This window comes from Paucibacter aquatile, from assembly GCF_002885975.1.
GTDB classification, from domain to species: Bacteria; Pseudomonadota; Gammaproteobacteria; order Burkholderiales; family Burkholderiaceae_C; genus Paucibacter_A; species Paucibacter_A aquatilis.
In genome coordinates this window covers 1,991,156-2,047,259 of sequence record NZ_POSP01000003.1, presented here as the reverse complement: position 1 = coordinate 2,047,259, position 56,104 = coordinate 1,991,156, and the positions used below count along the sequence as shown (strand labels likewise).

The window sequence follows — 56,104 nt, the reverse complement described above, 5'->3', positions numbered from 1 at the left end:
TGGTTCCAGCGCCTGGGCCATCCTCTGCTGCGGGCCGCCCGGCATGCCAAGGCCAAGCAAGTGGAGCTGGTTCTCGACGGTGCGCTGCGCTACCTGCCCCTGGGCCTGCTGCGCGGGCCCGAGGGCTATCTCGGCCAAAGCTTGCGCCTGGTGCAACGCCTGCCCGAGGGCGGCGCCCGTGAGCTGGCGGCCCGCTCGCCGCCATGGACCGAGCGGCGCTTGCGTGCCTTCGGTAGCAGCCAGGCCGTGGCCGGACTGCCAGCCCTGCCTGCCGTGGCGCAGGAAATCTGCGAGCTGGTGGCGGGCCCGATCGAGGGGCTGGGCACAGGCGTCTGCACGGGCGGGCCGGGTTTGTGGCGGGGCCAGGGCTGGCTGGATGCCAGCTTCACCCACCGCACCTTGCAGGAGGAGTTGCAAGCGGCAGCTCGCAAGGAAGCGGGCGGCCTGTTGCATCTGGGCACGCACTTCACTTTGCGTCCCGGCGTGATGTCGCGCTCCTGGCTGCGCCTGGGGGATGGCCAGCGCCTGCACCTGGCCGAGCTGGCGCGCATGCCCTTCACGCACACCCAGCTGGTGACGCTGTCGGCCTGTTCCACGGGCCTGGGCGGTGGCGACGATGGATCCGGGGCTGAGGTGGCCGGGCTCAATGCCAGCCTTTTGCAGGCCGGCGCCAGCGAAGTCTTGTCCAGCCTCTGGAGCGTGGACGACGCCGCCACCCGGCGCTGGATGCGAGCCTTCTATGCCGCCCTGCGTCGCCATGGCGACAGCGCGCGCGCCTTGCAGTCGGCCCAGCGCGAGTTTCTGGCGCGGTCTGCGGGCGGGCAATCGCATCCTTTCTACTGGGGCGCCTTCTATCTGGCGCGTGCGGCCACGCAGCGCTGAAGCCGGTATGGGGCGCTCAGCCCGGGCGCCAGCCGCACCGGGTGCCGCGCCTGCTGGTAAGTCTGGCTGCAAGAACGGGCCCGAATGGTCTATGGTTCCAAGATGCTTGAAACCACCATGCCCGAACGTTCAGCGCAAGCCATGCAAAAAGGCCCGCTGCATTTCTATTTCGATTTTTCCTCGCCCTACAGCTACATCGCCTCGGAGTGGGTCGATGCCGTCGCGGCGCGCCATGGCCGGCGTGTGCAGTGGCATGCCATCTTGCTGGGCGTGACCTTTCAGGTGGCCGAGCTCAAGCCGCAGATCGAGCACCCGCTCAAACGCGATTACGCGTTTCGAGATTTCGCTCGCTCGGCTGCCTTTGCCGGTTTGCCGTATCAGCAGCCCGCGCGCTTCCCGATTGCGACGCAGAACGCCGCTCGTGTGTTCTGGTGGCTGCATGAGACGCAGGGCGCTGCGGCCGCGGTGGCCTGGGCCCGCGCCGGGCTGCGCGCCTATTTCACCCGCGGTGTGTCGCTGGACGACCCGGCCCAGCTCAAGGCCCTGGCGGCCGAGAGCGGCCTCGATGCCGACGCGGCCGAGCAGGCCTGGAGCGACCCGGTCTGGAAGGACAAGCTCAAGACCGTCAACAGCGCTGCGATTGCCGCTGGCGTGTTCGGCGCACCTTACTTTCTGATCGACGGTGAAGCCTTCTGGGGCAATGACCGCCAGGCGCAGATCGAGCGCTGGCTGGCCACCGGCCCCTTCAAGGGCCTGGTGTGAAGCGCGCCTGAATCAGGGCTGGGGCGTCAGTCCTGCGGCGCGCAGCAGGCGCCGGTAGCTGCCGTCCTGCTTCATGGCCTGGAAGGCCTGGTCGAAGGCCAGGCGCAGCGCTTCGCCCTCCGGGTGGCGGTGGCTGAAAGCCAGGTAGGTGGGCTTGCGCTCCAGGCCCGGCTCCAGCCACTGGACCCTGGCGCGCAGCTCGGGCTCGCGAGCCAGCTGGTAGAGGCCGGCGGAGCGTTCGCCGAAGGCCAGGTCGACGCGCTCCTTGGCCAGCTTGTGAAGGTTGGTGTTCAAGGCGCTGGCCAAGTCGAGCTTGAGACCGGGCTGGCGCGGCGCCTCGGGCAGGTAGCTGCCACGTTCAACGCCGATGCGCAGGCGCTGCAGTGCCTCGGGGCTGGCTACTGCCGGCTGCTCGCCGCGCAGCACGAAGAAGCCCAACTCCTGTTCCAGCAGCGGGGCGCTGTAGCTGAACAGCTGGTCGCGCGCGGCATTGCGCCAGATGCCCAGGATCAGGCAGTGGCCCTCTTCGCCCTCTTTCAAGATGCGTGCCCAGGGCATGAACTCGGCCTGCATGGCGTAGCCCGCGCGCTGGAAGGCCTGCTGCGCGAGATCCAGCACCGGGCCCATGCGCGGCAGGCGCGGGCTGTTGTAGGGCGGGAAATCGCCGACGCAGACGCGCACGGTGGGGCGTGTGGCGGTCGAATGTGTTGCGGGTGGCGCGCTGCCTTGCGCGAACGCAGTGCCACTCACGGCCAGCAGCCAGATGGCCAGCAGGCGCGCGCCCCAGGCCGGCGCATCAGCGTGGAGGATGGGGGCAGGGGGGCGAGCCCGTATCGTCAACAACATCTGGGCCCACCATAAGCCCAAATGCAGCCGCCTCAATCGGGCTTGCCCCGGGTGCCTGTGACCTACTGCTTACAGCTCGGCCACGCCCTTGACCCGCGCGGCCGGTACCGGCATGGCCACCGCTGCCTCTTGCACGCGACCGTGGAAGCGGTCCAGCAGCGCCTTCTGCTTGGCCCGGGCCGTCACCACATTGGCATGCTTGACGTGGCCGTAGCCACGGATCTGTTCGGGCAGGCGGGCCAGCTGCAGGGCGACATCCAGCTTGTCGGCCGTCAGGCCGGCCAGCAACTCGTCCACCAGGGCTTCGTAGTCCTGGATCAGCTGGCGCTCCATGCGGCGCTCTTCGGTCTTGCCGAAGACATCGAGCGCGCTGCCGCGCAGGCCCTTGAGCTTGGCCAGCAGCTTGAAGGCCTGGAAGGTCCAGCTGCCCATCTCGATCTTCTTGGCGCGGCCATCGGGGCCCGGCTTGGAGATCAGCGGCGGCGCCAGGTGGAAGCTCAGGCGCTCCCAGTTCTCGAACTGTTCCTTCATCGCGCGCTCGAACTGGCCGTCGGTGTAGAGCCGCGCGACTTCGTACTCGTCCTTGATGGCCAGCAGCTTCGCGTAGTAGCGGGCCACGGCCTTGGTGAGGCGCTCGGCCTTGCCGGCCTCGCCCAGCTGGCCTTCGGCACTGCGCACGCGCTGCACCAGGGCCAGGTAGCGCTGGGCGTAGGCGCTGTTCTGGTAGGCCGTCAGGTGGGCGCTGCGGCGGGCCAGCAGGCCGTCCGGGCCGTCGAGCTTGTCGAAGTTCAGCACCTGCACGACCGCTTGGCTGCGGCCGGCCAGGCGGCGCAGGGCCTCGGGCGCGGCGATCGCGAGGCGGCCCAGGGCGAAGGCGGTCTTGTTGCCTTCCACGGCCACGCCGTTCAGTTCCATGGCCCGCATCAGCGCAGCTTCGGACAGCGGCACCAGGCCGCGCTGCCAGCAGGCGCCCAGCATGATGATGTTGCTGGGCATGGTGTCTCCCATCAGCTCCTGGGCAATCGCCTGGGCGTCGATGGTGCTCATGAGGCCAGCGTCGCCACCGACGGCATGCTGCATCTTGGCCAGCAGCGAGTCGGCCTGTAGGTTGGCATCGGGGTTGCGCACAAAGGCTGCGGTGGGCAGCTCATGGGTGTTGGCCAGGATGACGGTGCGGCCCGGCTTGACCGTGCCCAGCGCGTCCGGGCTGGCGCCCACCACCATGTCACAGGCCAGCAGCACATCGGCCTGTTGCGTGTCGATACGCACCTGGTTGAGCAGGTCTTGCGTCGGCGCCACGCGCACAAAGGACAGCACCGAGCCGCCCTTTTGCGCAAAGCCCATGAAGTCCAGCACCGAGGCCTGCTTGCGCTCCAGATGCGCGGCCATGCTGATCAGGGCGCCCACGGTCACCACGCCGGTGCCGCCCACGCCGGTGACCAGCAGGTCGAAGGGACCCGTCCAGTTCCAGGGTTTGGGGGCGGCAATCGCGGCCAGCTCGCGCGCCAGATCGGCCGGCGTGTAGCTGGCGCCAGCGCGCTTTTTCAGCTGCGCGCCATGCACCGAGACGAAGCTCGGGCAGAAGCCGTTGACGCAGGAGAAATCCTTGTTGCAGCTGCTTTGCTCAATCACGCGCTTGCGGCCGAAATCGGTTTCTACCGGCACGACCGACAGGCAGTTGCTGGCCTGGCCGCAGTCACCGCAGCCCTCGCAGACCTGCTCGTTGATGAAGATGCGCTTCGGCGGGTCGACGAACTCTTTCTTCTTGCGACGGCGGCGCTTTTCGGCGGCACAGGTCTGGTCGTAGATCAGCACCGTCACGCCTTCGATCTCACGCAGCTCGCGCTGCACCGCGTCCAGCTCGCTGCGGTCGTGGAAGGTGGTGCCCGGCGGGAAGAGGTTCTCGTGGCCCTGGTACTTCTGCGGCTCGTCGCTGACCACCACCAGGCGCTTCACGCCCTCGGCCTCCACCTGGCGCGCGATCTGAGGCACGCTGGTGGTGCCGTCCACCGGCTGGCCGCCGGTCATGGCGACGGCGTCGTTGTAGAGGATTTTGTAGGTGATGTTGGTCTTGGCGGCGATGGCCTGGCGGATGGCCAAGTAGCCTGAGTGGTAGTAGGTGCCGTCGCCGAGGTTCTGGAACACATGCTTCTCGGTCGTGAAGCGGCTGTGCGCGGCCCAGTCCACGCCCTCGGCGCCCATCTGGATGAGCCCTGAGGTGCCACGTTCCATCCAGCTGGCCATGAAGTGGCAGCCGATGCCGGCCAGGGCCCGCGAGCCCTCGGGCAGCTTGGTCGAGGTGTTGTGCGGGCAGCCCGAGCAGAAGTAGGGCTGGCGGCGCACGCCATCAGCCGCGTTGGACAGCAGGCAGGGGGTAAGAAAATCCACCACCAGATGGCGGCGGTCCAGGGCGGGGTTGAGGCGGGCCAGCCAGTCGGCCACCGTGTTCATGATGCGCGAGGGGCGCAGCTCGCCGAGCGCGCTCAGCACGGCCTGGCCATGCTCATCGGTCTTGCCCACCACGCGCGGGCGCTGTGCGTCGGGCAGGTGGTAGAGCAACTCCTTGATCTGGCGCTCGACGACCGGGGCTTTCTCCTCGATCACCAGCATATCGGTCAGGCCCTGGGCGAACTCGCTCATGCGCGAGGCCTCCAGCGGGAACACCAGGCCCACCTTGTAGACCCGCACGCCGGCGGCGGCCAGGGCATTGGGGTCCAGGTCCAGGCGGCGCAGCACTTCCATGAAGTCGTAATGCGCTTTGCCCACGGTGACGATGCCCAGCGTAGCGCGCGGGCTCACGACGATGTGCTTGTCGATGCTGTTGAGCTTGGCAAAAGCCTTGACGGCGTTCAGCTTGTGCTCAAGGCGCGTCTCCAGTTCCAGCGAGGGCAGGTCCACCGCGCGGATGTGCAGGTCCACCGGCGGCTTGTGGTCCACCGGCAGCTCAAAGTCCAGCGGCACGCTGTCCAGGTCCACCGTCATGCCCGACTCCACCACCTCAGAGATCGCCTTGAAGCCGACCCAGGTGGACGAAAAACGGCTCAGCGCCCAGCCGTAGAGCCCGAACTCCAGATACTCCGCCACATTGCCCGGGTGCACGATGGGCATGTGCCAGGCCTGCAGAGCCAGATCGCTCTGGTGCGGGGTGCTCGACGAGACACAGCCATGGTCGTCACCGCAGACCACCAGCACGCCGCCTAACTTTGAGGTGCCGTAGACATTGCCATGCTTGAGCGCATCGCCCGAGCGGTCCACGCCCGGGCCCTTGCCGTACCACATGGCGAACACCCCATCGGCCGTGCGCTTGGGGTCCAGGGCCACGCGCTGCACGCCGAGGCAGGCGGTGGCGGCCAGGTCTTCATTGATGGCGGGCAGGAAGTTGACCTTGGCCGCATCGAGGAACTTCTTGGCCTTCCAGAGCTGCTGGTCCACCATGCCCAGCGGGCTGCCACGGTAGCCGGAGACAAAGCCGGCGGTGTTCAGGCCCTTGCTTTCGTCCTGCGCTTTCTGCGCCAGCAGCAGGCGCACCAGGGCTTGGGTGCCGGTCAGGAAGACCGCGCCGCTGGTTGCTGCGAGGTTGTCCGAGAGCTTGTAGTCCCGCAGCGCGGGGGCCTGAGGAGCCGCAGGGCTGACGGTGGGTGTTTCTGAACTGGACATGGGCTTTCCTCGCGAGACGAACGATGGCTGCCGGGGATTTTTCGTCAGAGAGCCAAGTGTTTGTTGCTCTGTTTGCCGCTGTCAAGCCGGTGAATGAGAGAATTCCTCTCAAAGGAGTCTCAAATGGAGATGGATCGTTTCGATCGCGCCACGCGCCAGATTCTCGAAGCCCTGCAGGCCGACTGCCGCCAGAGCACCCAGGCCCTGGCCGACCAGGTGGGCCTCTCTGCCACACCGGTCTGGCGCCGCATCAAGGAGCTGGAAGACAGCGGCGTGATCCGCCGCCATGTGGCCCTGGTGGACCGCGAAAAGCTGGGTTTGAATATCTGCGTGCTGGCCAATGTCTCGCTGGTGCGGCACAGCGAGGGTGCGGTGGAGCAATTCGAGCGCCTGGTCCTGGCCAGCCGAGAAATCATCGAGTGCCACGGCATCACCGGCGAGGCCGATTACGTGATCAAGGTCGTCGTGCCCGATATGAAGGCCTACGACGCCTTTCTGCAAAGCCAGATCTTCAAGGTCCCCGGCGTGGCCAGCGTGCGCAGCAATGTGGTGCTGCGGGAGGTGAAGTACGAGACAGCGTTGCCGGTCGGGTGAGCTCGGTCGCTCAATCGCGGCTCTGGTAGTTGCCGGGCGTGGTGGCGTGCCGTTTCTTGAAATGCCGCTGGAAATGCGACTGGTCGCTGAAACCGAGCTCCAGAGCCACCTCGCTCAAGGGCAGGCCTTGCTTGAGCAGGCGTTTGGCGCGGTTCAGGCGCAGGTCGATCTGGTAGGCGTGCGGTGTCAGGCCGAAGGCGTGCTTGAAGCGGCGTAGCAGCTGGAACTCGCTCCAGCCGCCAAGCTGCGCCAGTTCCTCGAGTGACAGGGCCTGGCTCATCTGCGTCTCGATCCGCTGGCGCACGGCTTGCAAGGCGGCATCGTCCGAAGCAGACGCGCCGGCGGCGAGCGGCGTCGGCGAGGCCTCAGGCGCTCGCGCCTGCAAGGCATGATCGGCGACGAAATTCAGCAACTGCTCGTTCAGCTCCAGCGGGTCCGGCGGGCACGGAGCCGCCAGGGCCTCGCAGATCAGGCTCAGGGCCGCGTAGACCTCGCGGGAGTCGCTGGCGTGCTGACTCAGCGGCAGGGCGCCTGTCTCTCCGCCCAAGGGCAGGAAGCTGCGATGCAGCCAACTTGCATCGACATACAGCATGCGGTAGGACCAGGCCTGCGCTTCGCTGGGGTTGCAGGAATGCGCCAGACCGGGCTCCATCATCACGGTCATGCCGGCACGCAGGGGGCTGAGGGTTTCCTCGCCGCGCCCGTGGCGGAACAGGGCCTCGCCGGCATCGACGGTGCCAAAGGCGTATTCCTCATGGGTATGGGTCTGGTAGCAATCGCGACTGCCGTTGGCCAGGCGCAGCTCCAGATGGGGCAGCAGTGTCTGGTGGCGGACAAAGCGATGCGGGTGGGCGAGCGGCATGGGCCGCATGGTAGCGAGTGGGCTCACACCTGCGGCTTCCGGACCCGCCACCTCAGCCGCCAGCCAGCATGCCGTAAATGGTCAGTAGCAGCAGGGCTGCCAGCATCCGGTTGAAGCCGCGTTGGTAGGCCGGCCGCGCCAGCCAGCGCCGAATCCACATGCCCAGCGCCGCCCAGGTTGAAACCGAGAGCCAGCACACCAGCAAGGAGATGGCACAAAACAGCTGCAGGCGCAGCGCTCCCTCCGGCCCGCTCGGCACGAACAGGCCCACGCCCGACAGCGCCACCAGCCAGGCCTTGGGGTTCAGGCCTTGGGTCAAGGCCCCCTGCAGCAGGCCATGCGTCCAGGCTCGCAGGGCGCTTGCGCCCCGTGGCGGCGCCTCTTCGGCCAGCGCTCCGGTCGGCGCTCCAGTCGGCGCACCGGGCGGCGCTGTGGCGATGCGCCAGGCCAGCAGCAGCAAATAGGCCGCGCCCGCCAAGGGCGCCAGCCGCGCCAGCTGTGGGTGAGCGACCAGGCTGATCTGCAGGCCGCTGCCCGCCAGCCAGACCACCGCGCCATAGCTCAGGCTCGCGCCCAGCACGAGCGGCATGGCCCGCACAAAGCCCTGCGCCGCCCCAGCCGCCGAGGCCATCACATTGACCGGCCCCGGTGAAATCGCGCCCGCCAGGGCAAACAGCACCATGGACATCCACACCGCGTTTTCCATCGCGCGCACCCTCCTCATCTCGTTTCATCTTGAAGTCTCATATCGCTGTGCAGCCAGCACTGCGGCTGGGTTTGAGCCTGTTCAGCATGAGCGCGAGTGTGGTGAAGCGGGGCGGGTTTGTATTGGATGAAATTGCAGGGCGGCGTGTGCTGCCGCTGGCGTCATGGGCTGCGCTGACTTGACATGAAGTGCATTTGAACTTTCAAGATTCGAGGCCTCGGTCAGCAAGACCATCAAGGACTGAAAGCAAGGAGCTTTTTCATGGAGCGCGATCAGACAGCTGCGTGGTCTCACGCCTATATGGAGCACGCCAACGTGACCGTTCACGATCTCGATGAGGTCAAGGACCTGCTGCTCTGTGCTTTGCCCGGCTGGCGCGTGCGCGGCGAGGGTAGGCTGGACTGGTTTGGCAATCGGACGATCAGCTGGCTGCACGTCGGGACCGAGCACTCCTACATCGCCCTGCAGAGTGCCGGCGGGGAAGGAGTGCATCCTGACTGGCGCAGCTCAGCCCTCGGCACCAAGCACATCGGCATCGTCGTTCCGTCGCTGAACGAGGCGCTGCAAAGGCTTGCCGCTGCCGGCTACACCCCTGACCACTGGGGCGGCGCCCGCCCCTTTCGCAAGAGCGCCTACGTGATGGCTTGGGAGGGGCTTGCAGTTTGAGTTTGTTGAGTACTTGTCGCTAAACCTGGGCGAGAGGAATGACTACATCCTGTAGTCAGTGGTCGAGGGGCAGAGGGCGTGCGAGTCGGTTCTCGGGGGGAGGCGTTACAAGACTCGGCCCGACCTGGGCGATAGGGCTGCGTCCATCCGTGGCAGTCCGCTCCCCCGGCCCTGAGTCAGCAGCGCCGAATCAGGCGGCGAGAGCCGGCAGGGCTCGCGCGATGAGCGAGGTGAGCGCCAGGGCATACAGCCATTTGCAGGCCTTGGGTGCTGCCAGTGGATTCAGCCCGCCGACCTGGCCGCGTACGGCCTCGGGATTGAGAAGCGTGGCGAGCATGAAAGCGGTGATGGCGACGCCTCCGAGTACGCTTCTTGCATCAAAGCTTCGGGATTCCATGGCTGCAAACAGCTCGATGGCCCAGGTGAAAGCGAGGAAGAGCGAAAACAGGAGGACGGTAAGCCGCTGCTTGGTGTTGAGATTTTTCCAGTCGAGCATGATGGGTGTTGGGCGCGCGGCATTGAATTGAAAGAGACCTACGGCGCCTCAGTCTTCCTTGAGGGTTCAGCGCCCCACCACCTGCAGCCCCTGCGCCGCGGCACTGAACAACACCTTGCCGGCCTGCACGTTGTCCACGAAATCGAGCTTGAGTTGGTATTTGCCTTTGGGCGGCTTGAGCCAGGCTTCGGTTTCGCCGCCGGGGAAGTTGAGGACCTCGGTCTTGCCGCCGCCCTCGGGTGCGATGCTCAGGCGGAAGTGGCCGGTGCCGGGTTCTTGCAGGGCCTGGTGCGAGACGTTCAGCTTGGAGGCGTGGAACAGCACTTGAACGGGGCTGCCGTCGCGCGCTTCGTTGCTCTTATCGCCGCTGCCCGCCACGCGCAGGCTGATGCCGGGCTGGCTCAGGGAGTCGGGCTTGATGCCTTCGTTGAACTTGGTGACCGTGATCTTCAGCGGCTTGCTGTAGACGAAATTGGGCACATGGCGGTGGTCGGCCAGCACCAGGCGCAGGGTGTAGTCGCCCGGTTTCAGCGTCAGCACGGTTTCCATCTGGCCTTTGCCAAAGTGGATGTACTGCTCGTTGAAGGGCAGGGGCTGGTTGAAATCCAGCGGCAGGTCGCGGTTGATCAGGAGGTGGTGGTGGCCGGTCTTGCCCTGCGGCTTGGTGATGGGCGCAATGCCCATGCCGGTCAGGCCGAAGGTCACGAGAAACGGCGTCTCGATCTTGGCGCCGTCTTGCAGATTGGTGAAATGGGTCTGCTGCGCCAAGCGTGGCGCGGAGGCCAGCCAGGGGTGGGGCGCTGAGCCCGAGGAGGATTGGGCTGCAGCCGGCGCTGCACCGAGGAGCGCCAGGGACAGGAGCAAGCTCAGGCGCGCGAGCAGTGACGCGGCGCTGCCGGTCCGGGAGTGCTGGGTCTGGCGCGGCTTCAGTGTGTACATCGTCTTCATCTTCATCATCGACTTCTTCTCTACGAATTCTTCATTCTGCGAAAGCGGGCTGCCCACAGGGCGCCCGTCTGTTCGTGTCGGCGGAGTGGTGGTGGAGGGGGGACTGACTACAAACTGCGGGGTTCAGTGCTCCTCGCCGGTCGGGGCTGGCAGGGGTTTTGGTGAATCAGGCCTTTTTCAGGAATTCGGACTTGAGCATCAGGCTCACGCCGTCGATCTTGCAATCGACATCGTGGTCGCCATCAACGAGGCGGATGCCCTTGGCCTTGCTGCCTTTTTTCAGGGTGATGGACGAGCCTTTCACCTTCAAGTCCTTGATCAGGATGACGCTGTCGCCATCGACCAGAACCTGGCCGTTGGCGTCGCGCACCACTTTGGCGGCCTCGCCGGGCTCGTCGGCGGACGGGGCCTCGGACGACCATTCAAAGCCACAGTCGGGGCAGATGAATTGCGCACCGTCGGTGTAGGTGTTTTCGAGCGTGCATTGGGGGCAGGCGGGCGGCGTGGACATGGCGGGTTCTTGGCTTGAGCTTTTCCCGCCGCGTGAACTGCGGGAGCGAGGGTTTCTTGCGGCTGGTTTGTGCGAATCGCGCGACACTGTAACCGAGTGCTTCAGCGCATGCGATCCTGAAAGCGCTGCCGCGCATGCCTCAGTCAGGGGGGGGCGCTGGCCGGTCGCCATGCCTTCCGGCATGGATTTGCGCTTGCGGCCATACTCTCGCCGGCAGCGCGGACGTACCGCAAGCGATCATCAAGGCGGGGCAAGGCCTCACCCTGCGGTTTCGCTGGACACGGCCCATTCACTCAAGCATCCCTTCGCTCGTTCATTGCGCGGGCGTCAGCTGTTTGGATGGCTCTGTGGCGGTCGCCGCGCATCACCCCAAACCCGTGTTCACCGCTGACCTGGAAGACCTGCCATGACGATGACCCGCCCCTTGTCTCTGAGCCTGCGCCTGGCGCTGGCGACCAGTGCCGCCATGTTTCTGGCCGCCGCGCCTGCCCACGCGGCGACAGACGCTGTTGCCAAAGAAGATGCGGCGCTGAAGGCCGCCATTGCCGGCAGCCACCGCACGCCGGCCAACGTGGCTCGCGACGGTGCCCGCCATCCTTACGAGACCCTGAGCTTCTTCGGCATCAAGCCGACCCAGACCGTGGTGGAGCTCTCGCCCGGCGGCGGTTGGTACACCGAGATTCTGGCGCCCTATCTGCGTGACAAAGGGCAGCTGATCCTGGCCGGCGACGACCCGGCTTCCGAGGTGCCGTATTTCCAGCGCAGCGCCGCCCGCATGAAAGCCAAGCTCGAAGCCCTGCCGGCCGTGTACGACAAGGTGCAGGTGACGGTGTTCGCGCCGGGCGCGGGCAAGTTCGATTACGCCAAGCCGGGTTCGGCCGATCTGGTGCTGACCTTCCGCAATGTCCACAACTGGATCTCGGCGGGTGAGGGCAAGGCGCAGGCCGTGTTCAACAGCGCCTTCGCGGCGCTCAAGCCCGGCGGCGTGTTTGGTGTGGTCGAGCACCGCCGCCCGGTCGCGCAGGCCCAGGATGCCAAGGCCTCCAGCGGTTATGTGCACCAGGCCTATGTGATCCAGTTGGCCGAGAAGGCCGGCTTCAAGTTGGCCGCCAGCTCCGAGATCAATGCCAACCCCAAGGACACGGCCGACCACGAAGGCGGCGTCTGGTCCCTGCCGCCGACCTTCGGCCTCAAGGACAAGGACCGCGCCCGTTATGAAGCCATCGGCGAGAGCGATCGCATGACGCTCAAATTCGTCAAGCCCTGAGCGGGCCTGAGCTTGGCAGCAGCGAGCCGCTGAACGCCTTCATGTTCGAGCGCATCGCCTTCATCGGCGCAGGCCGGCTGGCGCGCACCCTGGCCCCGGCCTGGGCGGCGGCCGGCCAGCGGGTGGTGGCCGTGGCCAGCCGCCAGCCTGGCGCCGCGCAAGACCTGGCCCTGCACCTGCCGGGCTGTCAGGCGCTGGCGCCCGAGGCGGCGGTGCATTCGGCCGATCTGGTGCTGCTGACCGTGGCCGACGACGCCATCGCCTCGGTCGCCGCCCGCCTGCCCTGGCGTTCGGGTCAGGCGGTGCTGCACTGCAGCGGCGCCACCGAGCTGGCGGCCCTGGCGCCAGCTGAAGCGCTCGGCGCGCGCATCGGCGGTTTCCACCCGCTGCAGATTTTTTCCGACCCCGCACGTGCGGCAGCCTTGCTCGCAGGCAGCACGGTGGGCATCGAAGCCAACGATGCGGCCTTGAGCGCGCGCCTGCACGACTTGGCCGCAGCCTTGGGGCTGAAGCCGCTGTCACTGCGCCCCGGCACCCGGGCGGCCTACCACGCGGCGGCCAATCTGGCCGCCAGCAGCCTGCTCGCGGTGTTGGCCGAAGCGCGCCAGGTCTGGGCCGCCATCGGCCTGCCGCCGGAGGCTGCCCTGGCCGCCCTGCTGCCGCTGGCGCGCGGCACGCTGGACGCGGCCGAATCGCGCGGTCTGGCTGGCGCGCTTTCGGGCCCGGTGGCGCGCGGCGATGCCGGCGTGTTGACCGCCCATCTGCAGGCCCTGGAGGGACTGGGCGCCGAGCATGCGGCGTTTTACCGCGCATTGCTGAGCCGCCAGCTGGATCTGGCCGCTGAAGCCGGCCGTCAGCCCGAGGCTCTGCTGGCCCTGCTGCGCCGTCAGCTGCAGCTGTTGCAGTCGTGCTAATTTCTTGTGCCGTCCGGGCGCGGGCGGCTCCTAGAATCCGGCATGCGTTTGGATGTCCCGACCCTGTTCGCTGTGGTGACGCTGGTGGCCTTGTTGATGGCCGGCTGGGTCAGCTTCATGGCCTGGGGCAAGCCCGCGCGTGATGCGCTCTGGGCCTGGGGCCTGGCCCTGGTGGCCTATGCGGCCAGCCATGTGATCTTTGCCGTGCTCAATGTCGTGCCTTCGCCGAGTTTGGTGGTGGCCGGCAATGTGGCCTACGGCGTTGCGCTCTCGCTGATGCTCTTGGCCATGCGCCGTTTCGATGGCCTGGATGCAAATGCCGGCCCGCCCGTCTGGGTGCAACTGCAGCTGGTCTTGCCGGTGCTTGCCATTGTCTTGCTCTACACCGTGCTCATGGAGCAGTACGCCGCGCGCGTGGTGGCGGGCTCCTTGGTGTTCTCGCTGCAGATCGGTTTCATCCTGCGCGCCTTGCTGGACCCGCGCCTGCCGCGCCCGGGGCGTGGCCGCTACATCCTGTTGACGGCCTTCTTTGCCCTGCTGAGCTCGCTGCTGCTGCGCGCCCTGGCCGCGGCCATGGGCTGGATGAGCAGCAATAACGACGAGGCCGGGCGGCTCTGGCTGACCATGGTTTTCGTGGTGGCCTTGTGCGCGGTGATCAGCATCTCGCTGGGTTTCGTCTACATGACCATGGAGCGGGCCGAGCAGCGCAATTTCGAGCTGGCGATGAAGGACATGTTGACCGGCCTGTCCAACCGCCGCGCCATCAGCGACCAGCTGCACATGGCGGTCTCGCGCGCCCAGCGGCAGGGCCAATACCTGAGCGTGCTGATGCTGGACATCGATCACTTCAAGCGCGTCAACGATGGCTACGGCCATCAGGCCGGCGATGCCGTGCTGCGCGGCGTGGCCCGTACCCTGCAAAGCCGTCTGCGTGCGCAAGACCAGATCGGCCGTTTCGGCGGTGAGGAGTTCTTGCTCATGCTGCCCGACACCCATCTGGAGGGCGCCACCACCCTGGCCGAGGCGCTGCGCCAGGCGGTGGAGGCCTCGCCCACGCAATGGGGGGCACACAGCATTTCCGTCACCATCAGCATCGGTGTGGCGGGCGGCGTGATCAGCGGCGCGCACACGGTGGACGGCCTGGTCGCTGCGGCCGATGCCGCCATGTACCGCGCCAAGCAGGGCGGCCGCAACCGGGTGGAGCTGGCCGATATGAGCAGCCTGCTGCCGGGAGGCCAGGCTGCGCTGCCGCCGGCCGTGCCGCGTGACTGAACCCACACCCTCGAGCTTTCGCCACCATGCTCACCGTCTACGGCCTCAACGGACGCATCTTCAGCGGCTCGCTCGAAGGGCTGCGCGAGCTGGGCCCGGTGCAGGCGGTGGCGCGCTTGCGCGCGGTCGAGCCGGTGCACCGTGATCAGGAGCCCAGCCTGCAGCGCGACCTGAGCGCACCCGGGATGCCGGGGCGCAAGGCCGGCCGGCAGGGCGCGCTGGCAGCCTATTCCGAGGCCCAGCAGCAAGCCCAGCCTGCCGCCTCGGGTGCGGGGGCTCGTCAGCCCCTGACTTTGACCGAGCAGCTGATGAGCCGCAAATTGATCACCGTGCCGGTGATGGCCAGCGTGGCCCAGGGCCTGGATCTGCTGGCCGAGGCCCGCGTGGGCCAGGCGCCGGTGCTGAACCCGCAGCAGCGCCTGGTCGGCCTGCTGCTGCGCGCCGATTTGCTGCCGGTGCCGCGGGATATTCAGGATGCCGCCGCCTGGGCGCGCTGGTTCAGCCGGCCGGTGGGCGAGGTGATGTGGAGCCCGGTACCCGCGGCCCGGCCCGACACGCCCATCCGTGAGGTGGCGCAGGCCTTGCTCGATCTGCGCCTGCCGGGCTTGCCGGTGCTGGATGAGTCCGGCGAGCTGGTCGGCTTCATCTCGCGCAGCGACATCCTGCGCGGCCTGAGCCGGGAGCCGCCCCTGGATTTGTGGGGTTGATGCGGCAGCCGCGGCCGTCAAATTTGCAGATTTCGGCATCTTTTTGCCGACACCGTGCGGAATTGCGAGGAGCGCTGGGCGTCGGCAAGGCTTGGGGCTAATATTTCCGACCGCGCTGCCGAAAAGGTGATGTGCGCACGTCGCCCATCGGCGGCATTCAAGGGTCTAGGGAGTCGCTGCATGTCAGTTGTAGGTTCGGAGGCGCAGACCTCCATGCATCAGCAGCCGGGCTACCACGGCGCGGAGCATCCCGCAGTGGTGCTGCAGAAGGTGGTGCAGGAACTGCCCGACGCCTGCGAGCGCCTGGCTTATGTGCGACAGATGACCGAGCAGGCCGCCACCACGGTGCTGGGCCTGGTCGACACCGCCCAGGAGAACGCCGAGCAGGTGCGCCGCCAGGGCCATGACCTGTCCGACTCTCTGAGCCGCATGGCCGCCGCCCCCGAGCTCAGCGTCGAGCGCGCCCGCGCCATGCTCAAGCTCTGCGCGGCCTATGCCGCCACCGCCGCCGGTTTTGCCGAGCGCGAAAAGTCTCTGCACACCGAAATCATGATGGCCCAGGGCTTCCAGGATTTGTCCGGCCAGGTCATCAACAAGGTGATCGGCATGCTGGAGCGGGCCGAGAAGCCGCTCGAACATCTGCTGGCCGATTTCGACCCGCCCGCCAGCGACGTCCCGGCCGACGCCCAAACCCTGGCCGGCGTGCAAACGCCCGACAAGGCCTTGCAGCAGGACGATGTGGACGACCTGCTGGCTTCGCTGGGCTTCTGAGCCCGCCTTGCAGGCTCAGTGCCAGCTCAGCGGGTTGAGCTTGTAGAAGCTGCTCAGCTGTCCGTACAGCGCCGGGTGCGCCTGGGCCAGCTCGCCCGGCCGCTCGAAGAACAGCTCGCTGGTGACGGCAAAGAATTCGGCCGGATCGGTGGCGCCGTAGGCGTCGATCAGGCCGTCCTGTTCACCCCAGGCCAGACGCTGGCGCAGCGCATCAAATTCGTTCTGCATCACCCGTGACCAGCGGCGGTAGGCCGCGGTGCTGCCCAGCAGGGGCGCGCCGTTGGCATAGCCCTTGGCCTGATCCAGCTGGTGGGCAAACTCGTGGATCACCACATTGCGGCCATCGCTCGGGTCCATGGCGCCGGCCAGCACGTCCTGCCAGGATAGCAAGACCTGACCCTGCACCCAGCTCTCACCCGCCAGGGCCCGGCGCTGCTCCATCTGCACCTCGGCCAGGCCCGGCGCCTGGTGCAGGCGGTCGACCACAAAGGCGCCCGGGTAGAGCAGGATCTGCTTGAGCTGGGGGTAGTAGCCGCGGTGCGCGCCCAGCAGGGGCAGGCAGGCCTGGGCGGCAATGGTCACGCGCATCTCGTCCGTGACCGTGAGGCCGCCGCAGCCGATGATGGGTTTCTCGGCCAGAAAGACCTGCATCTCCTGCTTGAGCCGCAGCTGCAGATCGGCCGGCAGGCGCTGCAGCAGCGGAAAGCGACGGCGCAAGATGCGGCGCCAGGCCTGCGGGAACGCCTGCGCCCGCAGGCGCGCGCGGCGGCGGCGCTGCAGCCAGGGGGCGGCCATCAGCCAGACCATCAGGCCCAGTGCGGCGGCCAGGGTGAGCAGCAGGGTCAGGGCGGAGGTGGAGCTGGGCATGGTGGCGGGAGGCAGTGTGGCTCTGCACATGCGCCCGCCGCCGCAAAACACAAGAGCGCACAAGAGCGACGCTGCATCTCGTTTACCCTTCGGCCATGAACGCCGCTCCACCGACCCTGCCGCCCGTCATGGCGGAGCTGCGGCCGGCCCAGGTCATCATCGGCGGCATCTGCGGCCTGGTGCTGACTGTCGGCCTGGCCCGTTTCGCCTACACGCCCTTGCTGCCGCTGATGCAGGCGCAGGCGGGGCTCAGCGATGCTGCGGCCGGCTGGTTGGCCGCCATCAATTACCTCGGTTATATGAGTGGTGCCTTGCTGGCGGCGCGCCTGGAGGACGGGCGTCTGCGCCACCGGCTCTACAGCATCGGCCTGTGCCTGAGCCTGCTGGTGACCCTGGCCATGGGCCTGGCGCCCAATGTCTGGTTGTGGGCGGCCTCGCGCTATCTGGGTGGCTTGTGCGGTGCGGCCGGCATGTTGCTGGGATCGGGCCTGGTGCTGGGCTGGCTGATGCGCCAGGGGCGGCGGCCCGAGTTGGGCTTGCATTTCATGGGCCTGGGCCTGGGCATCGTGGTCTCGGCCCTGGGGGCCATGGCCATGGCGCCGCTGGATTGGGCGCTGCAGTGGCAGGGCTTTGCCTTTGCCGGCCTGCTGGCGCTGGCGCCCGCCTGGGCCTGGCGGCCGCCGGTGCCGCCCGCGCCGGTGGCGGCGGCCGTGCAGGCCGAGCTGCCTTCTCGGCGTTGGCTCTGGCTGATGGGGCTGATGTATTTCTGCGCCGGCTGGGGCTTTGTCATCAACGCCACCTTCACCGTGGCCATCGTCGAGCGCCAGCCTTTGCTGGCTGGCCAAGGGCCCTGGGCCTGGCTGCTGGTGGGCCTGGCTGCCGTGCCTGCGGTGTTCGCCTGGGACCGGGTGGCACGTCGCCTGGGCGAGCTCAAGGCCTTGCTGCTGGCCTTTGGCCTGCAGGTCATCGGCGTGCTGCTGCCGGCTTTGCACGGGGGCTTGTGGGCGGCCCTGGGCGGCGCCTTGCTCTACGGCGCCACCTTCATCGGCATCGTCAGCCTGACCCTGGCCCTGGTGGGGCGCCGATCTCCAGCCAACCCGGGCAAGGCCATGGCGCGCCTGACCCTGGGCTATGGTCTGGCGCAGGTGGGCGCGCCGGCGCTCAGCGGTCTCTGGGTTCAATCCAGCGGCTCGTTTCACGGCGCGCTGTGGCTGACCGCGGCGGTCTTGCTCGTGGGCATGGGGCTCTTGCTGGCCTTGATCCGCCTGGAGCATGAGCTGTGATTGCATCCAGTATCATGCGCTGGCTTCAGCACAGAGACTTTTGCCATGGACCTCACGCTTTGCAGCACACACCGAGACCTGATCGAACAGTTTTGGCGCACGGCCAATGACGGCGATTGGCCGGCCTTTGAGGCCTTGCTCAGCCCCGATGTGGTCTACCTGGTGCCGCAAACGCGCGAGCGCATCCGTGGGCGCGAGCACTTCGTCGAGTTCTTTCGCAGCTGGCCCGAGGCCTGGCGGGCCGAGCTGACGCGCTGCATCGTCGATGAGCGTGGTGCGGTGACGGTGATCGATTTTCTGACCGCGCGCGGCAGTGAAACCGGCATCTCCTTCTTCGAACTGAAGGACGGGCAGATCACCGAGATCCGCGACTTCTGGCCCAGCGAATACGAACCGCCGCAGCGCATGATTGCCGCCGTCGAGCGCTATTGAGAGCGGCCTGCGTAGCACTTGTGTGCAGTAGTTGGCGCGTTTTCAGCGGCGATTGTGGTGCGGATGCCGCCTGTCAGTTTTCTGTTTGCGAGGCTTTGCAATACTTGCCCTCGACCGTTGGGCCGGGCCGATGCGCAGACATGAAACCGGACGCAGCCGAGGCTGCGACACAAGCCTGACGGAGGGAGTGGAGGAGGGTGCGCGATGTCCGCGTGCCCTGGCTGTCTGGAAAGGACTGTCATGTCGCAGACGTCTCCTCGCTCCTCTTCGACGTCGGTGTCGCGCGCCGCTGCGTTGCCGCCTGAGTCCCACTCGGCCTCGCCTTGGCGCCTGGCGTTGCCAGGTCTTTTGGGTCTGGGTTTGCTCGCATTGGCCCTGGGCTTGTCTCAGCCAGCGCGGGCCCAGGATTTCGATTTCAAAGGCTTCGGCACCCTGGCCGTGGGCAAGGTGCTGAACGGTTCGCGTGACACGCCTTTGTTCGGTCGATTCGAGTGCCCTTGCGCCATCGCCGATTACGGCCATGGCGGGCTGTACCGCAAGTCCTGGAGCGCCTCGCCCGAGTCCAAGCTGGGCTTGCAGAGCACGGTCAAGTTTGGCAGCCAGTGGTCGGCCACCGGCCAGGTGGTGGTGCGCGATGTCGACGGCCTCAAGGCTGGCCTGGAATGGGCCTACCTGAGCTACACCCCCGACAGCCACTGGACCCTGCAAGCCGGGCGCAAGCGCCTGCCGCTGTTCTACTACTCGGACTTTCAGGACGTGGGCTATGCCTACAACTGGATCCGTCCGCCGCAAGACGTCTACGGCTGGGAGGCGATCAACTTCAACGGCTTCACCGCCGCCTACAGCACCCAGCTCGGTGACTGGTCGCTGCGCGGCAGCGCTTTTGCCGGCCGCGAGGCGACCAAGGACAATGACGCTGCCAAGATCTACTACGAGGCCCGCCAGGACATCACCTGGAAGCGCATCATCGGCGCCGATCTCGAGCTGGCCAATGACTGGCTGACCCTGCGCTTCAACATCATCAAGAACAAGGTCGATCAGTGGGACTACAGCGATGGTACGCGCACCCAGGTGACGCAAGACAAGTCGCAGCTGATCTATGGCGTGGCTGCCAACATCGATTGGGAAGACTGGCTGCTGCGCTCCGAGTACAGCATCTTCGACCGCTCTGACTTCGCCTACAAGGCCAATGGTGTGGCCGTGGCGGTGGGGCGGCGTATCGGCAAGTTCACGCCCATGCTGACCTTCGGGCGTTATCGCGAGACCAACCGCTGGGCGCCGGACACCGTGCAGCGCGACGACACGCTGAGCCTGTCGCTGCGCTACGAGCTGGGCCGCGCTACAGCGCTCAAGCTGCAGTGGGACCGTTTCAAGGATAAGTCCGGCCCGGCACTCGATTTCGTCGGCAATTCCAAGCTGCTGTCCCTTTCGCTGGACACCGTGTTCTGAGCGTGCCCCGACTTCCATCGCAGGAGAAAACTATGAAACCAAACCTCACGACCCCCGTCTGTGCTCGCCCCGTCGCTCGCCTCTTGGCGGGCTTGCTCCTCAGCTTCAGCCTGGGCAGCGCCTGGGCCGAGATGGTCATCATCGTCAACCCGAAGAATCCGGTCGCCAATATGAGTGCCGAGCAGGTCAGCGCGCTGTTCCTGGGCAAATCGAACGTGATGCCCTCGGGCGGCACGGCGGCGCCGGTGGACCAACTGGAAGCCGGTCCGCTTTACGAAGAGTTCTACGCCAAGGTGGCCGGCAAATCGAGCTCGCAGGTCAAGGCGGCCTGGTCGCGCCTGACCTTCTCGGGCAAGGGCACGCCGCCGCGCGCCATGGCTAGTTCGGTCGAGATCCGCAAATTCGTGGCCAGCAATGTCGATGCCATCGGCTACATCGAGAAGTCCGCCGCGGATGCCAGCGTCAAGGTCGTGCTCTCGGTGAACTGAGCCCGGCGGCCCGGGGCCTGTTCGCTTTCGTCACTTCCGTCGCCACGGAGCTAGGGGTGGCGCCGCGCTGGCTTCGGCCTATGCTGCGGCCACCTCGGCATCGAAGAACGAGGAAGGACGCGGGCCATGCGAGTTCATTTTCTGTCGCGGCTGCTGGCCGCTTGCGTGTTGGTGTCCAGTGCGGCGGCCCAGGCCTTCGGGCCGCATGGGCATCAGACAGTTGGAGGCATTGCCGACCAGCTGCTGGCCGGCAGCTCCACGGCCAAGGCGGTGCGCGCTGTGCTGGGCTCCAATTTGCAAACCGCGTCCGTCTGGGCCGATTGCGCCAAAGGCGTGGGCCAGGTCAAGGCCGGCGCACCGTTTGCCTACGATGGCAGCGGCCCCTACCCTGAGTGCGATTACTACGAGAACCCGGCCAGCCAGGCGGCGCTGGTGGCCTTCGTCAAGCGCAATGCCAAGAGCTGCTACAGCAACTCCAGCGACGAAGTCTGCCGCCACAAGTCCTACCACTACACCGACATCTCCCCGCTGCGCGAGGCCTATGCCCCGGGCCTGGCGGGCAGCAGCGACCATGACATCGTCCATGCGGTGAACGCCTGCATCCGCGTGCTGCAAGGCCAGGACGCGCCAGCGCCCTTCAACATCCGCAGCAAGAAAGAAGCCCTGCGCCTGCTCGCGCATTACCTGGGCGATCTGCACCAGCCCTTGCATGTGGTGTCGGCCTATCTCGACCCTGCCGGGTTCAGTTTCGACCCGGATCAGCCAGGGCAGGATCCCAAACGCGTGGCCAAAGCTTCGACCAAGGGCGGCAATCTCATCCTGCTCGGCAGCAGCAAGCTGCATGGCTTGTGGGACAGCATCCCGGGGCCGCTGGCCGTCAAGCTGCTGGCCGGCGAGGGGGCCAGCGAGGCGCGTCAGGTGTCGGCAACACCGGGTCCGCTCGATGAATGGGCCGAGCGCTGGGCCAGCGACACCTTGCAGTCGGGCCTGCCCGCACTGGCTGCGCTCAAGTTCGGCCCGCAAAATCCCGATGGGCGCTGGAAGGCCAGCCATGGCTCCAGCTACAGCCGCGAACGCAGCGCCTTGCAGCGCGCTCAGATCGTCAAGGCTGGCGCGCGCCTTGCAGAACTCCTGCGGGCGGTGATGCCCTGAGGGCCGGCTGGCACGCTCAGCCTTCGCGCTCGGCTTCCTCGTCGAGCTCCGTGCTTTCAGGGTTCTCGGGGGCGGCCAAGGAGGCATCGCGCTCCGCCCTTGTGGCCGGGCCCTTGAGGCGCTTGTTCTTGCGCGCCGCAGCCTTGGCCTGGCGGGCAGCCTCGCGCTCTTCGGCCACCGCGGCCCAGGCCTTGAACTCCTCGGGCGTTTCCAGCGAGATCGGGCCCAGCACCTTTTGCCGGAACTCGTACATCAGCACCTCGGCGGCCTTCTGCAAATTGACCCGGCCGCCGCCCAGCATGGCGCCCCGCTTGCGGCCGATCTCGGTCAGCAGCTGCTCATCGTTCATGCCCTCGACCTCGCCCAGCTTGTAGCGCGCCTTCAGCATGTCGAGGTAGGCCGGGTGGCGGCGCAGATAGGCCAGCAGCTCCAAGGCCACCTCTTCCTCATCGAAGGCATTGCGGCCCACCGCGCCACTGGCGGCCAGGTTGTAGCCGCTTTCCTCGATGGCGATCTTGGGCCAGAGCATGCCGGGCGTGTCGAAGAGGTAGAAGTCCTGGTCCAGCACGATCTTCTGCTCGACCTTGGTGATGCCCGGCTCATCGCCGGTCTTGGCACTGCGCTTGGAAGCCAGCGTGTTGATCAGGGTGGACTTGCCGACATTGGGAATGCCGCAGATCAGCACCCGCAGGGGCTTGACCATCCCACCGCGCAGCGGCGCCAGCTCGCGGCAGGCCTTGATCAAGGCCTGGGCCGGCGCCTTGTTGCTCGCATCCAGGCCGATGGCGCGGGTGTCGGGCAGGCTGTTGTAGTGGGCCAGCCAAAGCGCGGTGCGCTCGGGGTCCGCCAGGTCCTGTTTGTTGAGTAGCTTGAGCGTGGGCTTGCCCGCCGTCAGCTGGGCCAGCAGCGGGTTGGCGCTGGAGCCGGGCAGGCGCGCATCGAGCAACTCGATCACCACATCGAGCCCCGCCTTCATGCGATCGTTGATCGCATTGCGGGTGGAGTTCATATGCCCCGGGAACCAGTTGATCGCCATGCTTGTGTGCTGCTCTGAAGAAAAGGCGCGGCCCTGGCCGCGAGGGGGCTATTGTCGCCCGGGCGTTGTGCCGGCGCTGGCCTCTTGCGCCGCCAGCTCGCGCAGGCAGGCCAGGCACAGGCAGCTGGAGTACGTTGCCGCCAAGCGCTCACGCAAGGCCGGGCTCAGTTGCAAGTCAAAGCAGTCGCAATGCGCGTCAGCGGCGCCGCAGTGAAAACCACCGCCGCAGCGCGGGCAGCGGTCGTTCAAGAGCGTCGGGGCGGGGTCAGGGGCTCTCATGCGAACAGGCCGGCATGCTGCTGGCGCAGCAGGTTTTTCTGCACCTTGCCCATGGCATTGCGCGGCAGCTCGGGCGCCAGCAGGATCTGCTTGGGCACTTTGAAGCCGGCGATGCGGGATTTGAGCGTGCTGCTGATGGCGGCAGGGTCCAGGCTGGCGCCGGGCTTGGCGATCAGCACGGCGACCACGGCTTCGCCAAAGTCGGGGTGGGGCACGCCGATCACGGCCGATTCGGCCACGCCGGGCAGTTCGTTGAGAAAGCCTTCGATCTCGGCCGGGTAGACATTGAAGCCGCCGCTGATGACGAGGTCCTTGCTGCGGCCAACGATCTTCACATAACCGTTTTCATCCACGCAGCCGACATCGCCGGTCTTGAACCAGCCGTCGGCGGTGAATTCCTCTCGGGTCTTTTCGGGCATGCGCCAGTAGCCGCCGAAGACATTGGGGCCGCGCACCTCGATCTGGCCGATGTCGCCGGTGGCGCAATCGCCGCCCTCGGCCGTGCGCACACGCAGGCTCACGCCGGGCAGGGCCGGCCCGACCGTACCGCCGATGCGCGCGCCGTCTGCCGCGCGGCAGGGGTTGGACGTGAGCATCAGGGTTTCGCTCATGCCGTAGCGTTCCAGGATGGTGTGGCCGCTGCGGGCCTGCCAGTCGCGGAAGGTCTCGATCAGCAGCGGCGCCGAGCCGCTGATGAAAAGCCGCATGCTGCGGCAAGCCTCCAGGTTCAGGCCAGGCTCAGCCAGCAGGCGCACATAGAGCGTGGGCACGCCCATGAAGACCGTGGCTTCGGGCAGGCGGCGCAGCACGGCGCGCGGCTCGAACTTGCTGAACCAGATCATGCGGCTGCCGTTGAGCAGGGCGCCATGCGAGGCGACGAAGAGGCCGTGCACATGGAAGATGGGCAGGGCGTGGATCAGCACATCGCCGGGCTGCCAGTCCCACAGGTCTTTCAGGGTCAGCGCATTGCTGAGCAGATTGCCGTGGCTGAGCATGGCACCCTTGCTGCGCCCGGTGGTGCCGCTGGTGTAAAGGATGGCGGCCAGGTCCTCGCTGCGGCGCAGGGCGGGCGAGTGCTGGTCGGACATGGCGGCGGCGCGGTCCAGCAGGGTGCCGCTGCGGTCTTCGTTGAGGGTGAAGACGTTTTGCACCCCGGCCATGAAGGCCAGCTTGCTGGCCCAGCCGAAGTTCTTGCCGGCGCAAACCAGCACGGCGGGCTCGGCGTCCTGGATGAAGTAGCCCAGCTCGGCCGCCTGGTAGGCCGGGTTCAGCGGCAGGTAGACGAAGCCGGCGCGCAGCACGGCCAGGTAAAGCATCAGCGCTTCCACGCTCTTCTCGCAATGGGCGGCGATGCGGCTGCCCTCGGGCAGGTCCAGGCTCAGCAGCAGGTTCGCCAGCATGGCGGTGCCGCGCTCCAGATCGCGCCAGCTGTAACGCAGGCCCTCGCCATCGGCGCATTCGAAGGCGCAGCTGTCCAGGTCTTCAGGGAAGGCGGCGCGCAGGGCGGCAAACAGATTGCCGGTGACGGCTGTGCTGGGCGCGGAGGAGGTTGCGGAGGGCAGGGGGGCGGGGCTCTTCATGCCCCGCATTTTGCTGCAGGGCGCCCATGAGGCCCCGCGCGGGCGCAAGACGGCGCGTGCGTGTGCGCACCGTGATCGTTCGTGAAAAATACCGGGCGCTCGATTTCAGCGAGTTTCGCCCAGCGAACGCAGCCCGAGGCCGAACGCTTGCGCGGTTCGCTCAGCTGCTCATGCCCGGCAGCACCAGCCAGCGGCTCAGGTGCTGGCGCAGAGCGCTGAAATCCAGGGGTTTGGTCAGGTGCTCGTCCATGCCGGCGGCCAGGCTGGCGGCGATATCGCTTTCCAGCGCATGGGCCGTCAGGGCCAGGATGGGGAAGCGCGCCAGGCTGCCGGCTTCTTGCAGGCTGCGCAGGCGGCGGGTGCATTCCAGGCCGTCCATGCCGGGCATTTGAATGTCCATCAGCACCAGGTCCGGGGTGGCGCGCGTGCAGGCCTGCAGGGCTTCCTGGCCGTTGTTGGCCAGCAGGGACTCCACGCCCATCAGGGCCAGGAACTCCAGGGCCACGACCTGATTGATCTGGTTGTCTTCCACCAGCAGGACCAGGGGGCGGCGGGCTTGGGGCTGGGTTTCGGAATCGCCGCCGGGGCTGCGCTCAGGCGCCGCCGGGCGGGCGGGGCCTTGCGCGACCAAACGCATCCAGTTGGCCTGGATGGCGCGCTCGAAACCATGTGTGTTCATTCCCCGACCCCAAAACTCTGCGTCAACAACCATCAGCACTGCCGGGCTGACGGCTGCTTTTGCGGCAGCTCAGAGCCCTCCCTCGCGCAATTTATTCGATCTGCGCCTGCGCTCGCCAATCCTCGGGGAAATTCGACTTCGCTCGGTGATCTGTGCGCTGTTCGCCATTGTTGCCTGTGCGCAGAGCGAGCGCAACGCGGCAGGCTGCGCGGATGCCTGGGGTTTCCCCGGAGTGATCTGGACGGGCTCTTGACGGCCGGCACGCGAAAGGCTTGGCTTTTTCTCTGGTTTGACCGTGCGACCCTGCTGACAGCTTTGGGTCGGCCCCCTCCCTAGAATGCCTGCTCCCAGCGCAGCAGCAGGCACTCTCCATGTCCGAAGGCACCATCCGCATCCGCGGCGCCCGTCAACACAATCTCAAGAACCTCGATCTGGATCTGCACACGGGCGAGCTGACCGTGGTCACCGGCCCCAGCGGCTCGGGCAAGTCCAGCCTGGTGTTCGACACCCTGTACGCCGAAGGCCAGCGACGCTATGTCGAAACCTTCTCGGCCTATGCCCGCCAGTTCCTGGACCGCATGGATCGCCCGGCGGTGGACAAGGTCGAGGGCGTGCCGCCGGCGATTGCCATCGACCAGACCAACCCGGTGCGCACCAGCCGCTCCACGGTCGGCACCATGACCGAGCTGAACGACCACCTCAAGCTCTTGTTCGCCCGCTCGGCCCAGCTCTTCGACAAAAAGACCGCGCAGGCGGTGCGCCACGACACGGCGCAGACGATTTATCTGGAACTGCTGGAGCGCACCAAGGAGCAAGACCCGCGCATCGTGCTGACCTTCCCGGTCGAGCTGCCGGCCACCACCAGCAGCGAGGAAGTGACGCAGTGGTTGTCGGCCAGCGGTTTCACGCGCGTGCAGGCCGAGCGTGAAGTCGCCACGCCCACCGGGCCGCGCAAGCTGCTCGATGTGGTGGCGGACCGTTTCCGCCTGCAGGGCGCCGACAAGCAGCGCGCCATGGAAGCGATCGAGCTGTGTCTCAAGCGCGGATCGGGTCGATTGAATGTTTACGTTCTCCCCGCCGACGAGGGTGACGCCGTCCTGTGGCGTTACTCAACCGGCCTGCATTGCCCCGACAGCGATCTGCGCTACCAGGAGCCCCAGCCGGCGCTGTTCTCCTTCAATTCCGCCATGGGCGCCTGCGAGACCTGCCGTGGTTTCGGCCGCGTCATCGGCGTGGACCTGGGTCTGGTGATCCCGGACGAGAAGAAGACCCTGCGCAATGGCGCGATCAAGACGCTGTCGACCCCGGCCTGGAAGGACAGTCAGGACGACTTGCTGCGCTATGCCGGCGAGGCCGGCATCCCGCGCGACACGCCCTGGAACCAGCTCTCGCAGGCCCAGCGCGATTGGGTGATCCACGGCTCGCCGAACTGGACCGGCAACTGGAACAAGCAGTGGTACGGGGTCATGCGCTTCTTCGAGTACCTGGAGAGCAAGGCCTACAAGATGCACATCCGGGTGCTGCTGTCCAAGTACCGCAGTTACACCACCTGCGGGACCTGCGATGGCGCCCGCCTCAAGACCGAGGCCCTGCTCTGGCGCGTCGGCTCCAAGGAGCTGGCCGATTCGCTGTTGCCCCCGGCTCAGCGCCTGATGCCCAAGGGCGTGGACTGGAGCCGTGCCCAGCTGGAAGCCTTGCCGGGCCTGGCCTTGCATGACTTGATGCAGCTGCCCATCCATCGCCTGCGCAGCTTTCTGGATCAGCTGCAGCTGCCCAGCAGCCTGCTCGACGATGCTCTCAAGCTGCTGCTGGAGGAGATCCGAAACCGGCTCAAATACCTCTGCGATGTCGGCATCGGCTACCTCACGCTGGACCGCCAGAGCCGCACGCTCAGCGGCGGCGAGGTGCAGCGCATCAACCTGACCACGGCCCTGGGCACCTCGCTGGTCAACACGCTGTTTGTGCTGGACGAGCCCAGCATCGGCCTGCATCCGCGCGATATGAACCGCATCGTCCAGGCCATGCACCGCCTGCGCGATGCCGGCAACACCCTGGTGGTGGTCGAGCATGACCCGGCCGTGATGCTGGCGGCCGACCGGCTCATCGATATGGGCCCCGGCCCGGGCGAGAAGGGCGGGCAGATCGTCTTTGACGGCACGCCGGAGTCCATCCGCGCGGCCGACACCCTGACCGGCGCCTACCTCGGTTCGCGCAAATTCGTCGGCATGGGCCTGAAGCGCCCGGTGGAGGCCAGCACGCCCAAGCTGATTCTGGAGGGCGTGCGTGAGCACAACCTCCGTAACGTCAGCGTCGAGTTCCCTCTGCAGCGCATGGTGGTGGTGACCGGCGTGTCGGGCTCGGGCAAGAGCACGCTGATGCAGGATGTGCTGTACCCGGCCCTGGCCCGACACTTCGGCCAGGCCACCGAGACGCCGGGCCAACACGATCGCCTGCTCGGCGCCGACTGGCTGGCCGATGCGGTGTTTGTGGACCAATCGCCGATCGGCAAGACCGCGCGTTCCAACCCGGCTTCCTACGTCGGTGCCTTCGATGAGCTGCGCAAGCTGTTTGCCGCCACACCGTTGGCGGCCGAGCGCAGCTACACGGCCGGCATGTTCAGCTTCAATGCCGGCGATGGCCGCTGTCCGACCTGCGGCGGCTCGGGCTTTGAGCATGTGGAGATGCAGTTCCTGTCCGATGTCTACCTGCGCTGCCCGGACTGCGATGGCCGGCGCTACCGCGCCGAGATGCTCGATGTGAAGCTGCAGCGTGCCGAGCGCGAGATGAGCGTGGCCGATGTGCTGGAGCTGACGGTCAGCGAAGCGGTGCGCCTGTTCAAGGACGACCGCGAGGTGCTGGCCAAGCTGCAGCCCATCATCGATGTGGGCCTGGAGTATGTGAAGCTGGGCCAGCCCGTGCCCACGCTCTCGGGTGGCGAAGCGCAGCGGCTCAAGCTGGCCGGCTTTCTGGCCGAGGCGGCGAGTAAGCCACGCCAGGCCGTGGCCAAGAAGGGCACGCTCTTCATGTTCGACGAGCCCACCACCGGCCTGCACTTCGACGACATCGCCAAGCTGATGCGTGCGCTGCGCAAGCTGCTGGCCATCGGCCATTCGCTGATCCTGATCGAGCACAACCTCGATGTGATCCGTGCGGCCGACTGGCTGATCGACCTCGGCCCCGAGGGTGGGGAAGACGGCGGTGAGCTGGTTTGCGTGGGCACGCCCGAAGAAGTCAAGGAGCACCCCACTTCGCACACCGCCCTGGCCTTGCGCGAGTACTCGGCGCAGATGGACCGCCCCGCCATGAAGGTGGAAGAGGGCCGGCCGCTGCAAAGCCTGATCCGCGCGCGCCGGCAGTCGGCCCATCTGGACAACAACATCCAGATCGTCAACGCCAAGGAACACAACCTCAAGTCGGTCAACGTCAACATCCCGCGCGGCAAGTTCAATGTGATCACCGGCGTCTCGGGCTCGGGCAAATCGACCCTGGCTTTTGACATCCTGTTCAACGAGGGCCAGCGGCGCTATCTCGAATCGCTCAATGCCTACGCGCGCTCCATCGTGCAGCCGGCGGGCCGGCCCGAGGTCGATGCCGTCTGGGGCATTCCGCCCACGGTGGCCATCGAGCAGCGCCTGAGCCGCGGCGGCCGCAAGAGCACGGTGGCCACCACCACCGAGGTCTGGCATTTCCTGCGCCTGCTCTACGTCAAGCTAGGCGTGCAGCACTGTGTGCACGACGGCACGCCGGTGCGGCCGCAGAGTGTCGAGTCCATCGCCGCCCAGCTGCTGCGCGATCACAAGGGCCAGCATGTGGGCCTGCTGGCCCCCCTGGTGGTGAATCGCAAAGGCCTCTACACCGACCTGGCCAAATGGGCCAAGGGCCGTGGCTACACCCATCTGCGCGTGGACGGCGAGTTCACGCCCACCGCGCCCTGGCCGCGTCTGGACCGCTTCAAGGAGCACACGCTGGAGCTGCCGGTCGGCGACCTCATCATCAGCGTGGACAAGGAGGCCGAGCTGCGCGAGTTGCTGGCCAAGGCCCTGGATTTCGGCAAGGGCGTGCTGCATCTGCTGACCCCGCTGGACGGCCTGCACGAAGCCATCGCTGCCGGCCGCTCGACCGCGGGTCTGGGCACCGTCAAGGTCTTCAGCACCAAGCGCGCCTGCCCGACCTGCGGCACGAGTTATGGTGAGCTCGATCCCCGCATGTTCAGCTACAACAGCAAGCATGGCTGGTGCAACAGCTGCGTGGGGACAGGTCTTGCCCTGACGCGCGAACAGCGCAAGGCGCTGGACGACTCGGTCGTCGACGACAAGGGCGGCCGCGAGCAGAGCTTTGCCGGCCAGGAGGTGGACATTGAAGGCCTGGCCGACCAGCCCTGTGGCGATTGCCATGGCACCCGCCTGAACCCTTCGGCGCGCGCCGTGACCTTTGAGTCGCAAGCCATCAGCACGGTGGCGTCCTGGAGCGTCAAGCAGGCGCGCGCCTGGGTCGACGGCCTGGAGCTGATGGGCCGCGACGCCGAGATCGCCCGCGATGTGGTCAGCGAAATCCAGGGGCGCCTGGAGTTCCTGGAAGAGGTGGGCCTGGGCTATCTGACCCTGGACCGCGCCGCGCCCACGCTCTCGGGCGGCGAGGCGCAGCGCATCCGCCTGGCCGCACAGTTAGGCTCGAACTTGCAAGGCGTTTGCTATGTGCTGGACGAGCCCACCATCGGCCTGCATCCGCGCGACAACCAGATCCTGCTCAAGGCCCTGGGCCGGCTCAGCGATCTGGGCAACACCTTGGTGGTCGTGGAGCATGACGAAGACACGATTCGCCGCGCTGACCACATCATCGACATCGGCCCCGGCGCCGGCAAACGCGGCGGCCATGTGGTGGCCCAGGGCTCGGCGGCCGATCTGGCCTTGCAGACCGATTCGGTCACTGGCCGCTTCCTGGCGCATCCGCTGATCCACCCGCTGCAGGCACGGCGCGAGATGCTGGACGACGCCCCGCGCCTGCGCGTGCTTGATGCCACTCTGCACAATCTGCAAAAGGTAAACATCGATGTGCCCCTGCACCGGCTGGTGGCGGTGACCGGTGTGTCGGGCTCGGGCAAGTCCACCCTGGCGCGCGATGTGCTGCTGGCCAATATGGCTATGGCCGTGCCCCTGCGCAAGGCGCCGGCCCACTGGATCGGCTGCGCCGGCATCGAGGGCCACGAGAAGGTGGACCGCGTGCTGGAAGTGGACCAGACGCCCATTGGCAAAACCCCGCGCAGCTGCCCGGCCACCTACATCGGTTTCTGGGACGCGATCCGCAAGCTCTTTGCCGAAACACTGGAGAGCAAGGCGCGCGGCTATGCACCCAACCGCTTCAGCTTCAACACCGGCGAGGGCCGCTGCCCCGGCTGCGAAGGCCAGGGCATGCGCACCATCGAGATGAGCTTCCTGCCCGATGTGAAGGTGCTGTGCGACCAATGCCATGGCCAGCGCTTCAATCCGGAGACCTTGGGCGTCAGCTGGCGTGGCAAGAGCATTGGCGATGTGCTGGCCATGGAGGTGGACGAGGCGGTGGAGTTCTTCGCTGCCATGCCGGCCATCGGCCACCCGCTCAAGCTCTTGCAGGATGTGGGCCTCGGCTATCTGACCCTGGGCCAGCCCTCGCCGACACTGTCGGGCGGCGAGGCGCAGCGCATCAAGCTGGTGTCTGAGCTGGTCAAGGTGCGCGACGAGGTGGGCCGCCGCGGCCAGAAGGCGCCGCACACGCTTTATGTGCTGGACGAACCCACCGTGGGCCTGCACATGGCCGACGTCGAGCGTCTGATCCGCGTGCTGCACCGCCTGGTGGCCGGCGGCCATTCGGTGGTGGTCATCGAGCACGATCTGGATGTGATCGCCGAAGCCGACTGGGTCATCGACCTGGGCCCGGACGGCGGCACGGCCGGCGGCGAGGTGGTGGTGGCCGGCACGCCGGAGCAGGTGGTGGCCAAGGGCTCGCATACGGGGCAGGCGCTGCGGCCGGTCTTGAGCCGGAGCACCGCTTGATGCTTGCGCAGCGGCCCGGCCCGTGGGGTGGGGCGATCGCCGTTGCGCTTCTGTGTTTCTGGGCGAATCGGGCATGGGCGCAGGCCCCGGCGCTAGCGCAGCCGCAGTCCGGGGGCTCTGCCCAGGCTTTTGTCTTCGCCGGCCTGAGCCTGGAGACCACTCGGGCTCAGCTCCGGCAGCGCTATCCGCAGGACTATGCAAACGGCCACACCCTGGAGGTCGCGCCCGAGCGGGCGCAGGCCCACATCCACCAGATCGAGATCGCGTCGCCGGACGGCAGCGGGCGTGGCCGATTGCGCTTGGGTTTCGAGCGACGCGCGCTGATATCGACCGATGGCCGGGTGCTGCGGCCCGCGGCCTATCCGCGCTGCGCCGTGATCGAGAGGCAGCTGACGTCGCTGTTCGGAGCGCCAGCAAGCAGCCGTGAGTTCATCGAGGGCGATACCGATGGCTTGATGAATCGCGTTCTCGTCTGGGAGCGGCGCCTGCCCCAGTTGCCGCCAGACCAGCATGTGGAGCGGCTGTATCTGCAATGCGGTCGCAGCAAGGGTGAGCGGCGCTTCTGGGCCTTCTCGATGGAAGTGTCCCGAAGCGCGCGCTGAGCCTGTGCGCTCGGGCCTGCGGTTCGCAGCCAAGCACGCGGGAATGTGTCACGCCCGCGTCACAGCCTCCGACTAGCCTGCCGGGTTGACTCGTGATTTATTCACTCTCCGGGGCTCCTCACACTATGCTGAACATCTCTTTGCGCGCCGTTTCGGCCGCCGTGTTGCTGGCCTCGGCCACCTTGGCCGCGCACGCGGCACCTTCTTTCGTCAACGGCCTGGCCCTCGACGGTGCCGCCCTGGATCTGTCCGGCGGCAGCAGCGTCAACAACGGCCGCCTCGGCTATTTCTCCGACATCTACTACGACACCAAGCGCAATGAGTGGTGGGGCTTGTCGGACCGAGGCCCGGGCGGCGGCACGCTGAACTACAACACCCGTGTCCAGCGCTTCACGCTCGATGTGGACTTCAACACCGGCGCGATCAGCAATTTCAAGATCGCCGAGACGGTGGTGTTCCAGAGTGCCGGCCAAGGCCTGAACGGCTTGGCACCCAAGCCCAAGAACCAGCTGGGCCTGGCTTTCGATCCGGAAGGCGTGGTGATCAACCCGCGCACCGGCACCTTCCTGGTGTCCGATGAATACGGCCCTTCGGTGCGTGAATTCAGCCGCAGCGGCGAGCTGATCCGCACCTTCAACACGCCGGCCAACCTGGTGCCGCGCAATGCCGCCACCGGCGTGGCCAACTATGCCGATGACACCGGTAACAACGCCGGCAAGCGCACCAACCGCGGTTTTGAAGGCCTGGCCATCAGCCCCGATGGCAAGTACGCCTATGCCATGCTGCAAAGCGCCATGCTGGATGAGGGCGGCGGCAATGGCTCGGTCAACCGCATCGTCAAGTTCGACACGGCCACCGGCGAAGCCGTGGCCCAGTACGCCTACCAGATGAAGCGCAGCGGCCAGGGCCAGGGCATCTCGGCCCTGGTCGCCATCAACGACCATGAGTTCTATGTGCTGGAGCGCAACAACCGCGGCGTCGGCGTCGGCGCTGAGTTCGCCACGGCCGACAAAGAGGTCTATCGCATTGATTTGAGCGGTGCCACCGATGTTTCCGGTATCAACCTCAGCACCGGCAGCTACACCAAGGTCAGCAAGTCGGGCCAGATCGTCGACCTGGACGCCAACACCCTGGCCGCCCTGGGCGGCAAGTCGCCCGAGAAGTGGGAGGGCCTGGCCATCGGCCCCAAGCTGGCCAATGGCAAGTACCTGATCCTGGCCGGCACCGACAACGACTACAGCGTGACCCAGAACGCCAGCGGTGAGCAGTTCGACGTCTACTTCCGCTTCAGTGATGCCAATCCTTACGCCACGTCCATCCAATGCCCCTTGGGCACGGTGATTGGCTGCACGGGCGCGGCCAGCAGCGTGCCGCAGGACGGCAGCTACCGCCTGCTGCCGGGCGTGCTGCATGCTTACACCATCAGCGAAGCGGAACTGGGTAACTACACCGCCCCGGTGCCCGAGCCGAGCAGCTGGGCCCTGATGGCCGGCGGCCTCCTGGCCCTGGGTGGGCTGGCGCGCCGCCGCAGCCAGAAGTAAGCCGAGCCGGCCCTGGGGGCAAGGGTTCGGGCGGGCGCCGGGCCCACAAAGCAAACGGGCTCTGGATCGAAATCCAGAGCCCGTTCTTCTTGTTGTTGCGCGGGTCTTCGGCTGAAGCTCAGTTGCGACGTTCGGCCACCGTGGTGCTGCCGTTCTGACGCAGCGCCAGCTGGGTGTACCGGCCGCTGGCGTCTGCCAGGAACTCGACGGTGTTGCCGTTGCGACTCTTGACCTCGAAGCGCGTGCCGCGCAGTCCGATCAGCTCATTGGGTGCACCGGTGCGGCCGCCGGCCGTCAGCACACCGTCTGGGCGCAGCACGATATGGATCTCGTTCGTGCCGATGGCGTAGACACCGACCAGCTTGGACAGGAAGGCTGGGTCCTTGAAGCGCTTGTCGGGCAGGCGCTTGAACAGGGCGGGCTTGACCGAAGGCTCGATCTCGATGCGCAACCCATCGACATCGCCTTCGAAGTTGGAAACAAACTGCACCCGGGTCTCGCTGAGCTCGCTCAGCTTGTTTTGGGGGGTCTGGAAAACTTCGTAATGCCAGTGCGGCAGGGCGGCTTTCAAGCCGTTGTACTGCAGCTCCAGCCCCGCCGAGCCGCCACCCACGGTGATGATGCCGTAGCCGGGATGCTCGTATTCACCGGCGTACTCGCTCAAGGCGAAGGCCGGCTGCGTGCCGGGCTTGCCGGTGTTGAGTTTCTGGGTTTCGGCCGCTTTCTCGGCCGCCAGGCCCTTCAGATAGTTGCCGTGCAGGCGGGCGCTCCAGTCCACCGGCGGCAGGCCCAGCAGCCGGTCCATGGCGGCGTAGAGGATGACGTCGCGCAAGGCGCTGTTGCCGATATTGACCGTGGTGTAGACGCCGATATTGCGGCCCGGCACAAAGCCCAGGGCGGTGGCGGCGCCGGGCATATTGCCGCCATGATCGACCAGGGTGACACCGCGGTAATTGCTGACGAACCAACCCATGCCGTACTGCGGGCTGCTGCGTTCGGGCCAGAGGCGCGGGTCAGGCAGGGCCATCTGGCCCGTGGTCATGGCGCGCAGGTCGCTGGACTGGATGAGCGTCTTGTCCTTGAACTTGCCATCGGCCGTCAGCATCAGCAGGTACTGGCTCATGTCCCGGGCGTTGGAGTTCAGCGAGCCGGTCGGTCCCATGGCATCGATGGGCACATAGGGCTTGGGTTGTGCGACCTGGGCGTTATCGAGCGCGTAGCCGGTGCCATGGTCGGGTGCTTTGAGAAGTTCGGCAATGGCGAAGTTGGTGGACTTCATGCCCAGCGGGCTCAGGACCTGCTCACGAACCAGGCTTTCCCAACTGCTGCCCGCGACCTTGCCGCCGACATAGCCCGCGGTCATGTACATCAGGTTGTTGTATTGGAAGCGCGCGCGTGGCTCGGCACTCAGTTCGAAATGGCGCACGCGTTTGATCAGTTCCTCACGGCTCAGCGTGCTGTTGAACCAAACCCAGTCGTGGCGCGGCAGGCCGGTGCGGTGGCTGACCATATCGCGCAGGGTGACGGTCTGGGTGGCGTAGTCGCTGTGCAGGCGGAAGTCCGGCAGGTACTCCCGCACCGGCTCGTCCCACTTGAGCTTGCCGTCGCGCACCAGGGTGGCCAGGGCGGCCACGGTGAAGCTCTTGGTCGTGCTGGCAATCGGCTGCACGGTGTTCTCGGTCATGGGCAGCTGCTTGGCCACATCACGCAGGCCATAGCCGCGCGAGAGGATGACCTGGCCATCCTTGACGATGGCGATGGAGGCGCCCGGCACCTTCCACAGTGCGAGCTGTTGGGCCATGAAGGCATCCCAGTCGGCAAACTCAGGCGGGAGTGTGGACGCGCCTTGCGCTTGGGCACTCAGACTGGCGAGCAGGGCCGTGCTCAGAATCAGGGTTTTCATCCGCGTTGATCTTTCCTTTTGGAATTTAGGCAATACCGGGCGAACTTGCATGGCTTGCCCGGGCGGGACAACAAACAACTTCTTTGACCCTCAGGCACCGCGATGTTGGGGCTTGCTGACGGTCCTGCGAGCTTGCCACTGTCCGCGTTGAATGGCCAGGGTGAGCAATACCGCGCCGACCGAGAGGCAGAGCAGGGCGGCGGGCACCGAGGCCTCCATGCCGTGGACGCCGCCAGTCAACCAGGCTGGGCCGTCGATGCTGGCTTGCAGCCAGCCCACGCGCTTCAAGGCCAAAGTGGCGTCGGCCGAGAAGATGCCCATTTGCACAAAGTTCCAGCCGATGTGCAGGCCCAGGCAGAGCCAGAGGCGTCGCGTCAGCAGATAGGCGGCGCCGAAGAGCAGGCCGCCTTCCAGGCCCAGCAGCAAGGTGCTGGCGACGTTCGCCGGGCCCATGCCCAGATGGGCCAGGCCGAAGAGCAAGGACGAGATGAACAAGCCCCAGCCCGTGCCCAGCCAGTGCTCCATCAGGCGCAACAGGATCAGGCGGAACAGTATCTCTTCCAGCGCGGCCAGGCTCAGCACCAAGGGCAGCAAGGCCACAGCGTGGCCGGGGCCGTTGATGGCCTGGACCTGGTAAGCGCCGCCCCAGGCCATGGCGCCCACGCCCAAGGCCACCATCAGGCCGCCGATCAGCAGCCCCAGGCCGGTCTCGCGGGCGGCACCCGTCAGGCCCAGCTCATGCACGGGCCGCTGCTCGCGCCAGCGCACCCAGAGCACATAGCCCAGCAGCAGGGCCAGGATGCGCAGGCCGTTGCGGGCACCCATCCAGGCCTCGCCGCTCAGCAAGGTCTGGCTCAAGCCATTGGCGATCACGGATGGGCCGGCCAGGCAGAGCAGGGCGCAGGCGGTTTCGGTGGCGCCTTGGCGCAGTTTCTTGAGCGTCGTGGTGCGGTGGCTCATCGTCTCTCTCCTCCGTTGTTGGTCTGGAGAGGACTGTGCCAAGTCACGCTGAGGGCGGCGAGCGGCGCGCGACAGACCGAAGCGCTGCGGTCATGAGCCGCAACTTTGAAGCGTCACTCCGCTCAGTGCAGATCGCGCCGCTTCTTGGGATCGAACTGCTTGGGCCGGTAGACGTTGCCGTCACGGTCGACCTCGTCGCGCGCCTTGGCACGGCGGATCAGCTCGGCCGCTTCGGCGGCGGCCTGCTTACGGAGCTGGCGGTGGCTGCGCCAGTGGCGCAGCTGGGAGGCCAGCTCGCGCAGGCGCAGCCAGCTGCGGCGCAGCGCGGCGTCCACATGGCGCTGGCGCGCGGCGGGCAGGGCCATGCGCAGGGCCAGCAAGAGGCAGGTCAGCAGACCGAGGGCAGCGAAGACGTTGGCGATCATGATGTCCCCGAGTTTCGCGCAAGAGTCGCAGCGCGAACATGCGAATTGCAAGTCTTTCTAGAATGCGCGCTGCCCTGAACCGGGGCGTGTGCGGAGACTGGATTGTTCAAGAACCAACCTTCAAAGCTGGCAGGCACGAGCTGCCTGCTGGCGGCCCTGCTCAGCGCAGCGAGCTTTTCCTTCACGGCCTCGGCGGCCAGTTCCGGTGCGGCCACGCCCGCGCCCCTGAGCTCGACCCTGAGCCTGGAGCAGGTGTTCCGCGCCGAGCCCTACCGGGGCGAGAACGCGCGCGAGCCCAAGTTCAGCCGCAGCGGCCGTTATCTGGCCTATCTCTGGAACCCGTTTGGCGAGCCGGGCACCGACCTCTATGTGCACGACAGCAAGACCGGCAAGACCCAGCGCCTGACTTCGCCGGCCATCATGGCCGCCTTTGACGCGCCCGAGGATCTGCAGCGTTTTGACAAGAAGCTGCAGCAAAAGCGCAGCGAGACCGCCGAGCGCCAGGCCCGCGAGGTGGCACAAGCCGCCTATCTGCGTGGCGAGAATGTCGACCTGGGCCAGTGGGAAGCCGCCCAGCTGGAGCTGGTGAAGAAGGAATTCGCCGCCAAGAAGGCCAAGGACGAGGCCCAGAAGGCCGCCGACAAGGCCGAGGCCGAAGCCGAGAAGAAGGCTGCGGCCGCACTGGAAGCCAAGCGCAGCGGCAAGCCCGTGCCTGCCGCGGCAGAGGCCGCGGCATCGGCGGCATCGGCACCCAGCGCCACAGCCAAGGCCGAGACCAAGCCCGACGCCAAGGTTGAAAAAGACAAGGAACTCTGGGAATGGCGCGACGAGCTGAAGAAAAAACAGCTGCGCGACAAGCTCAAGCCCAGCGACCTCTACCCCGGCGTGACGCAGATCGTCTGGGCCCACAAGGCCGAGGAGCTGATCCTGCAGTACCGCGGCGCCTTGTTCCGCTGGGTGTCGGGCGACAGCAAGCTGCAGCCCCTGCTGGACCTGCAGCGCAATCTGCGCATGGTGGCCTACACCGCCGATGATGCCGGTTATGTCTTCATGGACGACAAGCGCGTGCTGCGCGCCCGCTTCAACCAGGGTGGCGTGCAGGTGCTCAACCGCGAGCTGATCCACCCCGATGACGCGGACAAAAAGTACGCCATCGAATCGACCACGCTGAGCGAAGACAGCCGCTGGATGGCCTTGATCGGTCGCGCGCCCAGCAAGCCGGCCGGCGATGACGGCAAGCCCGTGCCCGAGCCCACCGGCCGTCAGGTCGAGATCATGGGCTACAACGAGCGCTTCGCCAAAGCCAAGAAGGTGGACCGCGAAGTCTCCGACGACAAACGTGTCAACAAGCCGCTGGCGCTGTACATCCGCAAGGTGCCTGCCGCCGGTGAAGCGCCGGCCAAGCAATCGGCGCCCGTGTTCACCCATGCCGGTGGCGATGTCTGGTTCGAGATGAGCCCCATCGCCTGGGCGCGTGATGGCAGCCGCTATGCTTTCAGCACCTGGGAGCGTGAGAAAGAGCTGCTGCGCGTCTACGTGGGTGGCGCTGATGAGAGCGCCAAGCCCGAGATGGTGCTGGAGCGCCGTGGCGATGTTGGCCACGAAGTGGTCAACGTGGTACGCCCGCGTTTCACGCCCGATGGCAAGCAGCTGGTGCTGGTGCTGGATGAGGCCGGCTTCCGTCAGCCCTATGCCTGGGATCTGAGCAGCCGCAAGCTGCGCCGCTTGGTTCAGGGCGAGTTCGAGGCCCATCAGGTGCTGGGCTTCACGCCCGACAGCAAGAGCATGTTCGTGGCGGCCAACAAGGACGATCTGGCCAGCATGAACCTGTTCCGCGTCAGCATGGCCGATGGCAGCATGCAGGCCCTGGGCGTGCCGGGCGAGTACCACCGCAATGCCGTGGTTTCACACGACGGCCAGTGGCTGGCGGCCAATGCCGGCAACTGGGTGTCGCGCCCTGAGCTCAAGCTGATCGAGGCCGGCGCCAAGCCCACGCTCAAGACCCTGACCGACAGCCACGACAAGGCTTGGGCCCAGGTCGATGTGCTGCGCCCCGAGCGCTTCAGCTTCAAGAACCGCCATGGCGACAGCATCCCGGCCTATGTCTTCAAGCCGCAGGGCTGGAAGGCCAGCGACAAGCGCCCGGCCGTGGTCTACATCTACGGCGGCCCGCTGAACGACCGCCACTCGGTCGAGAGCGACAGCTTCCAGCCCAGCGCCTACGTTTTCGCCATGTACATGGCGGCCAAGCATGGCTATGTGATGGTGACCATCGACTCGCGCGGCCACAGCAACTACGGCCGCCGCTTCTCGGACGCCAACTGGGAGAACCCCGGTCTGCCGCAGACCGAGGACCTGGAAGACCTGCATGCGCTGATGAGCAAGGACTTCGGCATCGACCCCGCGCGCGTGGGCCTGAATGGCTGGAGCTTCGGTGGTTTCCAGACCCAGTACACGATGTTCAGCAAGCCCGATCTGTTCGCCGCCGGCATCGCCGGCGCCGGCCCGACCGAATGGGAAAACTACAACAGCTGGTACAGCGGGCGCACCATCGGCAAGACCGATCGCAGCAAGCCCAATCTGCGCAAGTTCTCGCTGATCCCCATGGCCAAGGGCCTGCGCAAGCCCTTGCTGCTGGTGCACGGCATGATGGACCCGAACGTGCTCTATCAGGACACGGTCAATGTCTACCGCGCCCTGCTCGAGTCCGGCAAGGAAGGCCTGGTCGACCTCTTCCTCGACCCCGAGGGCGAGCATGGCATGGGCGGCGCCGTCAAGACCGTGGGCTGGCACCGCAAGTACGAAGCCTTCTGGCTGCAGCATCTGGGCCACGTCGCGCCCTGATGCCTGCCGGGCCTGCCTTCGGGCAGGTCGCCCCTAGAATTGGGGCATGAAGACCCGCAAGCCCAGCGCCAGCCCGTCCGCCTCCGCCCGTGCCGCTCAGGAAGAGGCCTTGCAGGAGGCGCGACGCGAGCGCCTGTCGGCCCTGGGCCTGCGGGTCACGCCCAACCGTTTGGCCGTGCTGGCGGTGTTTGAGCAGGCGACGCGGGCCTTGAGTCATGCCGACATCGAGGCCGAGTTGCCCCAGGCCATCGATGCGGTCACCCTCTATCGCACGCTCGACGCCCTTGCCGAGGCGGGGGTTCTGAGCAAGACCGTGGGTGACGACCGGGTCAGCCGCTACGCCTTGATGCAGCAGGCGGCTCAGCACCAGGGCCATGCCCACTTCCACTGTGATGACTGCGGCCGCGTCTATTGCCTGCCGGCCAAGCCGCCGCGCCAACCCGCGGTGCCCGAGGGCTTTGCCGTGGCGGCGGTTGATCTGAATGTGCACGGCCAATGCGCCGATTGCGGCAGCCAGCCGCATGCCAAGATGCGTTGACCCAGCGCCTCAGAAGGGGTTGTTTGGCGCAATGTAGTGCATGTAGAGATTGCCCTGCGCATCGCGGCTGCTCAGGCGGGCGCTGAGCCACACGGGCAGGGCGCCGCTCGGCAGGCTCGCCTGGGGCACCAGCTCCGCGGGCCGCAGGCTGCCGCCGGTGGCTTGCAACTGGCGGGCGCTCAGCGGCAGCCGCAACTGGCCTTGGGCGCCGGTGTCGGGCTGGCCCCAGTGCAGCTCCAGCTGGGCGCCCACGAGCTGCTGTGAAGCGCTCTTGGGCGCTTGCCAGGCCCAGCGGTAATCCAGGGCCTGGGGCTGGCGCTCCGGGTCCAGCACGCGGGCGTAGAGCGGCTGCTGCGCAGGCTCCGCCTGCAGATCGAAGTGCGCAAACCACTGCGAGGCTTCGGCCAACAACTGCGCCGGCGGCGCGGGCGGGGCGGGCAAGCGCGCGGTTTGGGTGTGCAGCAGCCGGCCCTGGGCATCGAAGAAGCTGAAGCGGTAGACCTCGCCCAGCTGAGCCTTGGCCCAGTTCGCCTGGCAGAGGGCATGCTCGGCCGCGCTGCTGGCGCCGCCGGGGCAGCGGTCGGTGCGCAAGGCGTGCCAGTCCTGCTCCGGGCTGTCGGCCAGGCTCAGGTGCTCGAAGCTCTGCCCCGTGCTCGCGCGCACCAGGCTCAGGCCCTGCTCCGGCAGGCCGGTGCCCTGCACCCGCACCTGGCTGACGCGCGGGTCGATGCGGCGGGCGTCCACCTCGAATGACAGATGCTGGCTCACCTGGGCGCTGGGCATGGCCAGGAGCCGCGTGCGCTGGCGTGCCATCTGCAGGCGCTCCTGCCAGCTGCCGGCTTCGGAGCGGTAGTGGGCCAGCAGGCCGAACTGCTCATTCTGCGGGCTGCCGTAGTCGAGCTGACCGCCGCTGGGCGCATCGCCCTGGCCGCCTTCGACGGCGCAGCGCGTGTCGGCCGCCTCCGTGGCGGCGCATCGCATGCCTGGCAGGGCCAGCAGCTCGCTGGCCTCGCGCGCCTTGGGCCCCAGGATGGAGAGATGGCGCAGGCGCACCAGGCCGGTCTGACCATCGCCTTCCCACAGCCAACGGTCGCCCTGCTTGCGCATCCACAGGGTCTCGCTGCGCGGCAGGGCGGGGGCCGGCAGGCTCAGCTGGACGCGCACGCGCAGCCGGTCGGCGCTGTCCACTTCCAGAAGACGCGGCCGCTCGAAGCGCACGCCGCGCAGGCTGCTGCCTGGCGCGTCGCCGGCTTCGGCTTGCAGCAGGACTTGCTCGACGAAGGCCGCGGCGTCCAGCCCGGTGTGGCGGAACTGCGGCGCCAGCCAGCGGTGCAGCTCGCGGGCCTCGGGCGCCTGGCTGCCTTGGAACAGCTGGCTGAACTGCGCCAGCGATTGCTCCAGACCTGGCAGGGCCGCCAGGCCCGCCCGCAGCGCAGCGGCCTGCTCGGCACTCGGGGCCGGCAGCACGGCGTCGACACTGGAGGCCACCGGGTCCACCTGCACGCCGGCCTGAGCGGCGGCATCGCTGCCCACGCCGCTGAGTCGATAGGCACCGGCCACGCGCTGCAGCTCGATCGACGAGGCCAGCGCGCCCAGCCCCTGGTGGGCCGACCCAGGCTCCCCGTTGCGCAGATCGGCCGCGGCGCTGCTGGCCCCGGCGTTGCTGGCCCCGACGATAGCGGCCCAGGAGCTCTGGACGAGATGGCACACCCGGTCCTGGCTGCTGCGCAAGCTGGTGGCGTTGACGCGCATGAAGTCGAGGCGGCCCTGTTTCAGCAAATCCAGCGGTGCACCGCCGAGCACAAAGGCAGCCATCAGCTCGGTCAAGGGCGAGACCTGGACCGAGCGGTTGCCCACATCCACGGCCACGGCCAGGGAGTGCAGCTGTACCGGCTCGCCGCTGCTCAGGCCGTTGACCTGCACCAGCAGGGCGCCGCTGAGCCCAGTGGTGGCGATGGCATAACGCCCTTGCGCATCGGTGCGGCCGCGGGCGATCTGGCCCTTCGCATCGATCAGCAGCACCTCGGCATCGGCCAGGGCCACTCCATCATGCGCCTGCCCCACCAGATGGCCCTCGCGGCAGGCCGAGCAAGGGGCGCCCACCAAGTCGTCAGGCAACAGCTTGAAGGAAGCCGGCTCGTCTACCGTGTTGCCACCACCACAGGCGCCCAGGCTCAGCGCCGCCGCCAGGACACTGAGGCGCAGCTGTGGCCGAAGCCGCCAACGTGGCGAGCTGCGGTGTTTCTGAGTGGGCATCAACGGAGCGTGTGCGCAGGGGCGGGCCATGGTTCAGTACCTCAGTTCGGCGCCCAGCTCGATGCTGCGGCCGGGCTCGGGGGCGTAGTTGCGCAGGAAGGAGGTGCTGTTGCGCACCTCCTGGTTCGTCAGATTGCGGCCCAGCACATAGCTGCTGAGCTGCAGGCCGGCTTGCAGGCGACCGGTCCAGCGCAGCGAGGCATGCCACTGGGTCGAGGCGGCGGTGGCGGTCTCGTTCTCGCCCGGGTGGCGCTGGGCCAGGCTGTGCATGCGCCGCAGCTCGGCCTGCCAGGGGCCGTGCAGCAGCTCCAGGCGCAGGCCCCAGCGCGGCGCTGGTTGTCGTGGCACGTCCTGGCCCAGGCGGTCGAGGCGGCCGCGCAGCCGGTCGCCCATCAGCGAGACTTGCAGGCTGTCGCCCGCCGCGCCTTCTGCGCTCAGATCGAGCAGCTCCTGCTTGAGCTCGGCCTCAAAGCCGTGAAAGCGGGCCTGGTCCTGCTCGTAACGCGTCACCGGCAGGCATTGGTCCAGCTGAGCGCACAGGGCGCGGAACTGCTTCTTCTCGGCGGCGAAGAACACACCCAGGCTGCGCTGGTAGATGTGGTCCTCGCTGTCGTAGCGAAAGGCATTGGCCTGTAGGCTCAGGCCGCCCCATTGCTGGCGCAGCGCCAGGTTCCAGCCGCGCAGGGTTTCCAGGCGCAGGGCGCTGTTGCCGAAGTCGTAGGTGCGGGTGGCGATGTGGGGGCCCAGCGCGTACAGCTCCTGCACATCGGGGGCGCGGCTGGCGCGCCAATGCGTCAGGCTCACACTGCCATCGCCGAGCTTGCGGCTCAGCGCCAGAGAGAAGTTGCCGAAGGTGAAGCGCCGCTCGGGCAACTGCACCTCGATGCCGAAGCTGGAGGCCTGAGGCTGGGGCCGGCTGCGGCGCCAGTCCGCGCGCAGACCCAGCTCCAGGGTCCAGGCTTCGTGCTTCAAGCCTTGAATGGCATACAGGGCCGCACTGTCGATGCGGGTCCGCGGTACAAAGGCCTCCAGGCCCAGGGCCGAGAAGCGGCGCTGCTGCAGATGCAGGCCGACCGTGCCCCAGTGCGCGGGGGCAAGACTGTGCTCCAGCTCCAGCCGCCCTTCCTGCACCTCGTTGCGAAACTCGGTCTCGCTCACGCCCTGGTTCAGCTCTTCATGGCGGTAGCGAGTGTCGGCCAGGTGCAGCTTGAGCTCCTGCGCCCAGGGGCTGCCGAGCTTGATCGCGCTCTTGAAATCCAGGCGCTGCTGCTGGGCCTGGATGCGAACGGCGGGTTCGGCCGGCTCACCCGGGGGCGGGCTGCTGCCGCCATGGTTGTGCGAATGGGCTCCTGGCGGCAGGCCGTAGTTGATGTGCAGGGTGGCGGCCGAAAGGCCGGCATAACCCGCATCGAAGACGGTGCTCAGGCCGGCGGCGGCGCCGCGGCTGCGAGCGTCGCTGTTCGGGATATGGCCCCAGGTGTTGCGGCCGCTGACCAGGAAGAACTGCTGCTTGACGGCCTCTTCATCGATGGCCCAGCCGGGGATGCGAGCCTCGTCCTTGCGCCGGCTATGGGCATCCAGATGCCAGGCCCAGCCATTCTTTGGCTTGGTGCTCTCCGGGCCGCCCGGCGCGGCCACCTCGCCCCAGCTGCCCTGGGCGCGCAGCAAGCCCAGGATCCCTCCGCCGCCCGTGCGCGTTTCGCTTTGCAGCATGAGGCCGGGCGGCAGCCGCTCCGGAATGCGCACGTACTCGACCTCGACCGCGCCGCCGATGGCGTCGCCGCCGTGACGGATGGCCGAGGGCCCGCGGTGCACGGTGATGCTCTGCGCCAGCGCGGATTCGACCATCACGCCATGGTCGGCGCTGAGGGAAGAGGCGTCGTGGGCGCCGCCGCCGCCCACCAGGGCCTTGACGCGCGAGCCGCCCTGACCGCGGATGATGGGCAGACCCACATTCGGGCCAAAGCTGGAGTTGGCCACGCCCAGCTCGTCCTGCAGGGTGGCGCCCAGGGTGGCCGAGGCCTTGTTGCGCAGCTCGTCGCCACTCAGCGCCGTGCTGGGGCCGGCCAATTCGGAGCTGCGCTGCTGGCGCCCTTGCAGCTTGACCGTGGGCAGAGCCTGGGCTTCGGTCTTGCTGGTTTCGGCTGCGGGGCTCTGGGCCCAGGCGGCCGCGGTGTGCAGGAGCAAGGCCCAGGGCATCAGCTGTGTTGCCCGGCGCGGTTTGGCGAGGTTGGCGGTCATCGAATCAGAAGGCGTCGGGCCCGGGTTGCACAACGAGCGGGCGCTTCTGCGGGAATGCGTGCTGTTGAGTTGATGGGTTACGTGCAAGTAACTTGCATTATTATATGCAACTCATTTGCATTCAATATCGATTTATGTTCGCTTGCGCCGTGTTTGCCCGCCTGCTGCGGGTCAGCTTGCTTGGCTTGCTACTGGCCGGCCTGGTGGGGGGCGCCTGGGCGCAGCATTTCGATGTCGAGCTGCGCACCGACAAGGGCCCGGTGGCGGGCAGCCGCATCGAGACCGACTTCTACGGCGACCTCGGCCTGGCCGGGCAGTTACCCATCGACGGGCTCACGGGCTATCGCCTGTTTCCGGCCTATTTTGGTGACTTTCCTGGCGGCAAATACGCCACGGCCAACCCCGGATTTCAGGCCTTCACCGGATGGTTTGCGCCGGGGGAACAGCTCCACTTTCGCGCCCTGGGGCGTTTGCAGCATTGGTCGCCAGCCAGCGGCAAATGGGGGGCGGCACCGGCGGGTGTCAAGATCACCTTGTTCGGCGGCATTCCTCCCGAAGTGGTGCTGGGCTACAGCACCAACCCGGCGCAATGGGCCGATCAGTACGCCTACTACGCGGCCGGCACACGCTTTGATTCGCAAGGCATTGCCGGGCCGCTGACGGCCTTGATCGATGAAACCAAGACGGGCGGCACTTTCCACTCCCACCTCGACTGGAAGATCTCGGCCAGCAGTGGCACGCCGCCGGTGGGCGCCTATCTGGTGACCTTGGAGCTGTGGTCTCCGGTCCTGATCGCGGGCCAGCCTAAATACCTGGCCTCGCAGCCCTTCCACGTCATCTTCGAGGCCGGCATCAACACGCAGCAGATGCAGCAGGCCTTTGCGGCCCGCATCAATCCGCCCTGCGCAGGCCAGACCTTGACTTGGTCGGTGGGTGAGGCGAGCTGCTTGGCCACCGTGGAAGAGGCGGCCTCGGGTGCCACGATCACCCTCGAGGACGCGGTGGCCCCGGCCACCGGCAGCGCGCGTTTCAGCTGCAGCAGTGGCCGCTGGGGATCACCCAGCCAAGCCAGCTGCAGCCTGCCGCCTCCGCCAGCGTGCTCGGCGCAAACCCTGAGCTGGACGGTGGACGGCCAGAGCTGCAGTGCTGCCGCCCAGCGGACCGAGTCGGGGCAGAGCGTGTTGCTGAGCGACAGCCTTGCGCCCGCCGTGGGTGAGGCCCGCTTCAGCTGCCAGGCGGGGCAATGGAGTGCGCCCAGCCAGAGTCGCTGTGCGGTGCCGCCGCCGCCCGTCTGCGCGGCGCAGCAGCTGAGCTGGAGCGTGGGCGGCGTCAGCTGCACGGGCGCCGCCGGCGCTACGAACTCGGGCTCGAGCGTGCAGGTCGAAGACCGCCAGGCGCCCACCACCGGCGCGGCTCGCTTCGAGTGCCGCAGTGGGCAGTGGAGCGCGCCCTCAGCCGCCAGCTGTGCCCTGCCGCCGCCGGCGGCATGCACGGCGCAGAGCCTGAGCTGGACGGTGGATGGCCACAGCTGCAGTGCCAGCGCCGCCGCGGCGCCGTCGGGCGCAGAGCAGCAGCTGTTTGATCAAACGGGCCCCTCGGTGGGCGATGCCAGCTTCAGCTGCCAGGACGGCCGCTGGAGTGCGCCCTTGCGTGCCCGTTGCGCGCCGCAGGTCCTGGCCGCTTGCCCTGCACAAGCCGTCAGCTGGACGGAGGCCGGTGCCAGTTGCTCGGCCCACTTGCTCGCGGCCGCCTCGGGGGCGACGCAAACCGTGCTGAACAGCGTGGCGCCGACAACGGGTCAGGCCAGCTACCTCTGCAGCGATGGGCGCTGGAGTGCCGCCGGCACGGCGCCCCGCTGCAGCGAAGCGCCTCCGCCCGCCTGCCCCAGCCGCTTGCTGAGCTGGGATTTGGGGGGCCTGGTCTGCAGCGCCGTCCTGCCCGAGACCGCGTCCGGCAGCAGCCGTGTGGCCGTGGATTCGCAGGAGCCGCTGACGGGTTCCGCGCGCTTTGCCTGCCAGCAAGGGCAGTGGAGTGGCGCCAGCGATGCCAGCTGTCAGGCGCCAGCGCCCAAGCCCTGTGCGGCGCAGGCCTTGAGCTGGGTGCAAGCGGGCGAGCGCTGCGAGGCGACGGCGCCCGCCAGCCCCTCGGGCAGCCAGCTGCAGTTGCTCGATGGCCTGCTGCCCAACACCGGCTCGGCCAGCTTCCGTTGCACCGACGGCCGCTGGAGCGAAGCGGCTGAGGCCCTGTGTCAGCCTCCGCCCGTCAAGCCCTTGCCGCCCGCGCGTGCGCCGACTTCGCCCTGGACGCCGTCGGTTCAGCTGCCCTGGGAGCGTCCGCGCCGCTGAGCCTGAGCGCGTGCTCTTGTTTTTTTGTTTGTTTGTTTGTTTGTTCGATTTGACTGACTGAGTGAGGAGTGAGGAGTGAGGAAGGGAATGATGACAACAGGAAACCTGCTGCGTGGCTTGAGCGCCGGCCTTCTGGCTGCAGGCGCAGCGGCATCGGCCTGGGCGGCCGATCACCCTGGCGATGTGGCCGTGTTTGCCCGCGAGGGGCAGCTGAAGCTGGGTGGGCAGCGGGTCGAGGTTCAGGCCTCGACGGGATTCAACATCTACCGCGCCGACCTCGGCGATCTCTTTCACGGCCCTTGGGCCACCAGCAACCCCGGCTTCCAGACCCAGGGCAGCGAGCGGCTCAAGCCCGGGGGGGAGATCGGCTTTGAAGGCCTGGGCGCGCTCGGCTTCTGGGACGGTGCCAGCTGGAGCCTGGCTGCGGCTGGCACCCAGCTTGCGGTGTCCGATTACCTGGAGGCGGAGAGCCTCTGGTCGTCCGCCGGGGTGAGCCCCGGGGCCAGCCAGTTGCTGGGTGAGACCAGCGCGTCCGGCAAGCTGCATGAGCACCTGGTGTTCTCGATCACCGAAGGTGCCGCGGTCGGTGCCTACCAGATCACCTTGCGGCTGAACTCCGCGGACTATCTGAGCTCGGACCCGTTCTACATGATCCTGAACCGCGGCCTGGATGAAGCGGCTTTTCAGCGTGCGCGCGAAGCCCTTATCCAGGCCTCACCGGTCCCCGAGCCGGCCTCGGCCGGCGTCTGGTTCCTGGGTGTGCTGCTGCTTTGGGGCGTTTCGCGGCGCCATTCGGCGGGGCGCAGGGCGGACCCTTCAACTAGGGGGTGATGCGGTTCTTAAATGCAAGTGAGTTGCATAATTGACGGGTTGTTCCTGCCATCGGGTCGATCCACACCTTCCATTTGAAATCACTGCTAGGAGATTGTTCATGCTGAAGAAACTGTCCATCAAGCTGGCCTTTGCGGCCCTTGCCGTGCTGCCGGTCTGGGCCGCAGCGGGTGAAGATCATGCCGGCGACATTGCCGTCTCTGCCCTCAACGGAAAGCTGGTCGTTGGCGGCTCGCATTTTGAAACCCACGGGGTGACCGGCTTCAACATCTACGAGGCCGACTTCGGTGACCTCGCCAGCGGCCCCTGGGCCACCAAGGACCCCGGCTTTCAGACCCAGGCCGGCAGCCTGCTCAAGCCGGGCGCATTGATTTCCTTCGAGGGCTTGGGCGCCTTGAGCTTCTGGAATGGCGTGAACTGGGGCGCGCCGGCGGCCGGTCTTGGCGTGACCATCGCTGATGTCTATCAGGATGCACCGACCACCTGGAGCCTCGGCGGCGTGAGCCAGGGCGAGACTCAGTATGTCTCCGAGGTGTCCGCGGCCGGCACCATCCATGACCATCTGAAGATGTCGGTGACGCCTAACGCACCCGTGGGTGCCTACATGATCGAGCTGAAGCTGAAGTCGGACGACTACGCGGCCTCCGACTCCTTCTACATTGTCTTCAACCGCGGCCTGAGCGAGGCGGCGTATGAAAGCTCGGTCGATGCCCTGGTGGCTGCGCCGGTGCCGGAGCCCAGCAGCTACCTCCTGATGCTGGCAGGCATGGGGGCGGTGGGTCTGCTGGTCCGCCGCCGTCGTTCGGGGGGCTGAGCCCCGGGGTGTTCTCGGGCATCATCAAGAGGGCCTGCCGGCATGGCGGGCCTTTTTTCTTTCGTGGCGGCGTGCTTGCGCGCCTGTTCAGGCCAGCGCCAGATCCAGGCTGCGCGCGGCTTGCCAGCGGTGCAGCTTGCCGTAGATGGCGCTGAGGCGGCGACCTACGTCCTCGCTGGCCAGGCGCCAGAGCTGGGCGATCTCGGCCGGCAGGCGGCCGAGGGCGATCAGGCTGAGCAGGTGCTGGTCGGCTCGGGTCAGCTCGTTGAACACCTGGTCGGGCTCGCAATCCAGGCCCGCGGCTGGGGTCAGGTCTTGCGCGGCGGACAGGGCCTGTGCGCGTTCCAGGCTGATGCGGCTCAGGCCCATGCTCTGCAGGGTCTGGCGCGCCAGCTCGGGTGACATCAGGGCCTGGCCGTCTTGCAGCTGGCTCAGGGCCTGAGGCAGGCTGCTGCCGCGTTCGCACTCGACCATATAGCCATGGGCGCCATCGGCCAGGGTGTCGAACAGCATGGTGTCGTGGGCGCAGGAGCTGAGCAGCAGCACCTTGGGCGCCTCGGGCAGGCGGCGCAGTTGCTGCAGCAGGCGGCGCACATGGCCATCGGCCAGGCGCAGATCGCAGGCCAGAAACTGGGCGCCGCTGGCGCGCAGGGCGGGCAGGCAGTCAGTGGCGCGCTCGCTGCTGCCGGCGATCTGCCAGCGGCCGTCTTCGGCCAGGGCTGTGCGCGAAGACTCGAGAGATTTGGACGCGCGGCGCAGCAGGAAAACGGAGGACATGGGGATCAGCAAATGCAAGCGCTGCATTGTGCAGCCCAGCCCGGGCGCAACAACCCCGCGATCCGGGGTGTTGAAAGCGGGGGGTGATGCGCTTGCCGCACAATCGCCGCCGTGCTGCCTGTGCTCTACACCTTTCGCCGATGCCCCTATGCCATGCGGGCCCGCCTCGCCTTGCGACATGCCGGTGTGGCGGTGCAGTCGCGCGAGATCGAACTGCGCGCCAAACCTGCGGCTCTGCTGCAAGCCTCGCCCAAGGGTACGGTGCCGGTCATGGTCCTGCCGGACGGGCAGGTGCTGGAGCAGAGCCTGGACATCATGTGCTGGGCGCTGGCGCAGAACGACCCGGCCGGCTGCTTGAGCGTCGCCCCAATGGTGGAGCAGATGGCCTGGATCGAGCGCAATGACGGCCCATTCAAACGCCTGCTGGACCGATACAAGTACCCGCAGCGTCAGCAGCCGCCCGATCAGCCGGCGCTCATGTTCGAAGCTGCGCTGACCCTGCAACTGCAGCCCATGGAGCAGGCCTTGCAGGCGCAGGCCTTTCTGTGTGGGCCGCGCTTCGGCCTTGCCGATCTGGCCTTGCTGCCTTTTGTGCGCCAGTTCGCCGCCGTCGATCCGGCCGCTTTTGCGGCCGCAACTTTGCCGGCTCTGCAGGCCTGGTTGCAGGGCTTGCTGGCCACGGCCTGGTTCGAGGCGGCGATGGAGAAGCTGCCGCTCTGGGCGCCGAACGAGCCTGGTGCCTGAGCCAGCCCCTGGCTTTCGGCTTCGAGCCAGACCCTGCTGCACAATCGACGGCGCGCGGTGATGGCATCGCGCACGTCCTTTCAATGGGGGAGCCGGCATGGCAGTCAAGCAAGTGTTTTCGGGCCTGTGGTGGGTGGTGGCTAAGTTTTGGTGGTTGCTCGACGCCAGCCGGCGCGCCTTGCTCAACCTCTTGCTGCTGTTGCTGCTGGTGCTGCTCGCGGTGGCCCTGTTTTCGCGCGGCCCGGCGCCGCTGAAGGAAAAGACCACCCTGGTGCTGAATCTGCAAGGCCCACTGGTTGAACAGTTTTCGGGCTCGGCCCGAGACCAAGCCATGGCTCAGTTGCAAGGCAATCACCAGCGCCAGACGCGTGTGCGCGATGTGCTGGCCACCCTGGACGCCGCCGCGCTCGACCCCCAGGTCGGCAGCGTGCTCTTGCAGCTCGATGAGTTTGCCGGCGGCGGCATGGCCAGCATGGCTGAGGTGGCCGCAGCTCTGGACCGCTTCAAGGCCAAAGGCAAGCCGGTGCTGGCCTATGGTGACGGCTACAGCCAGCGTGGTTATTACCTGGCTGCACGCGCCAACGAGGTCTATCTGCACCCCTTGGGCATGGTGATGATCGAGGGCTTCGGCCGCTACCGCACCTACTACAAGGACGCACTCGACCGCCTGGGCGTCAGCGCCAATGTGCTGCGCGTCGGCGCCTTCAAGAACGCTGCCGAACCGTACTTTGCCAATGGTCCGTCCAAGGAGGCCCTGGAAGCCGATGCCTATCTCTACGGCGACCTCTGGGAGCGCTACACCGGCACCGTCGAGACAGCCCGTAAGCTGCCTAAGGGCAGCATCGCCAAGAGCATCGAGGTGCTGCCCGAAACGCTCACGGCCCTCAAGGGCGACACCGCCAAGATGGCCTTGCAGGGCAAGCTGGTCGATGGCCTCAAAACCCGCGACGAGATGCGCGAGTTGCTGATCCAGCGCGGTGCCAAGGATGACAAAGGCAAGAGCTTCCGCCAGGTCTCCATGGCCGAATACCAGGCCTATCTCAAGCCGCAGAACCCGCAGGGCGATGCTGTGGGCGTGGTTGTCGCTGAGGGCGAGATCGTCGATGGTGACGCCTCGGCCGGCCGCATCGGCGGCGATTCAACCGCCCGTCTGATCCGCCAGGCGCGCGAGGACGACAAGGTCAAGGCCGTGGTGCTGCGTGTCAATTCGCCTGGCGGCAGTGCCTTTGCGTCCGAGATCATCCGCCGCGAGCTGGAGCTGACACAGAAAGCGGGCAAGCCCGTGGTCATCTCCATGGGCGATGTGGCGGCCTCGGGCGGCTATTGGGTGTCCATGTCCTCGGACCAGGTGATCGCTGACCCGGCCACCATCACCGGTTCTATCGGTGTTTTCGGCATGCTGCCCACGGCCGACAAGCTGCTGGACAAGCTGTCCATCCACACTGGCGGCCACACCACCACCTGGATGACTGGCGGTTTCGACCCGCGCCGGCCGCTGGACCCGCGCATGGCCACGGCCGTGCAGCAGGGCATCAACCACATCTATGACGAATTCACCGCCAAGACCGCAGCCGCGCGTAAGAAGAGCGTGGCTGAAATCGACGCCGTGGCGCAAGGCCGGGTCTGGACCGGAGCGCAGGCCAAGCAGCGCGGCCTGATTGACCGCTTGGGCAGTTTCGACGACGCCGTGCGTGCCGCCGCCAGCTTGGCCAAGCTCGAGGGGGTGCCCAAGCTCAGCTATGTCGAGCGCGAGATGGGTCGCTTCGAGCGCCTGCTGTCCAGCTTGGACCAGATCGTCGCGCCTTCGGTGGCTGCTGCAGTGCGTGCAGAGCTGGGCTTGGGCGACGGCGTGCTGGTGCCCAAGGCGCTGCAGCAGTTGCAAGGCGAGCTGGCTTTTGCCACCCAGATGGCCGAGCGGGGCCGACCGTTCAGCACCTTTGTGCACTGCATGTGCGCGGCGCCGTGAACCTGGGTGCCACTGCCTGGGCATGAAGGGCGGCCCTGGCGCTTGCCTATAATTGCCACTCAGCGCCGATTTGTTCCGAATTGCGGGCGCTCAAAAAATGCCGCTAAAGAGGGACTCCGCACCGCCGGCGTCCGCTTTCCCCCAGCGGCGCCGGTTTTGTTTTTTCAGGAGTCCCCCATGCCCCATGCAGGACAGCTCGGCCATGTCACCCCCCAGCGCATGGCCTTTGCTCAGCCCTTGCGCCTGCGCAGCGGCGCCGAGCTGCGCGACTATGAAATGGTCTACGAGACCTACGGCACACTCAATGCCGAGCGCAGCAATGCCGTGCTGGTCTGCCATGCCCTGAACGCCAGCCACCATGTGGCCGGCACCTACGAAGGCCAGGACAAGAGCGAAGGCTGGTGGGACAACCTGATCGGCCCCGGCAAGCCCCTGGACACCGACAAGTTCTTCGTCATCGGCATCAACAACCTCGGCTCCTGCTTCGGCTCCACCGGCCCCATGCACATCAACCCGGCCACAGGCAAGGTCTACGGCGCCGATTTCCCGGTGGTGACGGTGCAGGACTGGGTGGATGCCCAGGCGCGCGTGCTGGATGCGCTGGGCGTGCAGCAGCTGGCCGCGGTGTTGGGCGGCTCGCTGGGCGGCATGCAGGCGCTGGACTGGTCGCTGCGCTACCCCGAGCGCATGCGCCATTGCATCGCGATTGCCACGGCACCGGCCTTGTCGGCACAGAACATCGCCTTCAACGAGGTGGCGCGCCGCGCCATCATCACCGACCCCGATTTCCACGGCGGCCATTTCTACGAGCATGGCGTGGTGCCCAAGCGCGGCCTGCGTGTGGCGCGCATGATCGGCCACATCACCTACCTGTCCGACGATGCGATGGAGCAGAAGTTCGGCCGTGAGCTGCGCGCCGCCGAGCTGGGCTACAGCACGCAGGACATCGAATTTCAGATCGAAAGCTATCTGCGCCATCAGGGCGACAAGTTCAGCGACTACTTCGATGCCAACACCTACTTGTTGATCACGCGCGCGCTCGATTACTTCGACCCGGCGCGAGAGCACGGCGGCAACCTCAGCCGTGCCTTCGCCAGCGCCCGTTGCAAATACCTGCTGGCCAGTTTCACCACCGACTGGCGCTTCTCCCCGGCCCGCTCGCGCGAAATCGTCAAGGCCTTGCTCGACAACAAGCGCGATGTCTCCTATGCCGAGATCGACGCGCCGCATGGCCACGACGCCTTCCTGCTGGAAGACCCCCGCTACCACGGCGTCTTGCGCGCCTACTTCCAACGCATCGCCGGAGAACAACAGCCATGAGCGCCATCCTGCAACATATTGCCGCGCTGGTGCCCGCTGGCTCGCGCGTGCTCGACCTGGGCTGCGGCACCGGTGAGTTGCTCGATCACCTGATCCGCCACAAAGGCTGCAGCGGCTATGGCGTCGAGCTCGACGATGCCAATCTGCTGGCCTGCGCCCAGCGCGGCGTGAATGTCATCCAGCTCAATCTGGAAGAGGGCTTGTCCATCTTCGAGGACCAGAGCTTTGATGTGGTGCTGCAGCTGGAAACCTTGCAGCATCTGCGCAATACCGAGGCCATGCTGCGCGAGACTGCGCGCGTGGGCCGCATCGGCATCGTCAGCTTCCCCAATTTCGCCCACTGGGCCAACCGCGCCCAGGTGCTGATGGGCCGCATGCCGGTGACCCGCGTGCTGCCCTACGAGTGGTACGACACGCCCAATATCCGCGTCGGCACCTATGCCGACTTTGAGGTGCTGGCGCGCAAGAACCGCCTGCGCGTGCTGGACAGCTTCGGCATCCAGAACGGCCAGACGGTGCGCAGCTTCCCCAATCTGATGGCCAGCATGGCGGTCTTCAAGTTCGATCGGGGCTGAGGAGAGGGAAATCGTGAGTCGCGAAGGATGGGCGTTGTTCGCCCAAGGCGGTGCTGACTCCCGATTTACGAATCGCGATTCAAGCTTCACTATTCACGGTTCCAACCCTTCCCCATGAAAGGCTCACCATGATTGGCTACACGACCCTCGGCACGAATGACCTGCCCCGCGCCACGGCCTTTTACGACCAGCTGTTCGCGGTCATCGGCATCCAGCGGCTGATGACCTTCGACCGCGGCTACGCCTGGGGGCGCAGCATGGACCAGCCGGGTTTTGGCCTGCTCACCCCATTTGATGGCCAGCCCGCCAGCGTGGGCAACGGCGTGATGATCGCCCTGGCCGTGGACAGCGAAGAGAAGGTGATCGCCCTGCACGCCAAGGCGCTGGAGCTGGGCGGCCAGGACGAAGGCGCACCAGGCCCGCGCGGCGGCGGCTTCTTTGCCGCCTACTTCCGTGATCTCGATGGCAACAAGCTCAATGCCTTTTGCATGAAGCCTGAGTAAAGAGCCGGGCTTGCGGCTCCGGTTCGACGAACCTCAGCTCTCCACCCGCCCCAGCCTCACCATGGTGTTGCCCGGCAGCCCGTGCTTGAGGCTGGGCATCACCAGCACCGTGTTGGCATAACGCGTTTTGAACACGGTGTCGCCGTCGCGGGCGAAGGCGGTGCCAGCTTCGGGGATGATGTCGAGGCCGCGTACCGGGCCTGGCAGGGTGAAGTGAAAGTCGCGGCTGATGGCGGTGATGGCTTCGTCCACCCGGATGGTGCGCTGGCGCTCGGGCAGAGGCAGGCGCAGGCGCGGCTCAGCCCAGTCGGCGCTGACCATGCCGGTCAGGCGCAGGAAGCGCACAAGGCCATCAACGGCCACCTCGGCCGAGCGCTGCTCCCAGTGCTGGCCGCATTCGATCAGCAAGGCGTTCTTCGGGCTGGCCGGGTCGCCAAAGCCGCCGCGGTCACGCATGCGCAGGCCCGAGGGGTGGCCGGTGTCGATCAGCAGCTCGCCGGGCATGCCCAGCTCGCGCGCGAAGGCGGCGCCCTTGTCGAGCAGGCCGCAGACCATCAGCGGCCGGCAGGCGTCCTGCATGGAGTGGATGTCGAACAGGTGGTCGGCGCTGTCCACAAACGGCCGCAGGGCGCGGGCTCGGCGCAGCTCCAGCGAGTCTCTTGCGCCGAACAGCTGCTCGTCGCTCCAGACGCGGTTCAGGTCTTCGTCCACGCAGCGTGCGGCATGCGGATCGGCCGGGCTGAAGCGCGCGTAGGCCTCGACATTGCCAAAGCTCAGGATCAGCCGCCCTTGCAGAGGCTGCAGCGTGCGGCCCATGCCTTGCTGGAACAGCCAGTCCAGAGCGATGGCGCCGCAGAGCTCGTTGCCATGGGTCAGGGCTTGCACCATGACCGTGGGGCCGGGGCGGCCGGAGTCCAGCACATGGACGTAATCGACGCCGCTGGCGCCGCTGCCGTGCCGGTAGGGGCGGATGTCGGGTGGGTTCAGCTCGACCGGGGTGTCGCTGGCCGGGGCTGCGGGAGGGGCTGCGGTGGGTGCGCTCATGCCGTGCTTGTCCATGCTCATTCCTTGCGGTGCAAGGTGCCTTCTTCGGTGCGTTCGTCGGCCTGGAACAGGCCTTCCCAGCGGTCGCCCGTGGGCCAGTGGAAAACGCCCTGGCCATGCTTGACACCGCCGACCCAGGCGCCGACGTAGCGCTCGCCGCTCTTCCAGAAATAGCTGCCCTGGCCCTGCGGCTTGCCGAGATGGAACTCGCCTTCGTAGCGGTCGCCCGAGGCCAGCTCCATGCGCCCCTGGCCATGGGGCTGACCGGCCTGGATGCTGCCCTCGTAGCGGTTGCCGTTGGCATAGCGCAGCACGCCGCGGCCCTGCGGTTCGGCGCGCACATAGTCGCCCTCGTACTGCTGGCCATTGGCCCAGCGGTACTGGCCCTTGCCATGCGGCAGGCCCTGGCTGATCTGGCCTTTGTAGACATCGCCGCTGGCAAAGCTCAGCTGGCCCACGCCCTCGGGGCTGCCGTCGACCACGCTGCCCTCGTACTGATTGCCGTTGGCAAAGCTGAGCTTTCCCTGGCCGGTGGCCTTGTCGGCCACCCAGTCGCCGACATAGCGCTGGCCGTTGGCCCAGATGAATTCGCCCTTGCCCTGGCGCACGCTGCGCACCAGGCTGCCGATGTAGACGTCTCCGTTGGACCATTCGACCCGGCCATTGCCGCTGACCACCTGGCCCTCTTCGCGCACGAACTGTCCCTTGTAGCGGGTGTCACCGGCGCGGATGTCCATCTC

Annotated in this window: 47 protein-coding genes (2 of these 47 cut by a window edge); 27 read left to right on the top strand and 20 right to left on the bottom strand. The window is 67.1% G+C overall.

Going from position 1 to position 56,104, the window contains the following annotated elements; all coding sequences use genetic code 11:
- Both C1O66_RS12050 and C1O66_RS12045 read left to right on the top strand, forming a co-directional pair.
- Window positions 1–882, top strand: the 3' portion of a protein-coding gene (locus C1O66_RS12050; protein ID WP_102768096.1) for a CHAT domain-containing protein. The gene continues 2,418 nt to the left of window position 1, outside the view; 882 of the gene's 3,300 nt are visible here — the last part of the coding sequence; its start codon lies beyond the left edge, outside the window; the stop codon is at window positions 880–882.
- Between the two features lie 117 nt (window positions 883–999).
- On the top strand, window positions 1,000–1,644 hold the full coding sequence (locus tag C1O66_RS12045) for a 2-hydroxychromene-2-carboxylate isomerase (RefSeq protein WP_243392779.1): 645 nt from the start codon (window positions 1,000–1,002) through the stop codon (window positions 1,642–1,644).
- Window positions 1,645–1,656: 12 nt separating this feature from the next.
- Here C1O66_RS12045 and C1O66_RS12040 read toward each other — a convergent pair whose 3' ends face one another.
- Together C1O66_RS12040 and C1O66_RS12035 are read right to left on the bottom strand one after the other, a co-directional pair.
- Window positions 1,657–2,490 carry a substrate-binding periplasmic protein gene (locus C1O66_RS12040; RefSeq protein ID WP_102768095.1) on the bottom strand — a complete coding sequence of 278 codons (834 nt, stop codon included), beginning with the start codon at window positions 2,488–2,490 and terminating at the stop codon, window positions 1,657–1,659.
- Between the two features lie 69 nt (window positions 2,491–2,559).
- Window positions 2,560–6,147, bottom strand: coding sequence for an indolepyruvate ferredoxin oxidoreductase family protein (locus C1O66_RS12035; protein ID WP_102768094.1), 3,588 nt, complete (start codon window positions 6,145–6,147; stop codon window positions 2,560–2,562).
- A 123-nt stretch (window positions 6,148–6,270) separates the two neighbouring features.
- On the opposite strand from C1O66_RS12035, the gene C1O66_RS12030 reads away from it, so the two are divergent.
- Entirely contained in the window at window positions 6,271–6,741 is a 471-nt protein-coding gene (locus C1O66_RS12030; protein ID WP_102768093.1) for an Lrp/AsnC family transcriptional regulator, read from the top strand.
- 10 nt (window positions 6,742–6,751) lie between these two features.
- Here C1O66_RS12030 and C1O66_RS12025 read toward each other — a convergent pair whose 3' ends face one another.
- Together C1O66_RS12025 and C1O66_RS12020 are read right to left on the bottom strand one after the other, a co-directional pair.
- Window positions 6,752–7,630 (bottom strand): AraC family transcriptional regulator, encoded by an 879-nt coding sequence (locus tag C1O66_RS12025; RefSeq protein WP_133155186.1) that lies wholly within the window; start codon window positions 7,628–7,630, stop codon window positions 6,752–6,754.
- A gap of 25 nt (window positions 7,631–7,655) precedes the next feature.
- Window positions 7,656–8,309, bottom strand: a complete 654-nt coding sequence (locus C1O66_RS12020) for a LysE family translocator (protein WP_102768091.1) — start codon at window positions 8,307–8,309, stop codon at window positions 7,656–7,658.
- Between the two features lie 261 nt (window positions 8,310–8,570).
- On the opposite strand from C1O66_RS12020, the gene C1O66_RS12015 reads away from it, so the two are divergent.
- The gene (locus C1O66_RS12015; RefSeq protein WP_207795943.1) at window positions 8,571–8,975 is read left to right on the top strand and encodes a VOC family protein; all 405 of its coding nucleotides are present in this window, start codon (window positions 8,571–8,573) and stop codon (window positions 8,973–8,975) included.
- Window positions 8,976–9,165: 190 nt separating this feature from the next.
- Here C1O66_RS12015 and C1O66_RS12010 read toward each other — a convergent pair whose 3' ends face one another.
- The 3 genes from C1O66_RS12010 to C1O66_RS12000 all read right to left on the bottom strand — a co-directional run bounded on the left by C1O66_RS12010 (window position 9,166) and on the right by C1O66_RS12000 (window position 10,930).
- Window positions 9,166–9,471 (bottom strand): hypothetical protein, encoded by a 306-nt coding sequence (locus C1O66_RS12010; protein WP_102768090.1) that lies wholly within the window; start codon window positions 9,469–9,471, stop codon window positions 9,166–9,168.
- A gap of 66 nt (window positions 9,472–9,537) precedes the next feature.
- The gene (locus C1O66_RS12005) at window positions 9,538–10,410 is read right to left on the bottom strand and encodes a DUF4399 domain-containing protein (RefSeq protein ID WP_102769620.1); all 873 of its coding nucleotides are present in this window, start codon (window positions 10,408–10,410) and stop codon (window positions 9,538–9,540) included.
- 175 nt (window positions 10,411–10,585) lie between these two features.
- Window positions 10,586–10,930, bottom strand: coding sequence for a zinc ribbon domain-containing protein YjdM (locus C1O66_RS12000; RefSeq protein ID WP_102768089.1), 345 nt, complete (start codon window positions 10,928–10,930; stop codon window positions 10,586–10,588).
- Window positions 10,931–11,336: 406 nt separating this feature from the next.
- On the opposite strand from C1O66_RS12000, the gene C1O66_RS11995 reads away from it, so the two are divergent.
- The 5 genes from C1O66_RS11995 (at window position 11,337) to C1O66_RS11975 (ending at window position 15,861) form a co-directional block, all read left to right on the top strand.
- On the top strand, window positions 11,337–12,197 hold the full coding sequence (locus C1O66_RS11995; RefSeq protein WP_102768088.1) for a class I SAM-dependent methyltransferase: 861 nt from the start codon (window positions 11,337–11,339) through the stop codon (window positions 12,195–12,197).
- A gap of 41 nt (window positions 12,198–12,238) precedes the next feature.
- Window positions 12,239–13,111, top strand: a complete 873-nt coding sequence (locus C1O66_RS11990) for a Rossmann-like and DUF2520 domain-containing protein (RefSeq protein ID WP_102768087.1) — start codon at window positions 12,239–12,241, stop codon at window positions 13,109–13,111.
- Window positions 13,112–13,153: 42 nt separating this feature from the next.
- Window positions 13,154–14,383, top strand: a complete 1,230-nt coding sequence (locus C1O66_RS11985) for a GGDEF domain-containing protein (protein ID WP_102768086.1) — start codon at window positions 13,154–13,156, stop codon at window positions 14,381–14,383.
- A gap of 26 nt (window positions 14,384–14,409) precedes the next feature.
- Window positions 14,410–15,090: a CBS domain-containing protein gene (locus C1O66_RS11980; RefSeq protein ID WP_102768085.1), complete on the top strand. Its 681-nt coding sequence runs from the start codon at window positions 14,410–14,412 to the stop codon at window positions 15,088–15,090.
- 180 nt (window positions 15,091–15,270) lie between these two features.
- Complete coding sequence (locus tag C1O66_RS11975; protein WP_165794577.1) at window positions 15,271–15,861, top strand: protein phosphatase CheZ; 591 nt, start codon at window positions 15,271–15,273, stop codon at window positions 15,859–15,861.
- 15 nt (window positions 15,862–15,876) lie between these two features.
- Here C1O66_RS11975 and C1O66_RS11970 read toward each other — a convergent pair whose 3' ends face one another.
- Window positions 15,877–16,728, bottom strand: coding sequence for a M90 family metallopeptidase (locus C1O66_RS11970; RefSeq protein ID WP_102768083.1), 852 nt, complete (start codon window positions 16,726–16,728; stop codon window positions 15,877–15,879).
- Between the two features lie 95 nt (window positions 16,729–16,823).
- Here C1O66_RS11970 and C1O66_RS11965 point away from each other — a divergent pair, with 95 nt between their 5' ends.
- From C1O66_RS11965 to C1O66_RS11945, 5 genes are all read left to right on the top strand, one after another.
- Complete coding sequence (locus C1O66_RS11965; RefSeq protein ID WP_243392778.1) at window positions 16,824–18,011, top strand: YbfB/YjiJ family MFS transporter; 1,188 nt, start codon at window positions 16,824–16,826, stop codon at window positions 18,009–18,011.
- Between the two features lie 45 nt (window positions 18,012–18,056).
- Window positions 18,057–18,443, top strand: a complete 387-nt coding sequence (locus C1O66_RS11960) for a nuclear transport factor 2 family protein (protein ID WP_102768081.1) — start codon at window positions 18,057–18,059, stop codon at window positions 18,441–18,443.
- Window positions 18,444–18,683: 240 nt separating this feature from the next.
- Entirely contained in the window at window positions 18,684–19,892 is a 1,209-nt protein-coding gene (locus tag C1O66_RS11955; RefSeq protein WP_133155185.1) for a hypothetical protein, read from the top strand.
- Between the two features lie 32 nt (window positions 19,893–19,924).
- Window positions 19,925–20,380 (top strand): type 2 periplasmic-binding domain-containing protein, encoded by a 456-nt coding sequence (locus C1O66_RS11950; RefSeq protein WP_223696728.1) that lies wholly within the window; start codon window positions 19,925–19,927, stop codon window positions 20,378–20,380.
- Between the two features lie 126 nt (window positions 20,381–20,506).
- Window positions 20,507–21,532: a S1/P1 nuclease gene (locus tag C1O66_RS11945; protein ID WP_102768079.1), complete on the top strand. Its 1,026-nt coding sequence runs from the start codon at window positions 20,507–20,509 to the stop codon at window positions 21,530–21,532.
- 16 nt (window positions 21,533–21,548) lie between these two features.
- Here C1O66_RS11945 and ylqF read toward each other — a convergent pair whose 3' ends face one another.
- The 4 genes from ylqF to C1O66_RS11925 form a co-directional block, all read right to left on the bottom strand.
- Window positions 21,549–22,568 carry a ribosome biogenesis GTPase YlqF gene (ylqF, locus tag C1O66_RS11940; protein ID WP_102768078.1) on the bottom strand — a complete coding sequence of 340 codons (1,020 nt, stop codon included), beginning with the start codon at window positions 22,566–22,568 and terminating at the stop codon, window positions 21,549–21,551.
- 48 nt (window positions 22,569–22,616) lie between these two features.
- Entirely contained in the window at window positions 22,617–22,847 is a 231-nt protein-coding gene (locus C1O66_RS11935; RefSeq protein WP_102768077.1) for a cysteine-rich CWC family protein, read from the bottom strand.
- Window positions 22,844–24,427: a malonate--CoA ligase gene (locus C1O66_RS11930; RefSeq protein WP_102768076.1), complete on the bottom strand. Its 1,584-nt coding sequence runs from the start codon at window positions 24,425–24,427 to the stop codon at window positions 22,844–22,846. Before C1O66_RS11930 ends, C1O66_RS11935 begins: the two co-directional genes overlap by 4 nt.
- A 160-nt stretch (window positions 24,428–24,587) precedes the next feature.
- Window positions 24,588–25,106 (bottom strand): response regulator, encoded by a 519-nt coding sequence (locus C1O66_RS11925; protein ID WP_165794576.1) that lies wholly within the window; start codon window positions 25,104–25,106, stop codon window positions 24,588–24,590.
- A gap of 371 nt (window positions 25,107–25,477) precedes the next feature.
- Between C1O66_RS11925 and uvrA the strand changes: the two genes are divergently transcribed.
- The 3 genes from uvrA to C1O66_RS11910 all read left to right on the top strand — a co-directional run bounded on the left by uvrA (window position 25,478) and on the right by C1O66_RS11910 (window position 33,278).
- A complete protein-coding gene (gene uvrA, locus C1O66_RS11920; protein WP_102768074.1) occupies window positions 25,478–31,135 on the top strand; it encodes an excinuclease ABC subunit UvrA in 5,658 nt (1,885 codons plus the stop codon).
- On the top strand, window positions 31,132–31,737 hold the full coding sequence (locus tag C1O66_RS11915; RefSeq protein ID WP_133155183.1) for a hypothetical protein: 606 nt from the start codon (window positions 31,132–31,134) through the stop codon (window positions 31,735–31,737). Before uvrA ends, C1O66_RS11915 begins: the two co-directional genes overlap by 4 nt.
- Before the next feature lie 125 nt (window positions 31,738–31,862).
- Window positions 31,863–33,278, top strand: coding sequence for an esterase-like activity of phytase family protein (locus tag C1O66_RS11910; RefSeq protein ID WP_207795942.1), 1,416 nt, complete (start codon window positions 31,863–31,865; stop codon window positions 33,276–33,278).
- Window positions 33,279–33,396: 118 nt separating this feature from the next.
- On the opposite strand, the gene C1O66_RS11905 is transcribed toward C1O66_RS11910, so the two are convergent.
- The 3 genes from C1O66_RS11905 to C1O66_RS11895 all read right to left on the bottom strand — a co-directional run bounded on the left by C1O66_RS11905 (window position 33,397) and on the right by C1O66_RS11895 (window position 36,566).
- The gene (locus tag C1O66_RS11905; protein ID WP_165794575.1) at window positions 33,397–35,181 is read right to left on the bottom strand and encodes a serine hydrolase; all 1,785 of its coding nucleotides are present in this window, start codon (window positions 35,179–35,181) and stop codon (window positions 33,397–33,399) included.
- Between the two features lie 90 nt (window positions 35,182–35,271).
- Entirely contained in the window at window positions 35,272–36,141 is an 870-nt protein-coding gene (locus C1O66_RS11900) for a CPBP family intramembrane glutamic endopeptidase (protein WP_102768071.1), read from the bottom strand.
- A 122-nt stretch (window positions 36,142–36,263) separates the two neighbouring features.
- Entirely contained in the window at window positions 36,264–36,566 is a 303-nt protein-coding gene (locus tag C1O66_RS11895) for a hypothetical protein (RefSeq protein WP_102768070.1), read from the bottom strand.
- Between the two features lie 102 nt (window positions 36,567–36,668).
- On the opposite strand from C1O66_RS11895, the gene C1O66_RS11890 reads away from it, so the two are divergent.
- A complete protein-coding gene (locus C1O66_RS11890; protein ID WP_102768069.1) occupies window positions 36,669–39,410 on the top strand; it encodes a prolyl oligopeptidase family serine peptidase in 2,742 nt (913 codons plus the stop codon).
- 46 nt (window positions 39,411–39,456) lie between these two features.
- Window positions 39,457–39,948 carry a Fur family transcriptional regulator gene (locus C1O66_RS11885; RefSeq protein WP_102768068.1) on the top strand — a complete coding sequence of 164 codons (492 nt, stop codon included), beginning with the start codon at window positions 39,457–39,459 and terminating at the stop codon, window positions 39,946–39,948.
- A gap of 9 nt (window positions 39,949–39,957) precedes the next feature.
- Here the strand turns inward: C1O66_RS11885 and C1O66_RS11880 are convergent, their stop codons facing one another.
- Window positions 39,958–42,204: a hypothetical protein gene (locus C1O66_RS11880; RefSeq protein ID WP_102768067.1), complete on the bottom strand. Its 2,247-nt coding sequence runs from the start codon at window positions 42,202–42,204 to the stop codon at window positions 39,958–39,960.
- A gap of 33 nt (window positions 42,205–42,237) precedes the next feature.
- Complete coding sequence (locus C1O66_RS11875; RefSeq protein ID WP_102768066.1) at window positions 42,238–44,445, bottom strand: TonB-dependent receptor; 2,208 nt, start codon at window positions 44,443–44,445, stop codon at window positions 42,238–42,240.
- 134 nt (window positions 44,446–44,579) lie between these two features.
- Here C1O66_RS11875 and C1O66_RS11870 point away from each other — a divergent pair, with 134 nt between their 5' ends.
- The 3 genes from C1O66_RS11870 (at window position 44,580) to C1O66_RS11860 (ending at window position 48,435) form a co-directional block, all read left to right on the top strand.
- On the top strand, window positions 44,580–46,790 hold the full coding sequence (locus C1O66_RS11870) for a hypothetical protein (RefSeq protein ID WP_102768065.1): 2,211 nt from the start codon (window positions 44,580–44,582) through the stop codon (window positions 46,788–46,790).
- Between the two features lie 87 nt (window positions 46,791–46,877).
- Window positions 46,878–47,621, top strand: coding sequence for a hypothetical protein (locus C1O66_RS11865; protein ID WP_102768064.1), 744 nt, complete (start codon window positions 46,878–46,880; stop codon window positions 47,619–47,621).
- 100 nt (window positions 47,622–47,721) lie between these two features.
- Complete coding sequence (locus C1O66_RS11860) at window positions 47,722–48,435, top strand: PEP-CTERM sorting domain-containing protein (protein WP_133155182.1); 714 nt, start codon at window positions 47,722–47,724, stop codon at window positions 48,433–48,435.
- A gap of 87 nt (window positions 48,436–48,522) precedes the next feature.
- Here the strand turns inward: C1O66_RS11860 and C1O66_RS11855 are convergent, their stop codons facing one another.
- Window positions 48,523–49,212, bottom strand: a complete 690-nt coding sequence (locus C1O66_RS11855; RefSeq protein ID WP_133155181.1) for a response regulator transcription factor — start codon at window positions 49,210–49,212, stop codon at window positions 48,523–48,525.
- A 111-nt stretch (window positions 49,213–49,323) separates the two neighbouring features.
- On the opposite strand from C1O66_RS11855, the gene C1O66_RS11850 reads away from it, so the two are divergent.
- From C1O66_RS11850 to C1O66_RS11830, 5 genes are all read left to right on the top strand, one after another.
- Entirely contained in the window at window positions 49,324–49,956 is a 633-nt protein-coding gene (locus C1O66_RS11850; protein WP_243392777.1) for a glutathione S-transferase family protein, read from the top strand.
- A 97-nt stretch (window positions 49,957–50,053) separates the two neighbouring features.
- The gene (gene sppA / locus C1O66_RS11845) at window positions 50,054–51,922 is read left to right on the top strand and encodes a signal peptide peptidase SppA (RefSeq protein ID WP_102768060.1); all 1,869 of its coding nucleotides are present in this window, start codon (window positions 50,054–50,056) and stop codon (window positions 51,920–51,922) included.
- A 177-nt stretch (window positions 51,923–52,099) separates the two neighbouring features.
- Entirely contained in the window at window positions 52,100–53,242 is a 1,143-nt protein-coding gene (gene metX, locus C1O66_RS11840) for a homoserine O-succinyltransferase MetX (RefSeq protein WP_102768059.1), read from the top strand.
- The gene (gene metW / locus C1O66_RS11835; RefSeq protein ID WP_102768058.1) at window positions 53,239–53,817 is read left to right on the top strand and encodes a methionine biosynthesis protein MetW; all 579 of its coding nucleotides are present in this window, start codon (window positions 53,239–53,241) and stop codon (window positions 53,815–53,817) included. Before metX ends, metW begins: the two co-directional genes overlap by 4 nt.
- Before the next feature lie 128 nt (window positions 53,818–53,945).
- Complete coding sequence (locus tag C1O66_RS11830; protein ID WP_102768057.1) at window positions 53,946–54,320, top strand: VOC family protein; 375 nt, start codon at window positions 53,946–53,948, stop codon at window positions 54,318–54,320.
- 33 nt (window positions 54,321–54,353) lie between these two features.
- Here C1O66_RS11830 and C1O66_RS11825 read toward each other — a convergent pair whose 3' ends face one another.
- Together C1O66_RS11825 and C1O66_RS11820 are read right to left on the bottom strand one after the other, a co-directional pair.
- Window positions 54,354–55,364: a M14 family metallopeptidase gene (locus tag C1O66_RS11825; protein WP_102769617.1), complete on the bottom strand. Its 1,011-nt coding sequence runs from the start codon at window positions 55,362–55,364 to the stop codon at window positions 54,354–54,356.
- A gap of 17 nt (window positions 55,365–55,381) precedes the next feature.
- Window positions 55,382–56,104 carry the 3' portion of an MORN repeat-containing protein gene (locus tag C1O66_RS11820; RefSeq protein WP_165794574.1) on the bottom strand. Its footprint extends 1,173 nt past the window's final position, so the window shows 723 of its 1,896 coding nt (coding positions 1,174–1,896); its start codon lies beyond the right edge, outside the window; it ends in the stop codon at window positions 55,382–55,384.

Coding starts and splice junctions, on each gene's coding strand:
- C1O66_RS11980 (WP_102768085.1), top strand. CDS start 14,410: ATGCTCACCGTCTACGGCCTCAACGGACGCATCTTCAGCGGCTCGCTC.
- C1O66_RS11925 (WP_165794576.1), bottom strand. CDS start 25,106: ATGAACACACATGGTTTCGAGCGCGCCATCCAGGCCAACTGGATGCGT.
- C1O66_RS11830 (WP_102768057.1), top strand. CDS start 53,946: ATGATTGGCTACACGACCCTCGGCACGAATGACCTGCCCCGCGCCACG.
- C1O66_RS11935 (WP_102768077.1), bottom strand. CDS start 22,847: ATGAGAGCCCCTGACCCCGCCCCGACGCTCTTGAACGACCGCTGCCCG.
- C1O66_RS12020 (WP_102768091.1), bottom strand. CDS start 8,309: ATGGAAAACGCGGTGTGGATGTCCATGGTGCTGTTTGCCCTGGCGGGC.
- C1O66_RS12010 (WP_102768090.1), bottom strand. CDS start 9,471: ATGCTCGACTGGAAAAATCTCAACACCAAGCAGCGGCTTACCGTCCTC.
- C1O66_RS11875 (WP_102768066.1), bottom strand. CDS start 44,445: ATGACCGCCAACCTCGCCAAACCGCGCCGGGCAACACAGCTGATGCCC.
- C1O66_RS11930 (WP_102768076.1), bottom strand. CDS start 24,427: ATGAAGAGCCCCGCCCCCCTGCCCTCCGCAACCTCCTCCGCGCCCAGC.
- C1O66_RS11855 (WP_133155181.1), bottom strand. CDS start 49,212: ATGTCCTCCGTTTTCCTGCTGCGCCGCGCGTCCAAATCTCTCGAGTCT.
- metX (WP_102768059.1), top strand. CDS start 52,100: ATGCCCCATGCAGGACAGCTCGGCCATGTCACCCCCCAGCGCATGGCC.
- C1O66_RS11885 (WP_102768068.1), top strand. CDS start 39,457: ATGAAGACCCGCAAGCCCAGCGCCAGCCCGTCCGCCTCCGCCCGTGCC.
- C1O66_RS11825 (WP_102769617.1), bottom strand. CDS start 55,364: ATGAGCGCACCCACCGCAGCCCCTCCCGCAGCCCCGGCCAGCGACACC.
- C1O66_RS12005 (WP_102769620.1), bottom strand. CDS start 10,410: ATGTACACACTGAAGCCGCGCCAGACCCAGCACTCCCGGACCGGCAGC.
- C1O66_RS11950 (WP_223696728.1), top strand. CDS start 19,925: ATGAAACCAAACCTCACGACCCCCGTCTGTGCTCGCCCCGTCGCTCGC.
- sppA (WP_102768060.1), top strand. CDS start 50,054: ATGGCAGTCAAGCAAGTGTTTTCGGGCCTGTGGTGGGTGGTGGCTAAG.
- C1O66_RS12045 (WP_243392779.1), top strand. CDS start 1,000: ATGCCCGAACGTTCAGCGCAAGCCATGCAAAAAGGCCCGCTGCATTTC.
- uvrA (WP_102768074.1), top strand. CDS start 25,478: ATGTCCGAAGGCACCATCCGCATCCGCGGCGCCCGTCAACACAATCTC.
- C1O66_RS11880 (WP_102768067.1), bottom strand. CDS start 42,204: ATGCCCACTCAGAAACACCGCAGCTCGCCACGTTGGCGGCTTCGGCCA.
- C1O66_RS11995 (WP_102768088.1), top strand. CDS start 11,337: ATGACGATGACCCGCCCCTTGTCTCTGAGCCTGCGCCTGGCGCTGGCG.
- C1O66_RS11945 (WP_102768079.1), top strand. CDS start 20,507: ATGCGAGTTCATTTTCTGTCGCGGCTGCTGGCCGCTTGCGTGTTGGTG.
- C1O66_RS11965 (WP_243392778.1), top strand. CDS start 16,824: ATGAACGCCGCTCCACCGACCCTGCCGCCCGTCATGGCGGAGCTGCGG.
- C1O66_RS11870 (WP_102768065.1), top strand. CDS start 44,580: ATGTTCGCTTGCGCCGTGTTTGCCCGCCTGCTGCGGGTCAGCTTGCTT.
- C1O66_RS11985 (WP_102768086.1), top strand. CDS start 13,154: ATGCGTTTGGATGTCCCGACCCTGTTCGCTGTGGTGACGCTGGTGGCC.
- C1O66_RS12015 (WP_207795943.1), top strand. CDS start 8,571: ATGGAGCGCGATCAGACAGCTGCGTGGTCTCACGCCTATATGGAGCAC.
- C1O66_RS11960 (WP_102768081.1), top strand. CDS start 18,057: ATGGACCTCACGCTTTGCAGCACACACCGAGACCTGATCGAACAGTTT.
- C1O66_RS12035 (WP_102768094.1), bottom strand. CDS start 6,147: ATGTCCAGTTCAGAAACACCCACCGTCAGCCCTGCGGCTCCTCAGGCC.
- metW (WP_102768058.1), top strand. CDS start 53,239: ATGAGCGCCATCCTGCAACATATTGCCGCGCTGGTGCCCGCTGGCTCG.
- C1O66_RS11865 (WP_102768064.1), top strand. CDS start 46,878: ATGATGACAACAGGAAACCTGCTGCGTGGCTTGAGCGCCGGCCTTCTG.
- C1O66_RS11900 (WP_102768071.1), bottom strand. CDS start 36,141: ATGAGCCACCGCACCACGACGCTCAAGAAACTGCGCCAAGGCGCCACC.
- C1O66_RS11910 (WP_207795942.1), top strand. CDS start 31,863: ATGCTGAACATCTCTTTGCGCGCCGTTTCGGCCGCCGTGTTGCTGGCC.
- C1O66_RS11970 (WP_102768083.1), bottom strand. CDS start 16,728: ATGCCCAGCTCCACCTCCGCCCTGACCCTGCTGCTCACCCTGGCCGCC.
- C1O66_RS11905 (WP_165794575.1), bottom strand. CDS start 35,181: ATGAAAACCCTGATTCTGAGCACGGCCCTGCTCGCCAGTCTGAGTGCC.
- C1O66_RS12000 (WP_102768089.1), bottom strand. CDS start 10,930: ATGTCCACGCCGCCCGCCTGCCCCCAATGCACGCTCGAAAACACCTAC.
- C1O66_RS12040 (WP_102768095.1), bottom strand. CDS start 2,490: ATGTTGTTGACGATACGGGCTCGCCCCCCTGCCCCCATCCTCCACGCT.
- C1O66_RS11860 (WP_133155182.1), top strand. CDS start 47,722: ATGCTGAAGAAACTGTCCATCAAGCTGGCCTTTGCGGCCCTTGCCGTG.
- C1O66_RS12030 (WP_102768093.1), top strand. CDS start 6,271: ATGGAGATGGATCGTTTCGATCGCGCCACGCGCCAGATTCTCGAAGCC.
- C1O66_RS11955 (WP_133155185.1), top strand. CDS start 18,684: ATGTCGCAGACGTCTCCTCGCTCCTCTTCGACGTCGGTGTCGCGCGCC.
- ylqF (WP_102768078.1), bottom strand. CDS start 22,568: ATGGCGATCAACTGGTTCCCGGGGCATATGAACTCCACCCGCAATGCG.
- C1O66_RS11975 (WP_165794577.1), top strand. CDS start 15,271: ATGTCAGTTGTAGGTTCGGAGGCGCAGACCTCCATGCATCAGCAGCCG.
- C1O66_RS11990 (WP_102768087.1), top strand. CDS start 12,239: ATGTTCGAGCGCATCGCCTTCATCGGCGCAGGCCGGCTGGCGCGCACC.
- C1O66_RS11895 (WP_102768070.1), bottom strand. CDS start 36,566: ATGATCGCCAACGTCTTCGCTGCCCTCGGTCTGCTGACCTGCCTCTTG.